Raw genomic sequence first — 55,512 nt, 5'->3', positions numbered from 1 at the left:
CCTCTTCGGCGTCTTCTCCCTCAACGGTGAACGTTGCACTGCCGGGTCGCGCATTTTGGTGGAACGGGCCATCTATGACGACTTCTGTGACAGGTACGCAGCCCGCGCGAAGGCGATCGTCGTCGGAGACCCGCATGACCCGAAAACCGAGGTGGGAGCGCTGGTCCACCCCGAGCACTACCGGAAAGTAGCCTCCTATGTGGAAATAGGGAAGTCTGAGGGCCGGTTACTGGCGGGCGGCGGGCGTCCGGAGCATCTGCCGGAAGGCAACTACATCGCTCCGACGGTGTTCGCCGACGTCGCTCCCGACGCCCGGATCTTCCAGGAGGAAATCTTCGGCCCGGTCGTTTCGATCACCCCCTTCGAGGACGACGACGAAGCCCTTGCGCTGGCGAACAACACCAAGTACGGGCTTGCCGCCTATATCTGGACGCAGAACCTCACCCGTGCGCACACCTTTTCCCAGAACATGCAGGCGGGAATGGTGTGGCTCAACAGCCACAACGTCCGCGACCTCCGCACCCCCTTCGGCGGAGTGAAGGCCTCTGGCCTGGGCCACGAGGGAGGCTACCGCTCAATCGACTTCTACACCGACCAGCAGGCGGTCCACATCAGTCTCGGGGCCGTCCACACCCCAAAATTCGGCGGCATCGCCGCACCGACAGCAACCGAACGATAATTCCCTGCCCGCGGCCAAAAACACTGCTCAAAGAAGAGAGTTCATCATGACCAACTTCGTTCCCACCCCCACTGTCCCGGCCCCCGACATTGTCAGGTGTGCCTACATGGAAATTGTTGTCACCGATCTGGCGCGCTCCCGGGAGTTCTACGTCGACGTCCTCGGCCTTCACGTCACTGAGGAAGACGACACCACCATCTACCTGCGCTCGCTGGAGGAGTTCATTCACCACAACCTGGTGCTGCGCCAGGGGCCCGTAGCCGCCGTCGCCGCCTTCGCCTACCGGGTCAAATCCCCGGCCGAGGTGGACGCCGCTGAGGCGTACTACACGGAACTCGGGTGCCGGGTTGAACGCCGGCGGGAAGGTTTCACCCAGGGAGTCGGCGATTCGGTCCGGGTTGAAGACCCGTTGGGCTTCCCCTATGAGTTCTTCTACGACGTTGAACACGTGGAACGACTCACCCAGCGTTACGACCTGTACTCCGCGGGTGAACTGGTGCGCCTGGACCACTTCAACCAGGTCACCCCTGATGTGCCTCGCGGGCGCAAATACCTTGAGGACCTCGGCTTCCGGGTCTCGGAGGACATCCAGGATTCCGACGGCGTGAGCTACGCCGTCTGGATGCACCGCAAACAGACAGTTCACGACACCGCGCTCACGGGCGGTAACGGACCAAGAATGCACCACGTCGCGTTCGCCACCCACGAAAAGCACAACATCATCCAGATCTGCGACAAGATGGGGGCCCTACGCATCTCGGACCGGATTGAACGGGGTCCCGGTCGTCACGGGGTATCCAACGCCTTCTACCTCTATATCCTCGACCCGGACGGGCACCGCATCGAGATCTACACGCAGGACTACTACACGGGCGATCCGGACAACCCGACAGTCACCTGGGATGTCCACGACAACCAGCGCCGCGACTGGTGGGGCAACGCGGTGGTCCCCTCCTGGTACAGCGAGGCATCCCTGGTCCTGGACCTCGACGGCAACCCCCAGCCCGTTGTCGTCCGCGAGGAAAAGAGCGAAATGACTGTCACGGTCGGTGCGGACGGGTTCTCCTACACCCGCAAGGACGCCGATGGTGCGGATGGGCAGCAGCGGGGTTTCAAACTGGGAGCGCAGCTGTAGCCATGCTGGATGCCAAAACAATAGAAGCCATCGCCGACGAGCTGGTGGAGGCCGGGCGCAGCCGCACCCCGGTATCCCGTCTTACCAGCCGGTATCCCGACATGACCGTCGACGACGCCTACGCCGTCCAACGATTGTGGCGCCAGCGCAACGAGGACGCCGGGCGGACCCTCGTGGGACGCAAAATCGGTCTCACTTCCAAGGCCATGCAGGCGGCCACCGGTATCACCGAACCTGACTACGGCGCCATCTTCGATGACATGGTGCTGGACACCGGCTGCTCGGTGGACTGGGGCCGGTACACCCATCCGCGGGTCGAGGTGGAGCTCGCGTTCGTGCTGAAGCAGGACCTGTCCGGTCCGGGCTGCACCATTTTCGACGTCCTCAACGCCACCGACTACGTGGTCCCCGCCCTCGAAATCCTGGACTCCCGGATCGAGATGGAGGGCAGAACCATCGTGGACACTATTTCCGACAATGCGGCAATGGGCGCCATGGTGGTCGGTGGCCGCCCGGTGAAGCCCGACGCCGTCGACCTCCGCTGGGTCGCGGCCATCCTGTACAAGAACCAGACGGTCGAGGAGACCGGGGTTGCTGCCGGAGTGCTCGACCATCCCGCGGCTGGCGTCCACTGGCTGGCCAACAAGATCGCCGCTCACGGCGACAGCATGAAAGCGGGGGACATCATCCTTGCGGGGTCCTTTACCCGGCCTCTGTGGGTCAGCAGGGGCGACACCATCCACGCCGACTACGGACCACTGGGAGCAGTGACATGCCACTTCCACTAGCAGCCACTTTCCGTGCCGGCCTCACGGCGACCGACCGGCCATTGGCAGGCATGTGGGTGTGCTCGGGGAGCCCCCTCATTGCTGAACTCTGCGCCGGTGCCGGCCTGGACTGGCTCCTCATCGATGCTGAACACAGCCCGAATGGTCTCGAATCCATCCTCGCCCAACTCCAGGCCGTCCACGGCTACCCGGTCCACGCGGTGGTTCGACCGCCGGTGAACGACACAGCGTTGATCAAGCAGTACCTGGATCTCGGCGTGCAGAACCTCCTGATTCCGATGGTCCACTCGGTGGCCGACGCCGAAGCTGCCGTGGCGGCCACCCGCTACCCGCCCGCTGGGGTGCGAGGCGTCGGATCAGCACTCGCCCGGGCCTCCCGCTGGAACAGGGTCCCCGGTTATCTGGCCGGTGCTGGGGAAACCATCAGCGTGACGGTGCAGATTGAATCCAGCGCGGCCGTGGACGCTGTGGAAGCCATTCTTGGAGTGGACGGCGTGGATGCCATCTTCGTGGGGCCCTCCGACCTGGCCGCGTCACTCGGGGTGCTCGGTCAACAGGAACACCCTCTGGTGCGCGCCGCCGTCGAACGGTGCCTTACGGCGGCGTCGAAAGCCGGCAAGCCGGCGGGAGTGAACGCCTTTAACCACGACACCGCGCGCCACTATCTGGACAGGGGTGCCAGTTTCATCCTGGTCGGAGCCGACGTCGCAGTGCTGGCCCGGGGTTCGGAAGCCCTCGCAGCGCAGTTTGTCCCCGTGCCTGACGACGATTCCCCCGCCAGCTACTAATCCCACGGGTGAGCTAGTGTGATCAGATGTCCGAGCCCCAGCCCAGCGTCCTCACCGTCGGTTTCGTTCCCGGTGTGACCCCCGGCAAATGGGTCAGCCGGTGGCGTGACAGGCACCCTGGCAAGCCACTGGAAACCCTCGAGTATGACGCCGCCAACCAGCAGTCTGCGTTGCGGGATGGCTCGGTCGCCCTCGGCTTTGTCCGCCTCCCAGTGGAGCGCGAGGGGCTCAGCGTTATTCCGCTCTATGAGGAGCAACCGGTGGTGGTGGCGGGCAAGGACCACGAGCTTTCACTGTTCGACGAGGTTCCCTTCGCTGAACTGGCCGCTGAAAACATCCTCGACGTCCTCGCTCACGGTGGAGCAAAGGCTGCCATCGAACTGGCAGCAACCGGCGCCGGTGTGGTGATTGTGCCAATGTCGATTGCCCGGCTCTATGCCCGCAGGGATGCTGTCTACCGGCCAGTCCTGGACGTACCGGCCACCACTATCGCTGTGGCCTGGCTTGCCGAGAACACCACTGAGGATATCGAGGAGTTCATCGGGATTGTCCGGGGGCGAACCGAGCGTAGCTCGCGGCAGCCCTCGGCGAAAGAGCCGGCGAAGAAGGAAAAAAAGGCGCAGAAAACGGCCAGCAAGAAGCAGGCGTCGGGTCGGGCACAATCGCTTTCGCCGAAGAGCGGGGGGTCCAGAAAGACGCCGGCCGGGGGCAAGCAGCAGAACCCGCGCGGACGGAAGCCCGGTGCCGGTGGGCGTGGTCGCCGCTAGCCAGCCGGTTCCGTCAGTTACTGGGTCACCGCGGCTGTGATCGCCTGCAGGGCTACTATCTGGGACGGCCTGTGGAAGAGACGGAGTTCCGTGGGCTGCTCGCCACTGCCCGAGATGCCCATGGCCAACCCGGGTGGCCTTCCGCTGACGGTTGCCGCAGCAGCTAATCCCCGCCCCGCACCGTTCGGATAATCTCCGCGTAGCGGTAGAACGACGCCCGCGGAACCCGCTCCAACGTCGACGGTTCCAGGCGCACCAGGCCGAACCTTTTGGTGTACCCCTCCTGCCACTCCCAGTTGTCCAGCAGGGTCCAGTGAAAGTAGCCCCTGACGTCGACACCGGCCGTGATCGCGTCCCCGATGGCTGCGAGGTGCTGCTCCAGGAACTCAATCCGGCGGGTGTCCCGCACCGCCTTCTTCGCGTTCCCCGTTCCGCCGTGCGGTCCATCGTTGTAGGCGCAGCCGTTCTCAGTGATGTAGATCGGCGGCAGCTGTGGGTAGGAGGCTTGTAGCTGCTGCAGGATGGCGGGCAGACCCGCAGGGAGAACGGGCCAACCGAAGTCAGTGACCGGGACGCCGTCGTACGGTTTCGGCACGAAGGGGACCGGATAAAAGGGAGGAGCAGCGCCCACCCTGGTGGGGAAGTAATAGTTGACACCATAGAAATCCAGTGGCGCGGAAATGATCTCCATGTCGCCTGGCTGGATCACCTCGAAGGAAATACCCGCCACCGTCTGCAGCTCGGGCGGGTAGGCGCCTGTCAGCACCGGGCTCGCGAACTGACCGTTGTGATAGTGGTCGTAGAGCACCGCCAGGCGTGAGTCCCGCTCGGAGTCGGTGGCGGGTTCCACCGGGGAATGGTTGTTCACGATGCCTACGGGAGTGGAAAGTGTCTCGCGGAGGACCCGCACCGCAGTCCCGTGCGCCAGAAGCAGGTGATGGGCGACCAGGAAGGCACTACCCAGCAACATCAGCCCTGGTGCTGCGTGACCGATCGCGTGACCCACACCCGTGTGAACCACGGGTTCGTTGATGGTCATCCACGCCGCAACCTTGCCGCCATACTCGTCCCGAAGAATCCGCGTGTAGTCGGCGAAGGCCTCGACGGCGTCACGGTTCTGCCAGCCGCCTGCGTCCTGGAGTGCCAGCGGCAGATCCCAGTGATAAATGGTGACCCACGGTTGGATGCCCCGCTCCAACAATGAATCCAGCAGCCGGTGGTAAAAGGCAACTCCCTCGGGGTTTGCGGGCCCATGCCCGGTGGGTTGAATGCGGGGCCAGGCAATGGACATCCGGTATGCCTGTCCGCCGAGTTCCTGAAGCAGGTCAAAGTCTTCCGCATACCGGTGAAAGTGGTCGCACGCCACGGCTGGGCTGGACCCGTCAAGAATGTTCCGGTGGCTGCTGGCATAGGCATCCCAGATACTGTCACCCCGCCCGCCCAGATGGGCGCCGCCCTCGATCTGGGCGGCGGCGGTGGCAGTGCCGAACACGAACCCGGGAGGCAGACCGAAGAGGTTCATGGTCCTCCTTCCCCGGCGCGCGGCAGTGTTCCTTCACCTAAAACCTCACGGCCCGCTACGTCAATAGCTGAACCCCGGTTCGTTCAACTATCAGGGCGTCCCACAGCCGCGCCGACAGGTAGTGTGCTGGATATGCGGAGTAAACCCACCACCGGGACAGCTGTCCCGCCGGCCGACGTCAGGTCGCCAAGGAACCCGTCGGGACCGGTTGACCGACGCTTCGCCAATCCGGCCCAGCTTGGTCCGACGGGGTTGCTCAAACCAGGGTGGGGATTGTGGCAGGCGGGAGCCGGTCTGGTTCTCGTCCTGGCACTGCCGCTCGGGGCCACCCTTGCCCTGTCTGCGGTGCTTCCGTTCGGACCGGAACTGGTCTTCGTTTCCCTCTGCTTCACCTGGCTTGTCCTGCTGGGAGCCAGTCTGCTGGCCTCGCGTGTGTGGGGATTCGGCTCATTGGCCCAGGATTTCGGCCTCCGGTTCAAGTCGATCGACCTGGTCATCGGGTTGGGCGTCGGGATAGCCGCCCGCCTGGTCCTGGCACTGGTGCAAGTGCTGATCACGCTGCTGTGGCCGCTGGGTGAGGGTGAAGTACTGCAAGGTAACGCAGGGCTCTTTCTGACCGGGGACACCGGCTGGATCTTCGTGAACGCTGTCCTGGGAGGCGCGCTGATCGCACCATTCCTTGAAGAACTATTCAACCGGGGTCTGGTCCTCCGCGCGGTGCAGAACGGTTGGTGGGTGAGAGGATCGGCGCGGGGCAAGGTGTCGGCAGCCACCGAGCGGCGGTCGCTAACGACCGCGACAGTGGTGGCGATCCTGGTGAGTTCACTCGCCTTTGGACTCTTGCACACGGGCGCTGTCGGTGACCTGAGGTCCTCGGTCTACCTCCTGGTGGGCACGTTCACCGTTGGGGTCATTTGCGGCATCCTGACGGTCTGGACCGGACGGCTGGGCCCGGCGATTGTCACCCATGTCGTCTTCAACGGCTCGGCCATCGGGCTGCTCCTCATCCTTCCCCCCGAGCTGCTCACCTAGCGTCAGAACCACAAGACAGAACCACCGCTCGCAAAGTCACCGGACCGACCGCACCACGACAGGGAAGTTTAAATATGCAGTTTAAGGAATATTCAAGCCTCCTGGTTGTTGAACAGGACACCATAGTCACCGTCACCCTCAACCGGCCTGCCGCACTCAATGCGCTCTCGTCACAGGTGATCGACGAGCTGGATCATGTCCTCGATACCGTTGGTGCAGCGATTACCGATGGCGCCTGGCCCTGCCGCGCGATGATTATTACGGGAGCGGGGGAGAAGGCCTTCGCGGCGGGTGCCGATATCCGCGAAATGACCGGGATGAGCCCCGACCAGGCCTGGGCGTACAGCACCAGAATGCAGGCTCTGACACTGAAGCTGGAGTCGCTGCCCGTGCCGGTGATTGCAGCCGTGAACGGATTTGCGTTGGGCGGGGGCTGCGAGCTGGCGATGGCCTGCGACTTCATCTACGCGGCCACCCGGGCGGCTTTTGGTCAACCGGAAGTGAGCCTGGGCCTGGTGCCAGGATTCGGGGGCTCCGTCAGGATGCAGCAGCGGATGGGGCTGGCCCGCGCCCGCGAGTTGCTCTACACGGGTCAACGGATCACGGCGGACGAGGCGCACCGGCTGGGCCTGGTCAATGCCCTCTTCGACAGCCAGGAGGCCCTGCTGACTGGCGCCCGAAGAACCCTCCTGATGATTGCCGGACAGTCGCCGACAGCGGTTGCTGCAGTGAAGTCGACGATGCGACGGGTCGAGGGTCACTCCACCTCGCGTGGTTTGGAGATCGAGGCCGAATCCTTCAGGGAATCCTTCAGGACTGCGGACATGCAGGAAGGCACCCGGGCGTTTCTGGCCAAGGAAAAGCCCGCCTTCCCCGGATGTTGACGGGTTGGGCGGGCTGGCCGTGACTAGGCTTTCGCGGGCTTGGTCACGGTGGCGGTGGGTTCCATGTTCTCGGCATCCACCATCCACGCATACTGTTCAAGCTTCTCGATGAAGCCGTGCAGGATGTCTGCGGTAGTGGGATCCTCCTCGTCGATCTGGTCATGCACGCCCCGCATGGTGCTCACCGCGCCCTCCAGCATGGCGACCACCATCGTTACGGTGTCGGCGGTCGACACCAGACCGGCAGGGAACTGATTGAGGGTGGTGCCCTTCGCGACGGACGCGCTGCGGCCATCGGGTACGGCATGCAGTGCGCGCATCCGTTCGGCGATCTGGTCAGCGAAGAGGCGGGCGTCGTCGATGATCTCATCCAGTTGCAGGTGCATATCGCGAAAGTTCTTGCCGACGACATTCCAGTGCGCCTGCTTGCCCTGGAGATGGAGCTCGATGAGCTCGACCAGCACGGCCTGCATGTTGTCGGTCAGTGTCTTTGACGCCTTCATGGGTATCCTCCTGTAGGTAGAACCCGCCCGCTCCGGCAGCTAGGAAAGCGCCGGATGCGGGGAGTGGATCAATCTTCACCCTAGACCTCGGTTGTTGTTGAAATCCAGCGGCACTAAGTACACTCAGTTTACTTAGTAGTTCACCAGTTGTGGAACTTACAGGAGGAACCAATATGACGACAGTCCAGGAATCCATCGATGTGGCAGTGCCAGTGAGCACTGCCTACAACCAGTGGACACAGTTTGAAACGTTCCCCCAGTTCATGGGCGGGGTGGAATCAATCACCCAGACGTCCGAGACCCGCAGCCATTGGGTCACCAAGATCGGGGGTGTGGAGCGCGAGTTCGACACCGAGATCACCGAGCAGCACCCCGATGAACGCATCGCCTGGAAGAGTGTCGATGGAAAATCCCACGCAGGCGTGGTCACCTTCCACCGGATCGACGACACCATCTCCCGTGTTGCCGTCCAGCTGGATTGGCACCCGGAGACGTTCACCGAAAAGGTAGGCTCGGCAGTCAACGCCGACAACCGGCAGGTGAAGTCTGATCTCCAGCGCTTCAAGGAGTTCATTGAAAGCAACAACGCTGAAACAGGAGCCTGGCGTGGCGACATTGATGCGCCGCCGTCAGGCACCACGGCGGGCACCAGCGCGGCGGCCGGGTCCCCGGACCTCAGCGACCCCTCACTGGATGATCCTGAGTCGGGCGGCCCGCGCGCAACTGTCGCGCCGAGCTAGCCCGTCGGCGAGTGAGAAGCTCGCCAGCTGTCACCGAATCGGCCGGAGCCTCCCCCACGGGTGGGCCCGGCCGATTTTTTTCAGTTATGCCTGCGGGGCAGAGCCTAGGATGGGTCCCGCAGGCTGATGCCCTGGATCGCGTCGGTGGCCCGTTCAGAGAGTCGGGCTGAGATGGGCGCGTTCTGGGCGGATTCCGCTGCAGCGGCCTGGCCCTCGGGGCTCACCACATAGGTGCCGAACTCCTTGATGAGTTCAACCGTGGTCTCGTCAGGGTAGGACGAACAGTAGATGTGATAGGACACGAGAATCAGCGGGTAAACCCCGGGCTCGGTGGTGGTGCGGTCCAGATTCAAGGCAATGTCGTTCTCAGCCCGCCCGTCCACGGGCGTTGCGATGTCGAGGGCCGCCGCAGTCGCCTCGGTGCTGACCGTGACGTACTCATCGCCCACCAGCAGGTTGGCACGGCCGAGCGGGGGTCCAACTGCCGAATCGTCGGCGTAGGTCACCGCGCCCTCGGTGCCGGACACCGTGCTGACAACCCCTGCGTTGCCCTTGGAGTTCTCGTTCCCCAGCGCGCTGGGCCAGGTGCCGTCCGCCTCGCTGGTCCAGAGATCGGGCACCACTGCGTGCAGGTAGTCGGTGAAGTTCTCGGTGGTTCCTGAATCGTCGGACCGGCTGACGGGTGTGATCCGCAGGTCCGGCAGGTTGACGTCGGGATTCTGATCGGCGATCGCCGGGTCATCCCAAGAGGTGATCTCGCCCAGGAAGATGCCGGCGATAGTCTGGGCATCCAGGTCGAGTTCGGTGATACCGGGAAGGTTGAAAGCGATGCTGATGGGGGCCACATAGGTGGGGATGTTGAACGCTCCGTCCGGCCCGCAGACCTCCCTGGACTCCTCCAGCTCCTCGTCGCTGAGGTAGGCATCCGACCCGGCGAACTGCACAGCATCCGCCAGCAACGCACCACGGCCCGCGCCCGAGCCATCGGGCGAGTACTGCAGCTGCACCTGTGAATGCAGGGTCCCGAACCCGGAGATCCAACCGTCCATCGCGGGGCCTTGAGCCGACGAACCGGCTCCGGTGATTGTGCCCCGAAGATCGGAGTTGGCGCGCAACGCTGCAGCTTCCTGCTCGGGGCCCAACGGGTAGTCGGACCCGCACGCCGTGAGGGACAGCCCAAGAAGGGCGGCGATGAGGAGGGGAAAGCGACGCATGGGATGGGACAGCACGATATTTACGATACAGGTGAACAGTAGGTGAACGAATTTTCGTAGGGACCTCATCCGCCCCTGGTGAGGTCCCTGGTCGCGGGGCCTTCCAGGAGGGTGCCATCGGCGGTGAAACGTGATCCATGCAGGGGGCAGTCCCAGGACCGTTCGGCGTCGTTCCAGCCAAGGACTCCGCCCAGATGGGGGCACACGGCCGATACCCGGTGCGTGACGCCGTCCACCACGCAGACGCCCTCCGGGCGGGCACCGGTACGAACCACCTCGCCCTGGCCCTCCGGTGGATTGACGGCCGAGGTTCGCGCGAGGGAGCCCAACCACCCGTTGATCAGCTCAAGCCCGGCGCCAGCATTGGACTTGACTGTGCTGAGGGCGTCCTGAGGGCCGATTCGGGTGGCGTACAGCTTGCGGGCCCAGGGCATGTGGCCGCCGAGGATCTCCGCCGACAGGGCGAGGGCAGCGGCCACCGCATTGGTCAAACCCCACTTGTTGTACCCGGTGGCCGTATAGATGTTGTGCCGGCTCAGGGGCAGTCTGCCCACGTAGGGCACAGCCGAGGCCGGTTCGTAATCCTGCGCGGACCAGTGATGGACCGGCTGTACCGTGCCGAAGTGTTGCTGGGTCCACCGGACGAGGTCATCGATGAGCCCCTGCGTATGGGTTTGGCGGCCCACCCGGTGGCCATTCCCGCCGGTGATCAGGTACTTCCTGCCGTTGACCACACTCGTGCGCAGGGAGCGGGTGGGCGAGTCGACAGACAGGTACATCCCGTCCAGCTCCAACGGTGACCCTTCCTCGCTGGTGAAAGACACCGCATAGGACCGCTGCGGGGTGAGAACCGAGAAATGACCGCCCCGGTCGAGAATCGGAGTGCCGGTGGCCAGGATCAGATGTTCAGCCGTCACGGGCCCCCTGGCCGTGTTCACCCGGATGTCGTCACCTTTCAGCTTGCCGGTGGTGATCCCCTCAACGCGGACCCCTTCGATCAGTACGCCACCGTGGGAGCGCAGGTCGGCGGCAAGTCCAGCCAGCACCTGCAACGGATGAAATTGCGCCTGCCCCGCGAGGCGGAGCGAACTGGTCACCGCAAACGGCAGGGAGGACTCGTCGCCGAGCGTCGGTGACAGCCCCGCAGTGCAGCAGGCATCAAACTCCGCGGAGAGGGCGGCGGCCCCGGCAGCTGTGACTGAATAGTTCACTGCATCGGCGGTGTCGAACTGGATTCCGTGCTCGCGGCAAAAGCGCAGCAACCAGGCCTGGCCCTCAAGGTTGCCGGTGACGTAATGGCGGGCCGTCTCGGCGCCATGGTGACGGATGATGTTCGAGAGCTGCGTCCCCTGCAGGAGTGAGACCTTCCCCGTCGTGTTGCCGGTAGTGACGTCGCCGGCACGACGCGCCTCCAGGACGGCGACCCGTTGCCCGGAGCGCGCCAGCAGGAGCGCGGTACAGATTCCGGTGATGCCCGCGCCCACCACCACCGAGTCATATCTGGCGCCGGGGGTGAACGGATCGGTCGGAAGCGGGGGGCGGGTCGCCTGCCACAGGGATGTCATCGGGTACCTTCCGCCGTCGGAGTCTGGGACCTAAGCCCACTCCGATTTTCCCATCCCGTCAAGGAATCCCCTCTGTAGCCAGGTTTCTACGGTGAGCAGAGACCAGATGGAGTAAGTATGCTGATTATTGTGCCGCCGACGGAAGAGGATGATGTGACGGAACCGAGGCTGTCAGTGCTCCTGGACGCTGGGTCAAAGGACCAGGATGCGCTCTACCATCTGGGAGCCGCTGCTGCGGGTTCGGTGACCGAGGCCCTCGCTCTTGCCTCCGAGCTCGGAAAATCAGCCCCCTTGCCCGGGGCTGGGTCGACTCTTCGGCTCTGGGAAACCCTGGCAACCCTCGCCGCAGCCGACCTGACTGTTGCCCGCACGGTTGAACCTCACCTCGATGCCCTGGCCATCCTGGACCAGGCCGGCCGACCGGTCTCTGAAGGAACCTGGGGGGTGTTCGCTGCCGAGGGGCCGGGAACCCGGCTCGAGGCGCATCCGCACGATGACCGCGGCTGGTTGCTGACCGGACGGAAACCCTGGTGCTCGCTTGCCGGCAGACTCGACCATGCGGTTGTTACTGCCCACCTGCCCGGCGGTGGGCGGCGTGCCTTCGCCGTGGCCCTCGGCCAGCCGGGAGTCAACCCTGTCCCCGGTACCTGGGTGAGCAGAGGACTGAGTGCCGTCGACAGTGGGCCAGTCGATTTTGACGAGGCTTTGGCCGCCCCGGTAGGAGAGGAATCCTGGTATCTGGTGCGCGACGGTTTCGCCTGGGGAGGTCTCGGAGTCGCCGCCTGTTGGTATGGCGGCGCGGTGGCGGTGTCGCGGCGCCTGCTGGACTCGATCAGGGATCGGGCACCGGACCAGCTGGCCCTGATGCACCTGGGCGAGGTTGATCGTCAGCTGCACGCCGCACGGGTCACGCTCGCCGCCGCCGCGGCTGACATCGATGCGGGCAGGGCCGGCGGCGACGCCGGCGCTCTCCTCGCCGCACGGGTGCGAAGTATCGTGGCTGACACTGCAGAGTCGATCCTCACGACGGTAGGCCACGCTCTGGGGCCGGCACCCCTGGTCCTGGAGGAGGCGCATGCGCGTCGGGTCGCCGACCTGCAGGTCTACCTGAGGCAGCATCACGCCGAGCGGGATGTCGTGTCCCTGGGGCATCGGCTCAAAGAAATGAGGGAAGCCCAGTGGTGAGCTTCACGCATGACGACGCTGGCACCCCAGAACACCGCTGGAGCCAGGACTGGCGCAGCGATGCCCGGCTCAGTGTCGAGTCGCTGTTCGACGGACGCCTGCCCGAACGAGTGATCGTCGTCGCGGCGCACCCGGACGACGAGACGCTGGGCGCGGCAGGGCTCGTGCGCCGCCTGGCGCACGCCGGAGTTGCCACCGACATCGTGGTCGCCACCGACGGGGAGGCCTCCCATCCGCACTCACCGACACACACCCCGGTCCAGCTGGCCGGTGTGAGGCGCCGCGAACTTGAGGACGCCGTCGAGATGCTCGCACCATCCGCGCGGGTACGTTTCCTCGGCCTCCCGGACGGCTCGCTGGCAGCCGACGAACTGGTGGAGCTGCTCCGCCAGAATATTGACTCCGGCGGACGAACCGGGGAGCGCACGCTGCTGGTGGCACCGTGGCGTTCAGACGGGCATGGAGACCACGAAGCTGCCGGGCATGCCGCAGCCCTGCTCGCCGCCGAACTGAACCTGCCGCTGCTGGAATATCCGGTGTGGCTCTGGCACTGGGCAACCCCGGACTCGCCGGAGGTGCCCTGGGATCAGCTCGCTGTGCTGGACCTGGCCGGCGACGAACAGACACTCAAACAGTCCGCGCTCCTCATGCACTCCAGCCAGACGGCGCCGCTTTCCGACCAGCCGGGCGACGAAGCCCTGCTGGCCCCCGGTTTCCTGGAGCACTTCAGCCGCGGCTTCGAGACATTCATCCCCACGCCCTCATTGGGCGTTTTCGAGCGCCTGCATACCGGCTCAGATGACCCGTGGGGTCTGCAGGACCGCTTCTACGAACGCCGGAAGCGGTCGGTCGCCCTGGCCCTGCTCCCACGGGAACGTTTCGTTGCAACCCTTGAACTGGGTTGTTCGATCGGGGTACTCTCAGCCGAGCTCGCGGCGCGCAGCGATTCCCTGCTTGCCCTGGATATCAGCCCGACCGCGGTGGCCGCCACTCATCGCCGACTCGCCGACTTCCCGACGGCGGAAGCCCGGGTGGCGTCAGTTCCACAGGACTGGCCGGCAGGTCAGTTCGACCTCGTCGTGATCTCCGAAATGGGGTATTTCCTGACCCAGACGCAGCTGCTCGACGTCGTGACCCGCGTCGTCGATTCCCTGGCGCCAGACGGCGTGGTCCTGCTCTGTCATTGGCGTCACCCGGTGGACGGCTGGGAACTCGACGGTGACACGGTGCACGAGCTCTTCCGCGCTTCCTCACCCCTGGCTGTATTCGCCGAGCAGAGCGAGGAGGACTTCCGCATTGACCTCCTGGTGCGTCCACCCGCAGTGTCGGTGGCGCGGTCCACAGGGGTGCTGTGAGCGGGCTGCAGCTACCCGGCGCGCTGGTCGTGGTCGTACCCGCCCGGAATGAAGAGGAAAGCCTCCCACAGTGTCTGACCGCGATCGAAACGGCTGCGCGAATGCTGGCCGCCACCTTCCCGACCATCGACCTCACTGTCACGGTGGTGCTGGACGGATGTACTGACGGGTCGGCGGGGGTGGTTGCGGACTACCCGTTGGCCCAGGCACTGGAGGTCGATTTTGCCTCGGTCGGTTTGGCTCGCAGGGCGGGTATTGGCGCCGCCCTGTCCCGGGTGGCCCGGCCCATGGAGGAGGTCTGGGTGGCCAACACCGACGCGGACACGGTGGTGCCCGAGGACTGGCTGGTCGAACAATGCCGGCTCGCGGGGCAGGGTGTGCAGCTGGTGCTGGGGACGGTCGAGCCCGATCCGGTAGGGCTTGATTCCGAGCGGGCCCGGGCCTGGCATCAGGCCCATCCGCTCGACGACGGGCACGCGTACGTCCACGGAGCCAATCTGGGTTTCAGGGCTGACGGGTATCTGGCGGTCGGTGAATTCGCGGCGCTCAAAGTCCATGAGGACTCCGATCTTACGGACCGGTTGAAGGCGCACGGCATCACCTGGGCCGCGGTCGACAGCATCAGAGCCACTACGTCGGCGAGGATGCTGGGCCGCACCCCGGGCGGTTTTGCCGGTTACCTCCGGGAACTGCCTTTCTGACTGGTCATGGGCTGCGGGTTAGCCAGCCCGTTTGAGCTTGTACCCGTCATCGCAGTGAATCAACCGGCGTCCGGCGCCATTATTGAGCAGAATCCACAGCACCGAGGCGTCGTCGGTCCCGCCTGAACGGCACGTGAATTCTTCCTGAGAGCCCGGGGTTGGACCCCGGACTCGCCCGGATAGACCGCTTGCGAGAGCTAGACCGTGCGCCACTTTCCACTGGTGAGGTGCGAACCGGCCTGCGGACCCATCTGCAGCATGCCCCCGTCGACAACCCATGAAGCACCATTGACGTAACTGGACGCCGGGGATGCGAGGAAGGCAATCACTGCCGCGACTTCCTCGGAAGCGCCGGGACGGCCCAGCGGAATGCCCGGGCGGTCGATCTCCTGAGGGTCATCGTCCTCGGCATCGTTCATCGCCGTCGCAATCTCACCGGGAAGTACGGCATTGGCGGTGATCGAATGCTCGCCCAGTTCCAGGGCGATCGTCTTGATCAGCCCACCGAGGCCGTGCTTCGACGCGTCATAAGCCGCGGAGCCGACGCGGGGCTGCTCCTGGTGCACGCTGGTGACAGCGATGATCCGGCCGCCGTTCCCCGCCGAAATCATCTGGGCCGCCGCGCGCTGGATGCAGACAAATGCGCCGTCCAGGTTCGCTGCCACGGTGCCACGCCATTCGTCGTAGCTGGTCTCCATGAAGGGGGTGCCGCCGTTGACGCCCGCGTTGTTGACGAACACGTCGAGTCCGCCAAGTTCGCTGATCATCTGGTCGACCACATCTCCACAGGCGGGAGCGTCAGTGGTGTCCAGTTGGGAGACCACTGCACTACGTCCAAGCTCGCGGACCAGACGAGCGGTTTCGTTGGCGCCATCTTCATCGGAATGCCAGGTAATCCCGACGTCGCACCCCGCCTCGGCGAGGGCGAGGGCGGTTGCCCGGCCAATTCCGGAATCGGAGCCGGTAACTATTGCTGTGCTGGGTGTGTATGCCATAGTCCTATCCTTCCGAGGAGTCAGCAGCGAAAGCAAGCGTGCTGGCTTCCCGGGGACACAAAACCGGCCCAACGCTGAGGCGTTGAGCCGGTGGTGGTGCCTGCGCGGGGCCTTGATCCCCGGGCCTTCCGCGTGTGAAGCGGATGCTCTACCAGACTGAGCTACACAGGCAGGTGTCATGCCCTGCGGACGCAGGAGACAGTTGTTAGTTTAGGCCATACTCGGGCCACACAAAATTCGTAGGTCCTGGCAGTGAATGACCGGGCCGTGCAGTGGCGCCGAAACCCGTGACAAGTGATGCAGAACCTCGTCGCCCGGGCGTGACTAAGGAGGGGGAGGCGGTCTCCCGGAGGTGGGGTTGGTCGGGGCCGCTAGCGCGTGGCTAGCCAGCCAAGGGTCAATCCGCCCATCGTCCGGCGGAATCCGCTCTCACCCCGGGTCAGCTCAAGTACCGCCCACAGTCCGAGGCATACCCGGCTTAGGGTTCGCAGCAGCACCCGGTTTTCTTCCTGCAGGGCCAGCAGGGAAGCGATCCCGAAAAGTGTCCAGCCCAGTACAGGAGTGTTGGGGGCCTGCGCGATGGTCTGTTCGCCGCGCGCATTCGTGAAGAAGCTGGGGAGGAATGATCCGGTGTGTGCCATTAGGCGCCCTTTGCCTTGGATGTGGATGGTGCCTTTTTCGGCTCCGGGGCCGTCTTCGAGCCCGACGTGCCCTTTTTCTCGCGGTTCTTCTCCACGCTTCGCCGCAGCGCCTCCATCAGGTCAAGGACCTTCCCGCCGCCGTCGTCGTCACCGGACTCTCCGAAGGTTTCCCCAGTATCGAGGGCCTCACCCTTCTCCAGCTTCGCATCGATCAGGGTGCGGAGCTGAACCTGATACTCATCAGTGAAGTTCTCGGGATCGAAGTCGGTCGAGAAGGACTCCACCAGCGCTGCCGACATTTCCCTTTCCTTGGCCGAAATCCGGACCCGCTCGTCGAGGGAGGGGAACTTGGCATCCCGCACCTCGTCGTCCCACAGCAGCGACTGCAGCATCAGCACATCGCCGCGGACCCGCAGCGCGCCGAGCCGGCTCTTCTGCCGCAGCGTGAACTGCACGATCGCTGTCCGGTCCGTTTCCTCCAGGGTCCTCCGGAGCAGGACGTACGCCTTGGTCGACGTCGAATCCGGTTCCAGGAAGTAGGAGCGGTCCAGCATGATCGGGTCGATCTGGTCGCTCGGCACAAACTCGACGACGCCGATTTCCCGGCTCTTCTCGACGGGGAGCGTTGCGAAGTCCTCCTCAGTGAGCACCACGGTGCGCTCGCCGTCGTCGTACGCCTTGTCGATGTTCTTGTACTCGACCACCTCGCCGCAGATCTCGCAGCGGCGCTGGTAGCGGATCCGGCCGCCGTCCTTGTCGTGGACCTGATGGAGGCTGATGTCATGGTCCTCGGTGGCGCTGTAGACCTTGACCGGCACGTTGACCAGCCCAAACGCAACTGCGCCCTTCCAAATGGCTCTCATGTAACCAGTGAACCAGTGTTTGGGTTCCGCGGATACGATGAATTGGTGAATCCTGAAAAAGCTGAGCCCCTGGTTGCCAAGACGACAGTGGACGGGAAGCCTGCCCTCTGGTTTGAGATGCGGTACGGGTTCCCCGCGTCGGTGCTCTGGAAGCACCTGACCGACCCGCGGAAGCTGAAGTACTGGTTCCCCTGCGAAATGGACCTGCTGCCGCGGAAGGGTGCCGAGGTGACGTTCACCTTCCCCGGGGAGCGGCCCACCCAGGGCAAGGTCCTGGAGGCGGAAAAGCCGCGGCTCCTCACCTTCACCTGGGACCGCGAGGTGTTGACCTGGACGCTTGAGGAGGACGGCGACAATGGCAGCCGGCTGACCCTCACCAACACTCTCCAGGACCCGGACACTGCGGCAAACGTTGCGGCGGGCTGGCGGTTCACGCTGATCGGCCTCGACGACCTGTTGAACGAGCGTGCCCTGGGGCAGAACCCGGCGGAGTGGGAACGGTACGTGGGGCTCTACCGCGAGCAGTTCACCGACTAGCTGCCCGCCGCGGGGCGGTGAGACGGCTGGACGCCCAGGCTCTGAACGAACGGTTGTGGAGTTTGCGGCGCTTCCGGACAAGACTGGTCCCATGGGTTCCAGCAAAGGCCAGCAGCAACAGAGCGTCACCGTGGACGGTCGGCGCCTCCGGCTGACCAGCCTGGACCGTGTCATCTACCCCGGCACCGGTACTACCAAGGCAGATGTGCTGGCCTATTACGCTGCCATCGCCGACTACCTGGTGCCGCATGCCCGGGACCGGGCCGTCACCCGCAAGCGCTGGGTGAACGGTGTGGGCACACGGGAGAGTCCAGGTCAGGTGTTTTTCCAGAAGAACCTTGACCAGTCCGCCCCCGAGTGGGTGCAGCGCCACCGAATCGCCCACTCCGACCATGTCAACGTGTATCCACTGGTCAACGATCTGGCCACTCTGACCTGGTTGGGTCAGATTTCTGCCCTGGAGATCCATGTGCCGCAGTGGAGGTTCGGCCCAGACGGCGAAATCAGCAACCCCGACCGCCTGGTGCTCGACCTCGATCCGGGCGAGGGGGTCAGCCTTGCCGAGTGCGCGGAAGTTGCCCGCCATGCCCGCTCAATCCTGCAGGACATGGGCCTGAACCCTTACCCCGTCACCAGCGGGTCAAAGGGTATTCACCTGTACGCGGCGCTGGATGGGTCGCAGACCTCCGACGAGGTGTCGACCGTCGCCCACGAACTGGCCCGGGCGCTTGAGGCAGACCATCCAGACAGCGTGGTCAGCGACATGAAAAAGTCACTCCGCGGCGGCAAGGTGCTGGTCGACTGGAGCCAGAACAACAGGAACAAGACCACCGTGGCGCCGTATTCCCTCCGCGGCAAGCTTCTGCCGGCCGTCGCCGCACCCCGCACCTGGGCCGAGATGGCGGATCCCGGGCTTGCGCAGATCGACTACCACCAGATGATGGTCCGGGTGCAGGAACGCGGTGACCTGCTGGCTGGACTGGATGGAACCCTGTCCGGTGCTGGCGGTGGCCCGGCGGTAGCTGAGGATCGCACCGCTCCGGGAGCGGCCCCTACCAATCCGACCGACAGGCTGAGCGCCTACCGCTCCATGCGCGACGGCGCGAAGACCCCGGAACCGATCCCCGCCGCGGTCGGTGAATCGGGGGGCAACCGGTTCGTCATCCAGGAACACCACGCCCGCCGGCTGCACTACGATTTCCGGCTGGAGCGCGACGGCGTCCTCGTCTCCTGGGCGGTGCCCAAGGGGCCGCCGGACACCCCGAACAGGAATCACCTCGCCGTTCAGACCGAAGATCACCCGCTGGAATACGGCTCTTTCGAGGGCACCATCCCCAAGGGGGAGTACGGCGCTGGGGAGATGTACATCTGGGACTCCGGCACGTACGAAGCCGAAAAGTGGCGTGAGGGCAAGGAAGTCATCTGCACCATTCACGGGCGCGACGACGGCGGACTGGCCCGGAGCGGCAGCCCAGTCAGGCGGTACGCGCTGATCCACACCGGAGGAGGGGACGGATCGGGAGAAAGGAACTGGCTGATGCACCTGATGAAGGACCAGGGCGCTGGAGGCGGTGCGGCCGAAACCCACCCGGTTGACCCCATGGCGACCCCGCCCGACCTGGCGCCGATGCTGGCCACCCCCGGGTCCGCGGCGGATGTCACCTCCGACCAGGAGTGGGCTTTCGAAATGAAGTGGGACGGCGTGCGGGCGATCGCCACCGTAACACCGGACGGGGTGCAGCTGACCAGCCGGAACGGCAATGACATGACAGCCCTGTATCCCGAGCTCGCGGACCTGGGTGACTACGTCAATGCCGAGAACGCGGTGCTGGACGGTGAAATCGTCGCTCTGAACCGGTCCGGCCGCCCCGATTTCGGGTTCCTGCAGAACCGGTTCAACCTCACCAAGGCCTCCGAAATTGAAGCTGCCCGCCGGAAAGCCCCGGTGCACTTCATGCTGTTCGACCTGCTCCACCTTGACGGCAATTCCCTGCTGCAGCTCCGGTACGACCAGAGACGCGAGATTCTCGAACAGGCCGTGGATAGTCCCGCGGATGGCCACATCCAGGTGCCACCAGCCCTCGATGCCACTCTTGAGGAAGCTGTCGCAGCGAGCAGGGATCTCGGCCTCGAGGGAGTGATGGCGAAACTCACGCACGGCAGCTACGCCGCGGGACGACGCTCGCGGGGGTGGATCAAGATCAAGCAGCAGCTCACCCAGGAGGTGGTGGTGGTCGGCTGGCGCCCGGGCAAGGGCAGCCGGGCGCACAAGGTGGGTTCCCTGCTGGTGGCCGTGCCCGACGGCGTCGACCTGAAGTATGTGGGGCGGGTCGGGTCCGGCCTGACTGAACGGGATCTCGCCGAACTCGGTTCCCGCCTCCGGAAGATGTCCCGGAAAACCGCGCCGCTCGCCGATGTGCCGGCCGCCGACGCCTCGGACGCGCACTGGGTGCGCCCCGCGCTGGTGGGGGAGGTCCAGTTCAGTGAGCGCACCGACGGCGGGAAACTCCGCCACCCCGTGTGGCGTGGCTGGCGACCCGATAAACGGCCGTCCGACGTCGTCGTCGAACTGTAGCCGGACAGAACCTCATAGACTGCAATAGAGGGTGCTCAAGACCGACAACATCAAAGGAGAACCACAATGAGTGAGAAATCCATCGCCGCAACCCGAGTTATCGACGCGTCAGCGGCCGCGATCTTCAACGTCCTGTCCAACCCTGAGCGGCATGCGCAGATTGACGGCTCGGGCATGGTGCAGTCCGACGACAAGTCGGATCGGATCACCGCTGTCGGGCAGGTGTTCACCATGAACCAGCACTGGGAAAAGATGGGCGGCGACTACAAAACCGACAACCATGTGGTGGGCTATGGCCACAACAAGTTACTCGCCTGGAAGACGGCCGAGGCCGGCACCGAGCCTGCGGGATGGCAGTGGGTGTGGGAGCTGACCCCACAGGGTCCGGACTCCACCGAGGTGGCATTGACCTACGACTGGGCGGCCGTCACCGATACGAAGGTGCTCAAGATGGTGTCCTTCCCGGCGGTCTCCGCCCACGATCTGGAGTCCTCGCTGAACAACCTGGCCGCCGCAGTGTCGGAGGCGTAACGTCCCTACCACTCTTCGGTTGATGACAACGCCGGACGGCCGCCAGCCCAGCTCTGGGGGCCGTCCGGCGTTGTCGTCAGGAGCGCAACGCGCTCCTGACGGTGAGTGGGTCGTGTACCGTCCATAGGGTGGCGCCCGACACATCGCGGGCGGTGGGGGACCGCACGGGCATTTCAGTGACCAACCAGTTCTGCTTCGGCGGGAGGGGTTCGTTTTCCTGGAGGATACCGGCCACTCATCCTTATCGAATCCCACAGAAGGGGCTGTAGTGGACCTCAGTCAATTTATCGGTATCGGCATCGTACTTGCCGTCCTGGTGGTGGTGGCGGTCATCGCCGCCGTCATCGCTCGTCTCGCCCTAAGAATCGCCAGCCCGTCCGAAGCTCTGATCATCACCGGTAAAGGCAGCCAGGAAAGCCAGCGCGTGGTCTTCGGCCGCACCTTCATCAACCCTTTCAGCCAGAGGGCGTTCTCGATCTCCCTGGCCTCCCGGCAGGTGACCCTCCAGATTGAGGGCATCTCCAAGAACGGCATCAAGCTGCGGTTGACCGGCGTCGCCCAGATCAAGGTTGGCGGCGACGAAGAAGCGGTCCGCCGGGCTGCCCAGCGGTTCCTGAACCAGCAGGAACAGATCGACCACTACACCCAGGAAACCCTCTCCGGTTCGCTGCGCTCCATCGTGGGCACGCTGTCGGTGGATTCCATCATCAAGGACCGCGCGTCCTTCGCTAAGAGTGTGAAGGAAGAAGCCGAGCATTCGATGCACAACCAGGGTCTGGAGATCGACACTTTCCAGATCCAGTCGGTTGACGACGATTCCAGCTACCTGAAGAACCTTGGCCGTCCGGAGGCCGCGCTCGCCGAGAAGCAGGCGAAGATCGCCGAAGCCAACGCTGCGCAGGAAGCCGCCGAGGCCGCAGCGATCGCCGACGAGCAGGTGGCCCTCGCCGAACAGCGCCTCGCCCTCCGCCGAGCCGAGCTCAAGGAGGCCGCCGACGCACGCCAGGCCCAGGCCGACGCCGCCGGCCCACTGGCAGCCGCAGAGCAGCGCCAGTCCATCCTGCTCAAGGAGCAGCAGGTTGCCTCCCGGCAGTCCGAACTGCGCGAACGCGAACTGGACATCGAAATCCGCAAGCCCGCCGACGCTGAGAAGTACCGCGTGGAGCAGGAAGCCGCGGGTAAGCTCGAGCAGCGCAAGCGGCAGTCGGAAGCCGACCAGGTGGAGGCCGAAGTGGCACTGACCAAGCGGCGTCTGAGTGCGGAAGGCGACAAGGTCACCGCTGAGGCGGAGGCTGCAGCCAACACGGCCCGCGGTAACGCGTCAGCCTCAGTGACCCGCGCCAACGGTGCGGCAGAGGCTGAGATCATTGCGCTCCGCGGCCAGGCGGAAGCCGACGTCGTCCGGCAGAAGGGCATTGCCGAGGCCGAGGGAATCGAAGCCCAGGCCAAGGCTTACGAGCAGTTCAACGAGGCGGCCATCCTCAACAAGGTGATGGAGATCCTGCCGGAGATCGCCCGGGAAATCGCCGCGCCGATGGCCGGGATCGACAACATGACGGTCATCTCCAACGACGGCGCCACCCAGCTGAGCAAGAACGTCACTGGCGGGTTGCAGCAGACCTTCCAGGTGCTCAAGGACACCACCGGACTGGATGCCGTCGAAATGCTCAAGAACTGGGGAGCCAAGGACGATGGGACCACACCCACGGCCACGCCATCCGAGAATACCCACCCCACTGTCGGGTAGGTAGGATCACCGATCGATGAAGTCGGCCGTCGCCCGGAGGAACGACGCCGCTGCACGGGCCCGTGCAGCGGCGTCGTCGGTGGTGGCAGCCACCGTACCGACGGCAGTGCCCTCCACCGGGCGCTGGCTGCCCGGGGTGGGGGCCGGCGTGGTCAAGGGTGCTAGGAACATCCTGGCTGAGGCCGCCGCTGGACCGTAGGAGTAAGGGTTCTGCCGTGGCTGGTGCGAGAACGACTCCAGCACCTTCGACAGGAAATCCCCGTTGGTGGCCTTCAGGGCGCTGGTAGCCACCAGCAGGCTTGCCGCAACGGTGAAGTCCCCGTGCCCGCCGGTCTCATACGCCACCTCATCGGGCTGACATGCGCTGAAGAGGAGCTCGCGCGCATTGGCGCGGGGACCATCGTTGACGGGGGTGCCGCGCCGTAACCTGAAGTTCGCCGTGGTTGCCTCATCGGGTACCAGGAACCGGGCACGCCGACCATGGTCGGCGGCTCGCTGTGCGCCGTCGACAACGGTGGCACCGAAGGAAGGCAGCAGCCGGGTGCCGTCGCCGGAGTGACAGGAGTCGAAGAAGGCGGTCAGGTTCACCTCCTCGGGGAGCAGGTCGAAAATTTCCCCGAGGTCATCGTCGATGACCAGGTTCCCGGCCTGGAAGTCGACTGGACACAGGGCCTCGTCGTGGAGCTTCTCGGCGTTTCCCTCCTCCTTTTCGTCGCCGTCCAGATCGTCGACATACGTTCCATGACCGGCATACTGCACCACCAGGACGTCCCCTGCGGTGCTGTGACTGACCAGGTCGAAAATCCCCTGAATAATGTTGACCCGGGTTGCCTGCGCGTCGAGGAGGGTGGTCACCTCAAACCCAACCGATTCCAGCTGGCTACCCCAGGCCTGCGCGTCGGCCACGCAGCCGTAGAGTTCGCTTCCCGGCGGGTAGGCGTTGATCCCGATACACAGCGCCCGGCGGGCACTTCTTCGGGTCGATCCGCTGGCGGGGGCAGCACTGGCCAATGGTTCTTCAAGGGTCCTGGCGGCGCCAAACGGTTTCGGTTTCTTGCCGGTCACCCGGCGGGCGACGCTCTCCATGGTGGCGGCATCATCGTCGAACCCTCCGTGCGACGTGGCGGTGCTGCGATGCGTTTCCGGACCGCTGTCAGTGACCGACCAGATCACCTCCGCCTTGCCCTTGCCCCCATCGACGCCGAAGAATTTCCGCAGCTCCGGGTCGGTGCTGACGCACTCCTGAAGACCGAGGAGGGGAGTAAATTCCTCTTTCTCGAAGGACGCGCGCACCAGATACAGCAGCGACTTGCCGTAAAAGGGCCTTGCGACGCTATCGTCACGTTCCGCCTGCTGCTTCATGGTGAACATGGCCAGGGATTTGATGCCTTTGCCCGCCTCGGGTGCCAGCTGCGTCTTGAAGGTGTCCGTCCGAACCGCCGGAGCCAACAGATTCAGTGACGCGAATTCCGGCAGGCCAGCCTTCAACGCGGCCGGCACGAAAGAGGAGTGGAAGATTGATCCGGCGCTGTGTCCTACGGCGTGCACGGTGGTTTTGGGATTCGCGGCCACGTACTTCCCGAGCGCCTGCGCTACGTACAGTGCCCCGCCACCTGACGCCGAGGCTACCTCGGCGAAGCGCTTCATTTCACCCCAGATTCGTTCGCCTCCGGCAGCTCGTGCAGTCAGCTCAACAGCCCGGTCCTTCAGGTCCCCCACCACACCGCGGCCACCGGGCAGGGATCCGAAGAGTGCGTCGAGGAACCCGGTCTCCCAGATGAAGAAAATGGGGTACACACCGTTCGAGGTCCACCACTCGCGTTGCCGGTGTGCGGACCGCAGCCCCGAAGACTCGCTGACCAACCCGCCGTGGGCGTAGATCATGATCGGCACCCCGGTCCGAGCTGCGGCGAACGCCGGGAGATGCTCCTCGAAGATGGCATCGACATCCGCGGCAGTGGAGCTGATCTCGCCACCGGAGGAGAACTTTCCACGGCTCAGGTTCACGACGTGCGGCTTCAGCAGGGCTAGCTGCTCCGCGCTCAGCCCAGACCCGCGCGCGGCGGCGTCAGACGCAGCGGCGGGGGATTCCGCAGTGGCGGGCTCCAATGTTGTGGGCCCCAGTGTCGTGGGCTCCATGGCTACTCCTCGGTGAGAACGGTCAGTTGGTACTGCCACTACGACCCGCGCGGTGGCTGCCAGTATCAGTCCGCACCTGTTACTGGGGCGTTACTGCCGGACCTCCTTGACGCTGTGTTTGCCGCGGAGGATATTTCTTTCTACCTATTCGATGGATCGCCGGGGACCGCGGGGACCGCGGGGACTCCGGCGGGCGAAGGACGGGCGGTAGGGAGGGATCCACATGGCAGGCGTGATGCTCGGTCCCGGCAGCCACACTGGAGAGCTGCGTCCCCTCACGATCCTCGCCGAGGGTCCGTTTACGATGGGCCCCGACGGCCCGATGACGACGACGCTCAGGGTGCCAGTGGAGCGCATCGGTGGCGGACCGCGGAGTGCGCGGTTCGACGTCGTCGTCCGCGGTCGGCGGGGCAAGCCTCTTGACCTGTTGCTCGGCGATGACACCGACCCGTGGATGCTGATGGACGAGTGCCCGCCCCCGAACCTGTCCGAACTGTTGGCTGATCGCCGGTTCCTCGCCCAGCACACCTACGCGGTCGCGGCGTCAACCCTGGCTGCGTTTGAATCGACGCTGGGCCGCCGGATGGGCTGGGCCCGCGGCAGGAGGCTCCGGATTCACGCTTACGATACGGTTCCCTATGCCGACTCCGGCTACGACCGGGAGGAAGGGGTAATCCGCTTCGGGCACCGGAGGGATCGTCGTGAGCAGCTGGCGGTCCCGCTGGCGTTGTACCGGGATCTCGTGGCGCACGAGGTGACCCATGCGATCCTTGCCGGCTACCGACCGCGCTGGTCGGACCAGGTCGCCTCCCTGGACCAGTTTGCCCTCCATGAGGCCATCTCCGACCTGGTGGCCATGCTGTCGGTGTTTTCCTCAGCCGAGCGGGTGGAGCAGCTCCTTGACCCCCTCGGAGTGGGGGCGCCGGACCTGGAGGGTCTTGATGAGCAGATCCTCCTGAGTGGCTTGTTCAGCTTCGGCGATGGACTGTTCTCGCATGGACCGGCGAGGCAATCCATGCGGATTGCGGTGCCAGCCGACTGGCGTACGCTGCCGGACCCGCATCGTCGGGCGGAGCCGGTGGTGCAGGCGGTACTGAACGTGGTGGCCCGGCTGTGGAAGGCCCGGCTGGACCAACCGGGGGGACGGTCCAGCCTGTATCAGGTGGCGAGGTCAGGGGCGAAGGTTGGCGAGCAGGTGCTGGCGATGCTGATCCGCGGGCTGGGCTACATGGCACCCGTCGACGTGACGTGGACCGACCTCCTGCGCGGGATCCTTTCAGCCGATCTGGTGCTTGTCCCGCAGGACAGGTATCACTATCGGCAGGTGGTTCGGGATGCTTTCGCTGAGGTGGGAGTAACCGTGCCCACCGATGAGCTGCTGGCCGGGACAGGCGGGATGCGCAGCCTCCGGTACCCGGTCCGGCTGTCAGCTCTCGGCACCGATCCGGAGGAGATTGTCAGGTTCATTTGGGAGAACGGGGACCTGCTGCGGGAAACCGCAATGGATGAGAGGTACTCCATCACCGTGGACCGGGTACGCCCCAGCATCAGGGTCAGTCCGGATGGTTTTGTTGTCTCGGAGATAGGCGCCTCCTTTGTCCAGGAGTTCACGGTGGGGCGCCCGGAGATGCGCAGGATGGGCCTTTCCGGACCGGGCCCGGTGACCCTGCGGGGAGGTGGGCTGCTTCGCTTCGATGAAGGGGGTCACCTCTGTTACGCCGCGCTGAAACCGGTCTACGACCCGGCGCGGCAGCAGGAGTATCAGCAGGCTAAAGCCCGTGACGCTGCAATGCTTAGACAGATCACCACCCCAGAAGCCGGAGCGGGCACCGAGCCGGCGAGGCTCACGTTCCACGGCGGGGGTAGGGGAAGGTAGCGCCCGAACCCTTACGGGTACCCCTAAAACGCGGCGCCCCAGGCTGAGCCCTTGGCCGCCGCCGGGGCTTCGAGTTGCGCGCGCTGCGTGAATTTCCCGCCGCGCAGGTCGGCGCTGACCTGCTTCAACACGTCGCGTCGGCTTTTCGCGGGGTCATCTCTGAGAGCTTTGAGGAGAAAGTAGCTGAAAGCGCCACTGTAACGCCCCGAGAAGTCAGCATCGGCGGCTGTCTGGTCCGAGCGACAAGCGGCGAACAGGACTGGCTTTGCCGCCGCGTCGGACCGGACCAGATCGCGGAACGCGCGCGGATCGGCCGATTCAGTCTGTTCCAGGCCAAGAGGTGTGGGCGGCGGGACGAATCGGGGCCGCCTGGTCGGAAGCAGATCCAGCGCGCGCAGCCCGGACCCGCTGTGACAGGTGTCCAGGACGACATCGAGCAGGACACCGTCAGGCAGGGTGGCCAGCAGGTCATGCAACTCGTCGTCAAGGATCAGGGTGGAAGCATCCCACTGGTCGCCCTTCTGCCTCATGTCGAACGTAACGAACGCCTCGTCGGCTCCGTCCGGTTCGTCCCCCGACGCGTCGAGTACCTGCGTGCCGTGGCTGGAAAACGTGAACACCAGATGATCATCCGGTTTGGCCCGCTTCACCATCGCCTGCAGCTTGCCGATGACCGCAGCCCTGGTGGCCTTCGAGTCCAGGAGCACCGTCACGTTCCGTTTGGCGAACCCATACTGCTCGGTGAGTAACGCAGCGAAGTCCTTGGCGTCATTGACGCACCCGTTCAGCCAGCCGTTGGTCGGCAGGTTCTCAAACTTGTTGATGCCGACACAGAGTGCGTACTTGGACATGGCGCCGTTCCTCCCTCGGGTCCTGCCCCGTCGCAGGTACGCGGCAACCTAGCGGAGGGGGTGTTACTGGGCTGTTACCGGTGTGAACTTCACCGAGCAGACCGGTGAGGGGTTAGCGGCTGGACTCCAGGGCCCTGAAGGTGGCCATCTGCCGGTGCCGGCGTTGCAGGCTGTCCCGGCGTGGGGTGGGGTTCGCCTCGGCGGGCTCAGCCGTCAGGTCGATGTGGCGTTCTCCGTAGTGCCACAGCAGCACGTCGTCGAGGAGCCGGTCGGGTCCCGGCGAGTATCGGTGATCCAGCGCGCGGCGCACCGAGGTGATGGTGTCCGCCTGCAGCAGCGACGCAAGCGCCGTCGTCGTCGTCAGCCCGTGCGCAGCGAGGAGTTCGGCCGCCCAGCCCCAGTTGTCATCGGTCTTCCGGTCGACGTGCGGGAGAAGCGTCTGCCACACGTCCCGGACCCGGTTCGGGGTGAGTGTGACGCTGCCCTCACCCTCCTCGTCCCAGAAACCGGTGACGGTTTCATACCGTTCGTGCAGTTCAGCGAACGCCGACTCAACGGACTCGAGCATCGCTGCGGTACCCGTGAACTGCCGGTCGAAGTAGGGGCTCCAGGCACGCGGATTGGAGGCCTTGAATCGGATGTCGTGTTCAATCTCGGACCATGCGTGTGCAAGGACGGTGCGGATCTGGACCTCAAGCATGTAACTGCCGCCGGCTTTGGCCGCCGGGTCCAGTGCCTTCTGGTACTCCTTGACAGCCTCGTTCTGGATGGTCCGAAGAATCAGGTGACGGCTGGAGTAGCCGTAGGTGCCCGATTCGATGGTGCCGATGTCTTTCTCCCGATCCCCCCGACAATCGAAGTCCTGACGTTGGCGCTTGATCAGGTTGGCTGCGACATCCACCTCGTGCGGCAGGGTGGTGATCACCCGGACGCCGACGACGTCGGTAAGGTTGCGCAGCGGGTCGGGAAACACCAGGGTCGGCAGGTCCCCGGGCACCGTCGCGGCGAGCATGCGGGAGGCCTTGTCGCGGAACGACTCGACGGTCTTGGTGCGGGCCGTGACGAACAGCGGGTTGAGTTCGGTGCCGACAAAGATGTCCTGGATACCGGCCTGCATTTGACGGGTTACCTCTTCGAGGCGCGGCCGGACCCGCTCAAACTCGCGGGTGCTCGCTTCCACCGCGGGGCGGAGACGGTCATCCAACTGATCCCAGGCGCTCATTAAGACTCCTCCGACGATGGCTTCCAGTCATCCTATCGGCCGGCTCTGACAGTTCCGGTGGAGCGGTGGTTAGAGGGGGCCGCCAATCTGCCCCTGGCGCCCGGCGGTGGGCATGGAGTAGCCGTCCACTGGCCGGTCATCATCGCTGGTGGTGCCCTGCCGGGTGTCATAGCTTCGCGGGGTGCGGAGATCACGTGACCGCTTCACCAGGCCGGTGATCACCAGAAAGAGTCCGCCAACCAGCAGGACGAGTCCCAGGACGAAGAGCGCCAGCGACAGCCCTTCAGCGGTTCCGCTGAAAACTTCGAACAGTGGTGTCGGCAGGATGAATAGTGTGGCTACCAGCGCCACGCCGCCCGTGATGAGCCGCCGCGTTCCTGTGGTGAGCATAGTTCCCCCTCGATTGGTCACTCCATTCAAACACCCTGCCCCTGACAGGGGAAGGGTGGGGCCGGAGCCGGGCTAGGAGCCGCCGTCTCCGGCGCAGTGGCCCCCGGACAACAGAGGTGCATTGAAAGCTCCGGCTCCGGACCGCGCAGTGTCACCTGGTTGTGCATTGGCCCTTCGCGTTGAATGGGCGGGGGTGTCGTAGGTGATGGATGCGTAATCACGGGGGCGGCGCAGATCGTGGGATCGCCGCAGTAGGCCAGCAATTACCAGGCTTATGCCACTCACCAGCAGGACCATTCCCGACCCGAATGCCGTCAACACGGCGCCGTCGGCCGTCCTGGTCGCGACCTCAAACAGCGCGGCTGGCAAAACGAAGATTGTCGCTATCAGCGCGAACACGCCGCTAACAACGAGTCCTGAGCGGAAGGGTGGCGCCGGAGTCGGGCTAGGAGCCGCCGGTTACGCTGTGCGGTGTGGACAACCTACGCCGACGCACCATCCTGGGAGCCGCTGGTCTCGCTGCCGCGGCTGCGCTCGCGGGTTGCGCGGCGGCGCAACCCGGCACGCCACAGAAGCAACCGGAGGAACCAGTGACACCCCAGCGCTACACCTACGGCGATGATCCCAGCCAGTTCGCCGAGCTGTACCTGCCGGCGGGCGAGCGGCTCCCGGGCGTCGTCGTGATCATCCACGGCGGATACTGGCGGTCCGGGTATGGCCTGGATCTGGGGCAGCCGCTGGCCGAGGACCTCGTATCCCGGGGCTACGTCTGCTGGAACCTTGAGTACCGCAGGGTAGGTGATGGTGGCGGCTGGCCGGAGACCTTCGCCGACGTGGGCGCCGGAATAGACCTCCTGGCCACGGCGGCCGGTGACCACGGCCTGGACCTGACGGTGACGACGGCCCTTGGACATTCCGCTGGCGGCCACCTCGCGGTATGGGCTGCGGGACGGTCAACACTGCCCGACGGCGCTCCGGGCGCCGGAACACCAGTGGTTCCGCTGACCGGGGTCGTCAGCCAATCCGGGGTGCTCAACCTTGTGGAGGCACACGAACTGGGTTTGAGCGACGGCGCGGTGCTGAACCTCATGGGCGTGGATCAGGTTGGGGATCCGGAACGCTACCGTGCGGCCGATCCAATGACCGCCATTCCGTTGGCCGTGCCGGTGCTGGCACTGCACGGTGAGGAGGACTCGACGGTTCCGGCTAGCCAGTCCGAAAGCTACGTGGCGGCCGCGCTGGCTGCGGGGGCGGACGCCGAGTTGACGCTGATCCCCGGGGACCACTTCGCGATGATCACGCCGGGAACCGACGCCTGGGTGCAGGTGGTCGCAGCGGTGGACCGCCTGATGGCTGCCTGACCCGACCAGCGTCATGGTTACTGCAGCTGCAAGGTTCGGCGATACGGTGTTCAGACCAGCTGAAAGGGTTACAACAGATGAGCGGCAACACCATCGTCCCCGTGCTCGAAGTGGGAGGCACCCACCTCACCGCAGCCCTGGTCGAATCCGGGACGTGGGCGATCGATCGACAGTCGCTGGCCCGGGTCGGCCTGCAGGCCCAGGGGACCGCCGAGAGCCTGATTGAAGCAATCGGGCGTGCCGCCGATGCTCTCACCGCTGCCCCGGGCGCCGTCTGGTCCGTGGCGATTCCCGGCCCCTTCGACTACGCAACGGGAATTGGCCGGTTTGAGCACGTGGGAAAGTTCGACAGCCTCAACGGCGTCGACGTTCGGGATGCCCTGATGGACCGCATCAGTCCCACACCCGGGATGATCCACTTCCTCAACGACGCTGACGCTTTCGGGGTGGGGGAATATGCCCTCGGAGCCGCGCGGGGCCATGAGCGTGCGCTCTGCATCACCCTGGGCACCGGCGTGGGGTCGACATTCTTGAACCACGGGGAACCGGTCAGCACCGGTCCGGCGGTTTCACCCGATGGAAGCATCCATCACGAGACGTACCGGGGTAGCCCACTGGAGCGCACCGTGTCCCGTCGGGCCATCCGGGCAGCCTATGCGGCAGCAGCGGGAGTGGACCCGGCAACGGGCCCCGACGTCCACACCATCGCCGCCCAGAGCCGCGCCGGCGATGACGCCGCCCGGCAGGTCCTGGACACCGCGTTCGGTGCATTGGGGGAAACCCTCGCGGTGGTGCTGAAGCGATTCGATGCCAGCATCCTGGTGATCGGCGGCTCCATGGCCGGATCCTGGGATCTGGTGGAACCGGCGATCCGCGCGGGCATGACTCTCGAAGACCAGCGTCTCGCGGACTTCAGGATCGAGCAGGCCATCCTGCCCGACGACGCCGCGCTGGTAGGTGCTGCGTACTGGGCGTCGCGCCAAGCCGCTCACAGTCACTGAGTGGCGGATACTTCCCGCGCCCGGCCGTCAGCCTTGTGAGCTGACGGCCGCCGCTGGATTACTCCGAGGGGAGTTCGGCGTCAGGGGTTTCCTCCAGGTAGGTGGCCTTCCATGCGCCGTCGGTGTAGACCACTGTTGCTGAATAGATGGTGCCCGCCGGGTCGAACGGGCGGGTCTCCTGTACCTCTCCAGCCTCGTCGAATGACGTGTAGGCATCAGGGTTGACGGTGATCAGTGCGTCAACCTCAACGTCCTCGGCCACTTCTTCTGCCGGGGTGGTGACGATGATCTGCTTGACCTTCGGCTGTCCACCCAGGACCCAGCCGCCGTCCGCGTACAGTGCCGCAAATTCGTCAGCCTCTGCGGTCGCTGCTTCGGCGCCGTCAAGGGTGGCGAGCAGCTGCTCGGTTTCCCCGGTCCGCTGGTTGTAGGACTTCAACGCGAAGACGTGGTGCAGGAAGGCCTGCGCGCCCTCTGGGCTTGCTTCGCTCATCAGCTCGTTGGTCTCCGGCTCCTGAACATTCTGCGCAGGTGCAGTGGAGCTCGCAGGGGTGGGAGCGGCAGCCTCGGAAGGGGCGGCGGGCTCAGTCGACTCGCCGCAGGCGGTCAGCGTGGCGAGAGCGATGACGGCGATCGCCGCAGCATTTCTGATCTTCATGGTGTCCCCAAAAATTAGTGTGTCTCAGGCGCGGTTCATCGCGCGGTATCAGCCCCATCCTAGCCGTAGCCTTAGGCAACTAGCGGTCGGATCGGGGGTACTGTGCGGGAGATCACACCAATCTTCCGCAACTGATTGGGTCATCGCACCCGGCCGTTCCCCAACCATTCACAGGTTCGCCGGTGGACGGGGTGCTAACTTGTTAGCGTGCTCACCGTGATCGGGGAAACCCTTATAGACGAAGTAATCAGCGATGTCGCGTCGCCCCGCGCCCATGTGGGCGGCAGCCCGATGAACGTGGCGGTCGGTCTGGCCAGGCTGGGGCATCCCTGCCGTTTTGTTGGGCGGTGGGGCGATGATGAGTATGGGCGGATGATCCAGGAACACCTCCACAGCAACTCTGTGTTGACTCCGATGGGACCCGACAAGCACCCCACCAGCACTGCCACCGCGCGGCTGGATCCCGCAGGTGGTGCCTCCTACAAATTCAAGCTGGTGTGGGAGCTGCCGGCCATCCGTGAAGAGACGGACCGGATCCTTGAGGGCACCACGTGGTTGCACACCGGATCGATCGCCACCATGCTGGAGCCCGGAGCGTCTGATGTGCTGGCCGTCGTCCGGCAGGCGCACCCGCTGGCCACCATCTCCTATGACCCCAACTGTCGGCCCAGCATCGTCACCGATGTGGTCTATGCCCGGGCCCAGGCGGAGAAGTTCGTTGCTCTCGCCGACGTCGTCAAAGCCTCGGATGAGGACCTTGAGTGGCTCTACCCCGGTCAGGACGTCCTGGAGACAGCGCGGTTCTGGTTGGCCAAGGGCCCGGCCATGGTGGTGGTCACGCGGGGTTCCCTCGGTCCGTGGGCCGTCGTCGCACGCGGCGAAGCCTCGGTCCCCGCGCCGGCTGCTCAGGTGGTGGATACGGTGGGTGCTGGAGACTCCTTCATGTCGGCGCTGCTGGGTTCCCTCGTGGACCGGGGCTTCGCGGGAGCGCAGCAGCGGAATGACCTGCGCCACATCTCCGTTGAACAGGTGGAAGCAGTCCTCGTGTATGCAGCAAAAGCGGCGGCAGTTACCGTGTCCCGTGCCGGCGCCAACCCGCCGAACCGCAACGAGCTAATGACAGACCCCAACTGACCAGGAGTAGTTATGACCCGTGACCCGTACGCAGACCTCCCCCCAGTCCCCGAGTTCACTCTGACCAGCACGGACATTGAGAACAACCAGCCGTTGGATGCGAAGCATGCCTCCGGGGCGATGGGTATCGACGGTGGGAAGGATGTGTCGCCGCAGCTGTCCTGGAGCGGGTTCCCGGAAGGGACCAAAAGCTTTGCGGTGACTGTCTACGACCCGGATGCCCCCACCGCCAGCGGCTTCTGGCACTGGGCGGTCTTCAACCTCCCCGTGTCCACCACGTCGCTGCCGGCGGGTGCCGGAGTGGATGGCAGTCCCGACCTGCCAGACAGTGCCACCCAGCTGAAGAACGACGGCGGCTTTACCGGTTTTATCGGTGCTGCGCCCCCGGCGGGACACGGCCCACACCACTATCACGTGGTGGTGCACGCAGTGGATGTGGAACGCCTTGAGGTGCCCGCTGACGGCAGTAACGCCTACCTCGGGTTCAACCTGTTTTCCCACACCCTCGGGCGGGCCCGCCTGATCCCCACCTTCGAGCAGTAGACAGCTTCCTCCGGTTCCGCTGAGCCCGGGGATCCACTGGATTCCCGGGCTCAGCGCCCTTCACGGGCGGGTAGGCTTAAAGTCACCGTTTAAGTGAAGGAGTACCCCATGCGTCTGGTCGCCAGCGATATGGATGGAACGATCGTCGGCCACGACGGCAGGATCAGCCCCAGGACAGTCGAAGCATTTCAGGCGTGCCTGGACGCGGGCGTTGAAGTGGTATTCGTCACCGGCCGCCCACCGCGCTGGCTTGATCCGCTGCGCGAACAGTTGGGTCACCGCGGAACGGTCATCTGCTCCAACGGTGCTGTTACGTACAGCCTGGAAGACGAGCTGGTACTGAGCGCCCACTTGTTGGAACACAGCAACATTCTGGCCGCCCGCGAGATCATTCTGGACCTCTATCCTGCGGCGTCCTTCGCTGCCGAGACGGTCGACGGATTCCACATCGAGCACGGGTTTGCCGAGGAAGGCTCGGTGGAGTTGCTCGCCGGCGCAGTGGCGCGGCCCCTGGCGGAATCCCTCGTCGGCGCGGGAGTCATCAAGTTCCTGGCGCGGGAACGCGAGGTGTTGCCGGACAGGTTCCTCGATACCGTGCGGCCCGCGGTCGCCCACCTGGTAACCGCCACCCATTCCGCCCCGAGCATTGCGCTGCTGGAAATGTCCACGCCCGGCATCAACAAGTCGGTCACCCTCGCTGAATTCGCGGCGAGCCGTGGCATCAGCCAGGCCGACGTCGTCGCCTTCGGCGACATGCCCAACGATGTGCAGATGCTGAACTGGGCGGGCACCGGCTACGCGATGGCGTCCGGGCACGCGGAGGCGATTGCTGCGGCGGACCTGCAGGCTCCGGCATTCGAGGACGACGGCGTCGCCCAGATTCTTGAGGAACGCCTCGCCAAGCTCGGGGCGACCCGCTAAGCCCATGCTGCCGTACCTGCTCAACACCGGACCGGATGGGATGCAGCGGCCGCTTGCCCTGTCGCACCGCGGGTTCTCGGTCGACGGGCTGGAAAACTCGATGACGGCCTTTGAGGCTGCCGTGGATCTCGGATTCGGATACCTGGAAATCGACGTCCGGACCACGAGGGACGGCGCCGTGATGGTGTTCCACGATGAACTGCTGGACCGGGTGTGCGATACGGTGGGCCCGCTGTCGGAGCGCACCCTGGACGAGCTGAACAAGATCCGGATCAACGGCGTCGAACCCATCCCCACCCTGGAGGCCGTCCTGACCCGATGGCCCGACCTGAAACTGAACATTGACCTCAAGGATGATGCCTCGGTGGAGCCGTTTGTCCAGCTCGTGGAGCGGCTGGGAGCCCATGACCGGGTACTGGTGGCTTCATTCTCCGACCGGAGGCGGCGGCGGACGCTGAACCTGCTGTCCCGCCGGGTGGCTTCCTCCGCCGGACAGGTGAGCTCGGCACTGATCTGGTTGTCGAGTCCGCTGGGCCTGACCAAACGCCTCGCCCGGCTCGCCCGGGTGGATTGTCTTCAGCTGCCGGTGCAGCACGCAGGCGTGACGGTGCTGACCGGCCGCTTTATCCGGCGGTGTCGCGCCGCCGGGCTACCGGTCCACGTCTGGACGGTCAATGACACCGACGCGATGGAGCGGCTTCTGACACTGGGCGGCGGCGTGGACGGCCTGGTCTCCGATCGTGCGGATCACCTGGCCGAAACGATGCAACGCCGGGGACACTGGCCGCAGACCGCCTGACCTCACGGGCCGGCAGGAAAGTGCTGTAACCGTACCGACGCTGTTGGGGCACCGCTACCGTGCGGGAGCGGCCCGTTTCTGGCCGGGTCTGATCGCAGGGGTTCGCGGTGGATAGGTCGCTTCGGTCCACAAGTGGAACAACGCGTACGCGCGGTACGGGCGCCACCGCTCGGCAATTGCCTCGGCCTCGCGGATGCTTGGATTGCCCATCGCCCGGCGCAGCACCAGGTCACCCGCCGTGAACGCGTCCCGATCTCCAAGCACCCGCACCGCCAGATAGTCGGCGGACCACTGGCCGATTCCGGGGATGGCCAGGAGTGCCGCGCGGACGTCCGTGTGGTCGCCAGCAAGGGTGAGTCCGTCGCGGAAGGCCCGGGCTACGTGCTGCACCGTTGCTCCGCGGGTGCGGGTAACGCCGACGGCGCTGCGTAGCTCCTCGGCCGGAGCAGCGGCGAGCACGTCAGGCGTGGGGAAGATCGTTAGTCCGGACGGACCGGGGGTGCCGTAGGCAGCGGCGAGACGCCCGGCAAACGTACCCGCAGCGCTGACGGAGACCTGCTGGCCGAGGACAGTCATGATTGCAGCTTCGAAGGGCTCGGGATAACCTACTGCGCGCAGCCAGGGGCGTCGGCTGGACAGGGGCCCCAGCAGGGGATCCGGCTCGAACGCCCGCGCGACCGCCTCAAGGTCAGCGTCCAGATCCAGCCAACGGCGGATCGTCGCTGTCAGGCCGGGATGGTCTTCCTCGGGCGCGGAGGTATGGACGTCGACACCGCGTGAACCGATGGTCAGCCTGGCGGCGTGGTGGCCGCTCGAGGAACGAAGCAACCGCGTGTGTGACATCCCCTGGCGGCCGGGGATTTCACAGCCTGGAATGAAGTGGTTTGCGAGCAGGGACACCATGGGCCCCGCCTCGATCAACCCATTGGCCGCCAGGAAAAGGTGTGCAGTCACCCCAGCACCGGATCGGTCAGTGTTCTCAGGTACTTCAGTGCGTGCGGACCGTACTGGCTCATCGATGCGTCGTCCGCGTGGATTAGCAGTCGCAGCCAGGAACCGTACCGGTGAAGCCGCGCCAGCTTGAGCGCAGGTTCGACCGCCAGTCGGAGTTCGGCGAGGGGCGCGTAGTCGGTCCAGCGTTCGAGGTAGGCGGTGATCACCGCCTGGATACGCGGGTCGTCAGAGGTGGTCTGCCACTGTTCCTGCATGACGGTCAGTGGCACGTACAGCGAACTGAAGGGGTGTGCCCAGTAGGAGTCACCGAAGTCGAAGAATCGCAGCGGGGCCGTCGTCGCGCCCGGTATGAAGGCGTTGTCGGCGTGCAGGTCATTGTGTTGGAGGCTCAGGGGGACGCCCAGGGCCGCAACGCTTCTGGCCGCTTCCTCAAGGGCGGGAATGCTGGCGTAGATGCCGTCGGTGGCCTGGGCGGACAGATGCAGGGGGTGGTCGGGCGGTAAGCCGGTGTGAAGGAGGAGCTGGTTGCTCGCGAAGTTCCCTGCGATCGCAGGATCCATGCTGACCAGGCCGGCCGCAGCCAGCGGCAATCCATGGGGGACGAGTTGTAGCTGGAAGTCGGCAAAGCCGGTGACCACCAGGATCCACAACCGGTAGTCAGCCGATTTGAGGGAGGCGAGCGTCTTCCCATGGTCGGGCGTCAGCATCCAGCCCTTGGCGGGCTCGATGGCGAGGGGGGCAGCCACATGGTCGGGCGCCAGTTCCGCCAGGCGTGCCACAATGGCCGCCTCAGCGAATTGGCCCGGGTTGTTTTCCTTGAACCACAGCTGTCCGTGGTCGGTCGGCACGGTGACCTGGGTGGACCAGAACCGGATCCGCACCTGCTCCAGCGGGCCGGTCTGTGCCAGGTCGCAGTTCTGCAGAACCTGCGTAATCCACAGTTGGATCTCCTGGTGCCACGCCGGGGATGCCCAGACCTGCTGCGGGTCCATCAGTGCTTCCCACCTCGCAACCCGTTCCACACCATCCCACCAGTTTAGGCACCATGGTCGCACAAGCAGTGGCAGTCCTGATGGGGAGTGGTCAGGCGAAGGTTCCGAGCCAGTTGATTGCGTCGTCCTCGGAGGTGAAGAACTGCCCGGGATGCGCTTGGCTGTCGGCAAATGCAGCGACGACCCGGTCCACGGGCCCGTCGCCCACAAGAGCGATGGCGGTGATGTCTTCATCGTCGCAGATGGCACGCCGGGCTGCGCTCGTGAAGGCGACCGATGTCATGCTCATCAGGATTCGGCGTGGCCCCTGATTGAGGCCCGACGCGTCCAGTGTGGCGCGGGCCTGGTCCACCGTGACGACGGTGTCAGGCCGCCACTGGACATGCAGGATCCCGTCTTCCCTGAGCGCGAGGCGCTGGGTTTCGTCAGCGGTGGAGTGTCGTCCGCCGTCGTTGATGCGGTGGTTGTTCATGGTGCGTCCCGAGACCTCAGTAAATACGTTGAACCTTTAAGTAAGTGCCTGATTCACTTCGGCGCCAGCAGCCGGGCGGATGTGTGACGTGCACCACTTTTCATCAATCAACCCAAGAACCGCTGAGGCAACACCATGTGGGTCTTTCTCCTCGGTCGAGATCACCGCGTCATCGACATCGACGTGGGTGAGGATTGCCTGTAACTCGGTGGCACGGTCCAGGTGCCAACCCAGCGAAGGATCGCCGGGATCGTGGCGGCCCCGCAACCTGTCCTGCACTGTCGCTGAAGTAGCCTCCAGCCGCACGACCAGTAGTGGATGACCAAGCACCCGCTCATACTCCGCGCGCTGGATGGTCCCTTCAATGACGCCGGCTAGCACCAGGAGGCGCGCACCTGCAGAGCGGAAATTGGGGATGACAGCCGACAGGTTCGCCAGTTCGATCCGCCGGTTGAAGGGATCATCGGTGGGTGCGGGCCACGCAAACCTCAGCCAGTCAAGGTCAATCACGGCGTGCGGTAGGTCCTTGGCCGTCAATAGGTGCGCCAGGGCATCCGCGGTCGATGTTTTTCCCACGCCGACGGTGCCGTTGAGGAAGACGCAATGCAGAGCGAAGGTCACCGCTTCAGCCTAATCGTCGTGAGACTGACAGGTCAGTCAACGGCTCCGAGGACCTCCACGCCCCAGCAGGAAGCACGGCTATCCGGGGCTCAGCCCAGTTTGGAGGGGCGGGATCCCTGGTCGGAGGCGTCGACGTCGGTCGGGCCGGTGACATGTTCGCTTCCCCGCCACCGGGCAAGTGCGTTCATGACGTGGTAAATCACCAGGGTTGCCGCGGTACCCAGGGCGATGCCTTCGAAGGTGAGTTCGCCGATGGTCCAGGTGAAGTTGGCGATACCCACCACCAACGCCACCCCCGCCGTCGACAGGTTGATGGGGTTGGAGAAGTTGACCTGGTTCTGCACCCAGATCCGGACGCCGAGGATACCGATCATGCCGTAGAGCACCACCCCGGCGCCGCCGATGACGCCCGCTGGGACAGTAGCGATCAGCGCGCCGAACTTGGGGAACAGGCTGAGGAGGATCGCGACGATCCCTGCCACCCAGTAGGCGGCAGTCGAGTACACACGCGACGCGGCCATTACACCGATGTTCTCCGCGTAGGTGGTGGTGCCGGACCCACCACCGGACCCGGCGAGCATGGTGGCCAGGCCGTCAGCCATCAGGGCACGCCCGGTGACGGGGTCCAGGTCACGCCCGGTCATGGCAGCCACCGACTTCACATGACCAATGTTCTCGGCGACCAGGACCAGGACCACCGGGATGAACAGCCCGACGACTGACAGATGGAATTCGGGGGTCTGGAACGGTGGAAGCCCTATCCACGCGGCATCACCAATAGCCGCGAAGTCCACTTCCCCGCGGAGCATCGCGACCACATACCCGGCGAGGACACCCACCAGGATGGACAGCCGCCCGAGAATGCCCTTGAAGAGCACGGTCACCAGGAGGATCACCACCACGGTGACGAGCGCGGTCAGTGGAGCCTGCTCAAAACTGGCCTTCGCGGTGGGGGCAAGGTTCAACCCGATCAGGGCGACGATGGCCCCGGTGACGATGGGCGGCATCACGATCTGGATCCAGCGGGAGCCCGCCCGATGGACGACAGCGCCGATAATCGCCAGGACGGCTCCGGCCATGATGATGCCACCGAGCGCCCCCGCCGGTCCGTGCTGGCTCTGGGCTGCGGCGATCGGGGCGATGAACGCGAAGCTCGATCCCAGATAGCTGGGCACCTTGCCTGCCGTGATGATCAGGAACAAGATGGTGCCCAGCCCCGAGAACAGCAGGGTGGTGGCGGGCGGGAACCCGGTGATCAGGGGAACCAGGAAGGTGGCACCGAACATGGCGACGACGTGCTGGGCGCCGATTCCCACCGTCCGCGGCCAACTGAGCCGTTCATCGGGGGCAACAAACTGCCCGGGAAGGACGTTCTTTCCGTCACCGTGAAGCGTCCACGACGTGCCGAACCTGCTCATGGCTGTGCCTTCCAAAGATGTGCGGGGTGATCTGTCGGAAATCCTACCGTCCGGGCGGAGTGTTACGTTGCACTCATGTCATTCACTGTCGAAGGCCGAATAATACTTATCACCGGTGCCGCCAGCGGTATGGGCCGGCTCTACGCGGAACGGGCCGTCAAGGAGCGGGCGGCCGCCGTCGTCCTCTGGGACGTCGACGCCGAAGCGCTCCACAGGACCGCCGATTCGCTGACCGGATCCGGGCCGGCCGTGCACAGTTACGTGGTTGATCTCGCCTCATTGGCCGAGATCACGACCGCGGCGGCCGCGGTCAGGAACGACGTCGGGACACCGGCTGTCCTGATCAACAACGCGGGGATCGTGCGCGGAAAGTACTTTTGGGAGCACGACCAGCAGGCCGACATTGCACTGGTGATGCAGATCAACACGCTGGCGCTGATGCACGTGGTCCGGGAGTTCCTGCCGGCCCTGATCGCCTCCCGGGAACCGGCGCGTATCCTCAATGTCGCGTCGGCGTCGGGTACCCTCTCGGTTCCCCGAATGAGTGTGTACACCGCCTCGAAGTGGGCAGTGATCGGCTGGAGCGACTCCCTGCGACTGGAGCTTCGCCAGGCAGGTCACCGGCAGATCAAGGTCACCACGCTGATCCCCAGCTACATCCGGACCGGCATGTTCGAGGGCGCCCGTGGCCCGCTGTTCACGCCGCTGATGGACCCGGTCGACGTCGTCGACAGGGCCTGGCGCGCACTGCTTGCTGGCCGGCCCCGGCTTCAGCTGCCGTGGTCGGTGGCGCTGGGCAGCGCGATCCGCGGCGTCCTGCCGCAACCTCTCTGGGATGTGGTGGCCGGGCGGGTCTTCAAGGTGTACAGCTCGATGGAGCATTTCACTGGCCGTCCCACCTGACCCGCACCCCAGCACCCCGCACCTTTTGCACCCGCCGACCCGCGACCGAAGACCACGACGCGTAGCAGCATCCTGAAAGGACCCCCACATGAGCACTACTTCCCAGGAAACCACTGATCTGTCACCGGTGGTGGAGCGCCTGCGCGCGACCTTCGACGGCGGGACCACCCGGCCGCTGTCCTGGCGGCGAGCCCAACTCGAGGGCCTGATCCGGATGCTCGTCGAACGGGAGGTGGACTTCACCGACGCGCTGTACTCGGATCTCCGGAAGAACCCGCTGGAAGCGGTGGTGTCCGAGCTGTCCCTGGTGCGGGCCGAAGCCCAGTATGCGCTGAAGCAGCTGCGGAAATGGACCAGCGCCGAGAAGGTTCAGGTACCGACGGGCCTGTTGCCTGCAAGAGCACACCGGCAGGCCCAGCCCCTCGGCGTCGTGCTGATCATTGGCCCGTGGAACTATCCGGTGCAACTGCTCCTGGCCCCCCTGGTCGGTGCGCTCGCCGCCGGGAACTGTGCGGTTTTGAAGCCGAGCGAACACGCCCCCGCCACGTCGGCGGTGATGGCCGACCTGCTGCCCCGGTATTTCGACGAGAGTGCCGTCTCCGTGGTGGAAGGCGGGGCGGCGGTTGGCGGGGAGCTGCTCGCCCAGCGGTACGACTCCATCTTTTTCACCGGGGGCGAGCGGGTCGGACGGATCGTCGCGGCCGCTGCAGCGCAAACGCTCACTCCCGTCACCCTCGAACTAGGAGGAAAATCGCCCGCCGTGGTGCTTGGCGGCGACCTGCCAGCGGTGGCCCGACGGCTGGTGTTCGGCAAGTTTCTCAACGCGGGGCAGACCTGCGTTGCCCCCGACTATGTTTTGGTGCAGCGCGGACTCGAAAAGCAGCTCCTCGCCCACCTGAAACGGGCGGTCGCCGGGTTCTACGGCGCCGACCCGGCCCGTAGCGCCGACTACGGCCGGATCGTCGACGACGGCCACTTCGTCCGACTGGTCGGTTTTTTGGAGGCCAGCAACGGCAACGGCACCGTGTACACCGGGGGCGCCCACGACCGGGCCAGCCGGTACCTCGAACCCACGCTCCTGACCGATGTGCCGACCGACTCCCCGGTGATGCAGGAGGAGATTTTCGGTCCGATCCTGCCCATCCTTCCCGTCGACGGCATGGACGAGGCCGTTGCCTTCGTCAATGCCCGGCCGGCCCCGCTGGCAGCCTATTTGTTCAGTGACCAGCCGGCCGAGCAGCAGCAGTTCGAGGAACGGGTCCGTGCGGGTGGGATCGGCCACAACGCCTGCAACCTGCATCTCACGGTGCACGGCTTGCCGTTCGGCGGGGTGGGCACCAGCGGTATGGGCGCCTACCACGGCCGCTATTCATTCGACACGTTCAGCCAGAACCGGGGGGTACTTTCGAAGGGCACCGGCATTGACACCCTGCGTCTGGCCTACCCGCCGTACAGGGGCCTGAAAAAATGGCTCCTCCGGCGGGTTCTCTGACCGCGCGTCCTTCCGCGCGAGGGTTACCCGCCGATGACCCCGTCGACCAGTGCCTTCGCCTCGTCCTGCACCTGCGCCAGGTGCTCGGCACCCTTGAAGGACTCGGCATAGATCTTGTACACGTCCTCGGTGCCCGATGGGCGCGCGGCGAACCACGCGTTCTCGGTGGTGACCTTCAAGCCACCAATTGACGCCCCGTTGCCGGGTGCCTCGGTCAGCCTGGCGGTGATGGTTTCGCCGGCAAGGGTGGTGGCCGCAACGTCCGACGGCGAGAGCTTCCCCAGCGCTGCCTTCTGGCTGCGTGAGGCCGCCGCATCAATGCGCGCGTACACGGGGGAACCGAACCGGTCGGTCAGCCCCGCATAGTGCTGCGACGGCGTTCGCCCGGTGACGGCGGTGATCTCCGAGGCGAGCAGGGCCAACAGGATGCCGTCCTTGTCGGTGGTCCACGGGGACCCGTTCAGCCGCAGGAAAGAGGCTCCAGCGGATTCCTCGCCGCCGAAGGCGAGGGACCCGGAGAGCAGCCCGGGAACAAACCACTTGAAGCCCACCGGAACCTCTTCGAGCTTCCGGCCGAGATCCGCAGCCACCCGATCGATGATCGAGGAGGAGACCAGGGTCTTCCCGACGACGGCGTCCTGCCGCCAGTGGGGACGGTTGCGGTAGAGGTAGTCAATGGCCACCGCAAGGTAGTGGTTGGGGTTCATCAGCCCGGCGTCGGGGGTGACGATCCCGTGCCGGTCGGCGTCGGCGTCGTTGCCCGTGGAGATATCAAACTCCCTGGCCCGGGCAATGAGTGAGGCCATCGCCGATGGTGACGAGCAGTCCATGCGGATCTTCTCATCCCAGTCCAGGGTCATGAACGCCCACTGCGGGTCGACGGCGGGATTGACGACTGTCAGATTCAGGTTGTGCGTTTCGCCGATAGCACCCCAATAGTCGACAGCCGCCCCACCCATCGGGTCCGCACCGATGTGCAGTCCGGATTCCCGGATCGCGTCGAGGTTCAGGACGGTGGGTAGATCCTCAACATAGTGCTGCAGGAAGTCGTAGGTCCCGATTCCTTCGGCCTGGTGCGCCTGGCTCGCCGGGACGCGACGGACCTCCCGGAGGCCGCCTTCCATCAGCGCGTTGGCCCGATCAGCGATCCAGTTGGTGGCATCGGAATCCGCGGGGCCGCCGTGCGGGGGATTGTATTTGAAGCCGCCATCGCCGGGAGGGTTGTGCGAGGGAGTGATGACAATGCCATCCGCCTGGTCGGCGCCCTGCGCGTTGTAGACGAGGATGGCGTGCGATACGGCCGGGGTGGGCGTGTAGGCGCCGCGCGCGTCCACCCGTACCGTGACGTTGTTCGCTGCGAGCACCTCAAGTGCGGTCTGCTGGGCGGGCTCGGAGAGTGCGTGTGTGTCCCTGCCCATGAACAGGGGCCCGGTGATGCCCTGACCCGACCGGTACTCCACAATCGCCTGGGTGATGGCGGCGATGTGCCCCTCATTGAAAGAGGCCTTCAGGGAGGAACCACGGTGCCCGGACGTCCCGAACGCGACCCGTTGCGCCGGGTCCCCAAGGGCGGGAACGACGTCGAAATACGCGTCCAGAAGTGAAGAAATGTCGACCAGATCGCTGGGGAGGGCGACTGTGCCCGCTCGGTTTGCCATGGCTACAGCATGCCAAAGAACTGGTGCTATTACAGCCCCGGCGTCACGAAACCCGTTGCGTGCTCCACTGCGGCGGTTCTCCGGACGGCGATCAGGGCCATCCCTGCGCGGCCAACCCGGCGGGGATGGCCCTGCGGAGACGACCACTCGCCGCGCGGTGGTGGTAGGTTCACCGTGTACACAGCCACGCGAAGGAAAGGCGCCACCATGAGCGAACAGAACGATACCGAACGCGACGACTCAGAACAGCGGGTCGGCGGGTCAGACAAGATCGACGCCGGCGGTTATGGAGGCCCCGGCCCGGAGAACGAGTTGCCGGACGGTGAGGAGATCGAGACCGAGGACAACCGGGGCGACGACGACTCCTGACTTTAAGGTTTCCGGCCTCCATTAACCCCTGCAGTAGACCCCTGCAGTAACCACCTGCAGGGTCCCTGCTAGACCTGGATCTCGCGCTTGAGAATCTTTCCGGTGGGGCCCTTCGGGAGAGCTTCCACCAGGACCACCCGGCGGGGATACTTGTAGGCCGCCACGCGTTCCTTGGTGAATTCGAGGATCTCGGCAGCGAGGCGCTCGCGGGCGGCATCGTCCGCGGGCGCAGCCTCCGCCTTCAGGCCTACCACCGCCACGATTTCCTCGCCCTGCAACTCGTCCGGGACGCCTATTACCGCCGCCTCGGCCACCGCGGTGTGCTCGTACAGCACTTCCTCGACTTCCCGCGGATAGACGTTGTACCCGCCGCGGACGATGATGTCCTTCTTGCGGTCGACGATGAAGATAGCGCCGTCGTCGTCGTACCGGGCCAGGTCTCCGGTACGGAACCAACCGTCGGGGATCGCAGCTGCCGTCGCGTCGTCGTTGTTCCAATAGCCCTTCATCACGCAGTGTCCCCGGACGGAGAGTTCACCGACTTCGCCGGTGGGTACCTCCGCCCCGTCGGCGTCGAGCATGCGTACCTCGACCCCGTCCACCGGCGTGCCGATCGATCCGGGCTTGCGTTCGGTTCCGCGCCGGTTGAAGCTCACGATGGGGGACGTTTCGGACAACCCGTAGCCCTCCAGCAGTTCGGCGCCGAAGACGCGTTCGAACTCGTGCAGCACCTCAACGGGCAGCGCTGACCCGCCGGACACGGCGACCCGCAGCGTTGACACGTCGGTGGTGGAAACTGCCGGATGCCGAAGCATCGCTATGTACATCGTGGGGACACCCTCGAAAATGGTTACACCGTCTCGGGCAATGATCTCCAGGGCGCGGCCGGGTTCGAACCGGGGGAGCAGGGTGACTGTGGCTCCGGTCAGCACCGCCGCGTTCAAGGCGCAGGTCTGTCCGAAAATATGGAAGAACGGCAATCCACCAAACAACACATCGCCGACCGCAGTGCCCATCAGGTCCCGGGAGATCTCCGCATTCCGGTGCAGGCTCGCATGGGTCAGCGCCGCGCCTTTTGGCCGTCCGGTGGTTCCTGAGGTGTAGAGCAGCACAGCCGTGTCATCGGCCGCCACCTCCGCGATGGGCTGCAGGGGATCGATCGACGACAGCTGTTCAAGGAATGCGCCCGAGTTCACCGCCAGTACTTCGAGGGTGGTTCCCTGATCGGCGGCGGCGACCGCCTGGCCCACTCCGGACTCGGCCTCGGCTGCGACCCCTTCCCAGGCAAACACCAGCCTCGCGCCGGAGTCGCCCAGGTGGTAGGCAATCTCCCGCGACTTGAGGAGCGGATTGAGTGGGACCACCACCGCTCCGAAGCGCAGGACCCCGTAGTAGATAAATGCCATCTGTGGAATATTCGGCATAATCAGCGCGATCCGGTCGCCCGGCTGGACACCTTTCTGTGCCAGGAGACCCGCCACCCGCTGGCTCCACTCGTCGAGCGCCGCGAACGTCAGCGACGTGTCATCCAGTCTGATCGCCACCGCCTCGGGGTGTTCCTGGACAGTTGACGCGAGATTGTTGGCAAGGTTGGGCACGCGATCTCCTTTGATCTTGCTGGTTACCGATGAGTAACAGTCTGTTTCATCGGCGCGGGCGGCGCAATGTTGTCACCGCACCGTGCCCGTTTCACCCGCACCGGCTGCCTGCTCCAACTGGGCGGACACAGCCAGCAGCCGCGCCTCCGAGCTGGGTCGCCCGATGAGCTGGATTCCCATGGAGATGCCCGTGGGGGTGGTGATCGTGGGCAGGGCAATGGCGGGTAACCCGCAGACGTTGACCATCGAGGTGTACGGGGAGTACTGGCATTGCCTCAGGTAGTCCGTGTCCGCGTCCTCGGAGGTGTACCAGCCGATGGGACGCGGAGTCTGGCCCAGGGCAGGGGTAAGGATGAAGTCGTACTCCGCATAGGCGCTGATCGTGTCCTGCTCGAACTGCCGCAGGATGTCGATCGCCGTGACCAGATCCGGTGCGCTGCGGGCCCGCGACCTCTCGCGCATGGTCCGCGTCAGCGGAGTCAACAGGTTCTCGTTCCCCGAGGGGATAGGGGCGGTGGCAAGGGACGCCGTCCACACCGTCTGGAATGCCTGGTGGTAGCGCCGGTCGTAGCTGAGGTCGGCGTCGAGAACGTCGTGCCCCACTGAGGAAAGTGCGCGAATACCAGCCTCGTAGGCGTCCAGCGCCTCCTGGTCCAGCACGATCTCGAACGCTGAGGCGAAGGGTGACAGGGTGCTCGCCCCGATCCGAAAGGTACCCTCGGCGCGCAGGGCTGCGGTCAGGAACGACGACGACGCCGGAGCGGCGCTGGTTGCCCGGTGGTTCGGCGCGTCGACCATCGCGTCGAGCAACAGCGCAGCGTCGGTGGTGGTCCGCGCCAACGGTCCGGCCACGACGAACTGGCCGAGGTCCGCCTGTCCGGACAATGCGGGAATTCGACCGCGATTCGGTTTGAGCCCGATCAGGCCGGTGGCTGAGGCCGGAATGCGGACAGAGCCGCCACCGTCGCTGCCGGGTGCGAAGGGAATCATGCCTGCAGCGACGGCCGCCGCGCTGCCGCCGGACGAACCCCCCGGGCTGAGGGCCGGGTTGAGGGGGTTGCGGGCCGCCGGGGCAATGTTGTTTTCGCTGTGGCAGCTCAGGCCGAATTCGGGAACCTGGGTCTTGCCAAGACTGATCGCGCCAGCGCGGCGCAGAATTGCCACCAGGGGAGAGTCCTCGGTTGCGACCGTTGGGGGCAGGGCAGCCGAGCCGAAGCTGGTGGCGACTGACGCCACGTCCGCCAGATCCTTATGCGCCAATGGCATGCCGTGCAGCACCGCAAGGTCGGCACCAGCGGCCCGGGACGAGTGGTAGCGCTCGTCTGCGGCGGCGGCCTCCTGTTCGGCTAGATCCGCGGTGACGGTGATGAAGGAGCCGAGTCCCGGATTAAGGTCATCGATCCGGCCGAGGTAGTGAAGAGTCAGCTCCCGGGCACTCAGGTCCCCGCGTGCAAGAGCGTCCCGCTGGGCGAGGGCGGTGAGCTGATGAAGTTCGGTCACGGAGCGCTTTCCAGCAACCGGGCCTCCAGGGGCTCCTCGACGGCGATGGCGTCGACGCTGTCTCCGGCCCCGGCGCGCACAATGTAGGCGTTCTTGCCGGGGGTCTCGGTGACCGCCTCGATGAGGGTGGTGTCGTGGTAGACCAAACCCACGCCGTCGTCGGTGCAGTGCGTTTCGCCGAGGGTGCCAGCAGCGACCATCCGGTGGATTAGCGGCCTGCGACCCTCATCGGAGTCGTAGTGCACGCCATTGCCGTAGGGGAGGAACCCCAGGCCGTTCGTCACTGGCTGCAGCTCGGGGCCAAAGGAATCAGTTGCGCCGCCACGGAACCAGCAGAGGGAACCGGCGGAGACCCCACCGAGAACCACTCCGGCCCGCCAGGCGCGGTGCAACAAGTGATCGAGCCCATGGACCCGCCAGACAGCCAGCAGGTTGGCGACCGAACCGCCGCCTACCCACACCACGTCCTGGGAGAGGAGGTGGTCCTGAAGCGGGTCGATATTGGGCATGGTGAACAGGTTCAGGCACGCGGCGTCAAAAGCGGCAATCCGCGCAGCCTCGATGAATCGCTGGTTCCACTCACGGGAATCGCCGCCGGCCGTACCCACATAGGTGACGCGGGGGCGGCGTCCGGTGACCAGTGCGAGCTCGACGGCGTGATGCATGAGGAGATTGAACTCCAGGTCCACTCTGAGCCCTCGACGGTAGCCGCCGGACGTGGCGAGGATGGTGGGTTGGTCAGCACTCATTGTTACCTCCCGGTTGGCTAGGGCATTGTGGGTGGGGCTCGCCTCCCACTATAGGCTTGGGCGAAATACGACCATTGGGAAGGGGCAAGTCATGAGCGAGTTTGAGAACGTGTCGATTGATTCGATTGGCGCGAACACCACGATCCTGGACGTCCGCGAGGACTACGAGTGGGCAGCCGGCCATATTGAGGGAGCGGTGCATATTCCCGTGGAACAGATTCCCGACAGGCTGGACGAGCTTGATCCCGACACCGACCTGCACGTGATCTGCCGAACCGGTGGACGCTCCCACCGGGTGGCCCAATGGCTGGTGGCCAACGGCTATTCGGCGGTCAATGTCACCGGAGGGATGGGCGCCTGGCTGGAAGCATCCCGGCCGATGGTCTCGGACACCGACCAGCCGCCGACCGTCCTCTAAGAGGAAACCGCCACGTGAAGGAAACCATGAGCACGTCCGTCCCAGAGGTGTCCTACACTTTCCTCGGCCCCGAGGGCACGTTCACCGAGGCAGCCCTGCTACAGGTTCCCGGGGCCGCTGCCGCCCGGCGAGTCCCTGCACCCACCGTGAACTCCGCGCTGGACCTGGTGCGGACTGGCGCGGTTGATGCCGCGATGGTGCCGATTGAGAACTCCGTGGAGGGCGGGGTCAGCGCCACCCTCGATGCCATCGCGCAGGGCGACCCGCTGAGGATCATCCGGGAAGTGCTGGTTCCCATCACCTTTGTCCTGGTCGCCAGGCCCGGGCTGCCCCTGGCCGAGGTGCGGACAATCTCCACCCACGGACACGCGTGGGCACAGTGCCAGGTGTGGATCACCCAACATATTCCGCAGGCTGAATATCTTCCCGGATCGTCCACTGCTGCAGCCGCGGTGGGCCTTCTGGAACCGGACTGCCCGTACGACGCCGCGATCTGCTCGCCCTTTGTCGCCGAACGGTTGGGACTGACGGTGCTTGGCAGCCACATCGGCGATGTGGCAGACGCGGTGACCCGCTTCATCCTGGTTAGTCGACCCACCCTCCTGCCGGCACCGACCGGTGCCGACAAGACCACCCTGGTGATCCCGCTGCCCGAGGACCATCCGGGCGCCCTGATGGAAATCCTCGATCAGTTCGCCGCGCGAGGAGTCAACCTCAGCAGGATCGAATCCAGGCCCACCGGCCAATTCCTCGGAGACTACTTCTTCAGCATCGACGCTGAAGGCCACATTTCCGATTCCCGGGTCGCCGATGCGCTAAAGGGCCTGCACCGAATCAGCCCCCAACTCCGGTTCCTGGGCTCCTACGCCAGGGCGGATCGGCGTGAGCACACGGTTGCCCGGCACACCTCGGACGAGGCGTTCCGGGCCGCGCGGATCTGGGTGGAGTCCCTCCTGAAGACGGAGTAGGGGAGCACCACCGGTCCGAACTGAAAATTCGCCGGGCCCTGGGTTACCCTGAGCTGGACATGGGCTTACACATTGGTACCTCCGGGTGGAGCTATGACCACTGGAATGACATTCTGTACCCGGCCGGCACTGCGGCGGGCAGGCGGCTCGGCTACTATGTGCAGCGCTTCGATACCGTCGAACTCAACGCCAGCTTCTACCGGTGGCCACGCGACACGACGTTCGCTGGATGGCGCCGGAGGCTCCCGGACGGATTTCTCCTCTCAGTAAAGGCGCCCCGAGGGCTCACGCACGGCAAGAAACTGTATGAGCCGGAGGTCTGGGTGCAGCGGATTATCACCTGCTGGCATGAACTCGGCGACAAACGTGCCGTCCTGCTCGTGCAGCTTCCGCCTGGCCTGGAGCGTGACGATCTGCGGCTCGGATACTTCCTTGGCCTGCTGCCGGACTGGATTCGGGTGGCCGTCGAGTTCCGCCACGCCAGTTGGGACCACCAGGAGGTGTACTCCCTGCTCGAACGCCACGGCGCCGCCTACTGCGTCATGAGTGGCGCTTTCTTGCCCTGCGTTCTCCGAGCCACTGCGCCCTTCGTGTATCTGCGGATGCACGGCCCAGACCACCATCACCTCTACGGCGGCTCCTACTCGGAGGCCGATCTGTCCTGGTGGGCGGACCGGATCCGCGAGTGGCAGTGGGCAGGCAAGGACGTGTACGTCTACTTCAACAACGACGGCGGCGGCAACGCGGTGCGGAACGCCGACACCCTGCGGGCAATCCTCGGTCAGGGGTAGCGGCCGACGAAGAACGGTGAGTGCCAGCACAGCAGGTGGGCAGTAGGCTGATCTTCTCGATCCGGAAAGGTCACCACCATGCCTCGACTCCGCCGCAGCGACTGTGAGAAGCCGGGAATCACCCGACGCCGTCACGGTAAGGGATTCAGCTACCGCACCATCGACGGGACACCGCTGCGGGATGCCGGGGAACTTCGGCGCATCAAGGACCTGGCCATTCCGCCGGCCTGGAAGGATGTCTGGATCGCGCCCTACCCCAATGGGCACATCCAGGCACTCGGTACTGACGCCGCGGGCCGCCGGCAGTACGTCTATCACACGGCCTGGCGGGCGAAGAAGGACCGCGAGAAGTTCGATCGTGCCCTCGAGTTCGGGGAAAAGCTGCCCGCCGCCCGCCGAGTGATCACTTCACACCTCCGCAGCGAGGGTCTGCCGAGGGAACGCGCCTTCGCTGCCGCCCTGCGGATTGTCGACTCGGGATCGCTGCGGATTGGCTCCGAACAGTACGCGGAGACCAACGGGTCCTTTGGGGTCACCACACTGCAGGTGGAGCACGTCCGCATCAAGGGCGCCATGGTCACCTTCGAGTTCCCCGGGAAGAGCGGCCAGCAGTGGGAATCCACGCTTGAAGACGCCGACCTGTCGGCGGCCATGCGGCCGATGCTGAAACGCGAGCAGGCCGACACTGCGCTTGCTTACCGCACGCCCGACGGCGAATGGCACCGCGTCGATGCCTCGCAGCTGAACGGGTTCCTCCGACAGGTCACCGGCGAAGGGTTCACCGCCAAGGACTTCCGGACCTGGCAGGCGACAGTGGTTGCGGCAATGGATCTCGCCCGGAGTGACCTGTTGGCTACCACCAAGACCGCCCGGCAGAAGGCCGTTGCGGCGACAATGCGCGCAGTGGCGGAGAAGCTTGGCAACACACCTGCGGTCGCCAAACGCTCCTATGTTGACCCCCGGCTCGTCGACCGGTTCATGGCCGGTGAGGTGATTGAGATCGCCAGCTATTCGGCGTCCGAAAAGGCTGTTCGCGGGCTGCTTAAAGCGTAGCGATCCTTCCCACTGGAAGCGGTTCATCAGTAGGCTTCACTCAAGGCGCCAGGGTTCGGCGCACACCGCAACGAGAGGCGCATCATGAGCGAGCAGGGCAATACAGGACACGACGTCACCCCGAACGACGGCGGCGGAGCAACCTCCGACGAAAACTACCGTGGAGACGCGGGAGACCAGGCCAACGACCTGAGGTTCTCCGAGGAGCAGCAGTTGATCAACAGCCAGGCAAAGGGCGAGTTCCCCGACTCGGACACCGAGAACCTCGAGCCTGTGCCCGGCGGCGGTTACACCGGTGCGCAGAAGCACGGGGCCACCGACAGCGGTTTCACCGGTGAGCAGGACCCCGCCAAAGAGGGCGAGTACACCGACATCGAAGAGGATCCGGCGGACGGAACCGGGGCTCAGGGCGAGTACACCGACGCCGACAGCGTCCCCTCGATCCAGGAGGGTGGCGAGCCCTCGGAAGAAAAGGGCTCCCGCTAACCCCTGACCTTGCGCATCACCGCCCTGGTGCGCTGACGGTCCAGTCCAGGATGCGACCGGACGATCAGCGCGCCAGGGTCGATGAGCACGTCCAGCGAAGTGACGGCGCCCGACAGGTCGCCGTCGAGCTGGGTCTGGGTCGGATCGGGAACCGTGACGGTTAACCGGCGGGCCTGGTAATAATTGATCACCGGAATGGCCTTCCGTGGCCGGAGAACAATCGTGGCACCCATCCAGATCCAGCCGAGAATGCTGCGTGGACTCATCACCACCACGTCCAGATAGCCATCATCAATGGTCGAATCTGGAATCAGTTCGATGCCTCCGGGGAGTCTCCCGCAGTTGGCGAACAGGACGCTGTGGACCGTCCTGGACTGCGCTGGCTGACCATCGAGGCTGATCAGCATCCGCTGCCGCCTCCCCGGTAGGCTCCGGAACCCCGCCTCGCTGTAGGCCAGCCAACCGAACTTTGCTTTCAGGTCGTCCTTGGTGGCCGCCACCACCACCGCGTCCAGCCCCACGCCTCCCATCACCAGAAAAACGTGGTCGGTATGCGTCCCGGTCCTGTCATTGCGCAGCGCGACCCGACCCATGTCGATCCGGCGGCTAGTGCCATGCAGGGCGTTGCGCACGCTCGCCCCGATATCAGAGACCGGGATCCCCAGGTTCCGCGCGAGCAGGTTCCCCGTCCCCAGCGGAACAATGCCGAGCACCGCGTCCTGGTGGGCCATGGCCCGGGCAACAGCTCGCACAGTCCCGTCACCGCCAGCCGCGATGACGACGTCGGCCCCGTCCCGTAACGCCAGGCTTGCCTGCCCGTATCCCGGATCCAGCACGGTCGTCTCAAGGACCATGGGCGGGGCCCACCCCGCGTCGGAACAGGCCGCTTCGACCAGCCGGCGGGCAGCACTGGCATTGAGTTTCCCGGGGTGCAACACCAGGGCCACCCGCTGCGGTCCGTTCGGTGCCGGTAGGGGAGGTGCAGCGGCAGGGGTGGGATGCTTCGGGGAATGCAGGCGGCGGACACCCAGCCAGCTCACTGCTGAAGCCGCCGCAGCCAGGGCCAGGGTCATCAGGAGGATCAGGCGGAGTTTCATGCTGCCCCTCAGCGTATCCCCCGGAGAAGTATCGCGGGCAAAAGCCGACCCGGCCCATTGATAGTCTTGGCGGGTGATCGATGTATATGAACTCCGCGACAATCCCGAGAAATTCCGCACCTCGCAGCGCGCCCGCCGCGCCGATGAAGCCCTGGTGGATGCGATCATCGCGGCCGACTCCCGCCGTCGCGAAGTGGTCACCCATGCCGAGTCCCTGCGGGCTGACCAGAACGCGTTCGGCAAACGGGTGGCCCAGGCCAAGGGTGAGCAGAAGCAGGCGTTGCTCGCCGAGGTGAAGGAGCTCGCCGCATCGGTGAAGGCGGCCGCAGCCCAGGCCGATTCGGCCAGGCAGGAACAGGACGCACTCCTCCGCAGCCTGCCCAACGCCATCCAGGACGGCGTCCCAGCCGGCGGCGAAGAGGACTTCGAGGTCCTCAAGACCGTCGGCACCCCCCGTGATTTTGACACGGAAGGATTCACCCCCAGGGATCACCTGGAGATCGGTGAGTTGATCGGTGCGATCGACATGGAGCGCGGAGCGAAAGTTTCCGGTTCCCGTTTCTACTTCCTCAAGGGTGTTGGAGCCCGGCTGGAACTCGCGCTGCTCAACATGGCCATGGATCAGGCGGTCACGGCCGGGTTCGTCCCGATGATCACCCCCACCCTGGTCAGGCCGGAGATCATGCAGGGGACCGGTTTCGACGTCGCCCACGACGCCGAGATCTACCGGTTGGCGGAGGACGACCTTTACCTCGTGGGTACCTCCGAGGTGGCAATGGCCGGCTACCACTCCGACGAGATCATCGATCTCTCCGACGGCCCGGTCCGCTATGCCGGCTGGTCCTCCTGCTACCGGCGTGAAGCCGGCTCACATGGCAAGGACACCCGCGGCATTATCAGGGTGCACCAGTTCAACAAGGTCGAGATGTTCGCGTACACCACCGAGGAGGAGTCCTACGCGGAGCACGCACGGATGCTCGCCTGGGAAGAGGAAATGCTCGCGAAGGTGGAGCTGCCCTACCGGGTCATCGACACGGCCGCGGGGGACCTCGGCATGTCAGCTGCCCGCAAGTTCGACTGCGAGGCGTGGGTCCCCACCCAGGGTGCCTACCGGGAGCTGACCTCCACCTCCAACTGCACCACCTTCCAGGCCCGCCGCCTGAACATCAGGGAACGGCTTCCGGAGGGCAACAAGGGCACCCGGGCGGTCGCCACACTCAATGGCACCCTTGCCACCACCCGCTGGATTGTCGCCATCCTCGAGCACCACCAGAATGCCGATGGGTCGGTGACCGTACCGGAGGCTCTGAGGCCCTACCTGGGCGGGCTCGAGGTCCTCCCGGTGCTCCGCGCATCCTGACCCCACCTACCTCGCTGCCCGGCGAATCTGGTTCACTTGAGTAATGAAGAATTTCAGTACTGCCGGCATCGAGGACCAGCAGCCCCAGCGGAAACTTGTCGCCCTGGACATTGACGGGACGCTCGTGGACCACGACGGCCACATGACCGACGAGGTGCGGGACGCCGCGCGGGCGGTGGTCCATGCCGGGCATGAGGTCATCATTGCCACGGGACGCTCACTGGGAGCAGCCTTGCCCATCATCGAGCAGCTCGGGATCGAGCGCGGCTACAGCGTGTGCTCCAATGGCGGGGTGACGCTGCGCGTCGACTCCGGGACTGCCGAGGGGTTTGAGATTCTTGACCGGGTCACCTTCGACCCCCGTCCCGCGCTCGTCGCCCTCCGTGAACGGCTACCGACCGCCAAATATGCGCTCGAGGACGACGACGGAAACTTCCTCGCCACCGAGCCGTTCCAGGACGCCAGCTTCGGCGCCGAAACCCGCACCGTCGATTTCGAGGACATGCTCGACGCCGCAGCCGTCCGGGTGGTGGTGTTCAGCACCGACAGCACCGCCGAGCAGTTCGGTGAGGCTGTCGAGGCCATCGGATTGCACGGCGTCACCTACTCGGTGGGGTGGACGGCCTGGCTCGACATTGCCGCGGCCGGTGTCACCAAGGCCAGTGCCCTCGAGCTGTTGCGCCGCAGGCTGGACATCGACCCGGCGCACACCGTGGCTATCGGCGACGGACGCAACGACATCGAAATGTTTATCTGGGCCGCGCGCTCAGTCGCGATGGGGCAGTCGCCCGACGAAGTGCTGGCAGCGGCCACCGAGGTGACGGCGAGCGTGTACGACGACGGCGCAGCGAAGGTACTCCGCAGCCTCCTCTAGCACCCACCGTGTTCATCCCAGGACGGGCGGACCAGTCAGCGCTCGGCAGCCAGCTCATACGGAAGGGACCCCGGCGGCAGCGCTGCCGGGCCGTAGG

General features: G+C 65.3%; 57 protein-coding genes and 1 tRNA gene (2 of these 58 running past the window's edge). 32 read left to right on the top strand and 26 right to left on the bottom strand.

Features of this window, described 5'->3' with window-relative positions; all coding sequences use genetic code 11:
• The 5 genes in view from hpaE to IWX64_RS09040 are tightly spaced (at most 46 nt apart) and all read left to right on the top strand, a layout consistent with a single transcriptional unit that may run on beyond the window.
• On the top strand, positions 1-679 hold the 3' portion of the coding sequence (hpaE, locus tag IWX64_RS09060) for a 5-carboxymethyl-2-hydroxymuconate semialdehyde dehydrogenase (RefSeq protein ID WP_196866805.1). Its footprint begins 860 nt before the window's first position; 679 of the gene's 1,539 nt are visible here — the last part of the coding sequence; its start codon lies beyond the left edge, outside the window; the stop codon is at positions 677-679.
• Between the two features lie 46 nt (positions 680-725).
• Positions 726-1,814, top strand: a complete 1,089-nt coding sequence (hpaD, locus tag IWX64_RS09055) for a 3,4-dihydroxyphenylacetate 2,3-dioxygenase (RefSeq protein ID WP_196866804.1) — start codon at positions 726-728, stop codon at positions 1,812-1,814.
• A gap of 2 nt (positions 1,815-1,816) precedes the next feature.
• Positions 1,817-2,602 (top strand): 2-oxo-hept-4-ene-1,7-dioate hydratase, encoded by a 786-nt coding sequence (hpaH, locus tag IWX64_RS09050; protein ID WP_196866803.1) that lies wholly within the window; start codon positions 1,817-1,819, stop codon positions 2,600-2,602.
• Positions 2,587-3,390: an HpcH/HpaI aldolase family protein gene (locus tag IWX64_RS09045; RefSeq protein WP_196866802.1), complete on the top strand. Its 804-nt coding sequence runs from the start codon at positions 2,587-2,589 to the stop codon at positions 3,388-3,390. The genes hpaH and IWX64_RS09045 overlap by 16 nt, the downstream gene beginning before the upstream one ends.
• A gap of 26 nt (positions 3,391-3,416) precedes the next feature.
• Positions 3,417-4,157, top strand: coding sequence for a LysR family substrate-binding domain-containing protein (locus IWX64_RS09040; RefSeq protein ID WP_196866801.1), 741 nt, complete (start codon positions 3,417-3,419; stop codon positions 4,155-4,157).
• Between the two features lie 163 nt (positions 4,158-4,320).
• Here IWX64_RS09040 and IWX64_RS09035 read toward each other — a convergent pair whose 3' ends face one another.
• On the bottom strand, positions 4,321-5,679 hold the full coding sequence (locus IWX64_RS09035; RefSeq protein WP_196866800.1) for a GH1 family beta-glucosidase: 1,359 nt from the start codon (positions 5,677-5,679) through the stop codon (positions 4,321-4,323).
• Between the two features lie 132 nt (positions 5,680-5,811).
• On the opposite strand from IWX64_RS09035, the gene IWX64_RS09030 reads away from it, so the two are divergent.
• Together IWX64_RS09030 and IWX64_RS09025 are read left to right on the top strand one after the other, a co-directional pair.
• On the top strand, positions 5,812-6,711 hold the full coding sequence (locus IWX64_RS09030; protein ID WP_196866799.1) for a CPBP family intramembrane glutamic endopeptidase: 900 nt from the start codon (positions 5,812-5,814) through the stop codon (positions 6,709-6,711).
• Between the two features lie 74 nt (positions 6,712-6,785).
• Positions 6,786-7,595, top strand: a complete 810-nt coding sequence (locus IWX64_RS09025; RefSeq protein WP_196866798.1) for an enoyl-CoA hydratase/isomerase family protein — start codon at positions 6,786-6,788, stop codon at positions 7,593-7,595.
• A 23-nt stretch (positions 7,596-7,618) separates the two neighbouring features.
• Here IWX64_RS09025 and IWX64_RS09020 read toward each other — a convergent pair whose 3' ends face one another.
• On the bottom strand, positions 7,619-8,098 hold the full coding sequence (locus IWX64_RS09020) for a Dps family protein (RefSeq protein WP_196866797.1): 480 nt from the start codon (positions 8,096-8,098) through the stop codon (positions 7,619-7,621).
• Between the two features lie 173 nt (positions 8,099-8,271).
• Between IWX64_RS09020 and IWX64_RS09015 the strand changes: the two genes are divergently transcribed.
• A complete protein-coding gene (locus IWX64_RS09015; protein WP_196866796.1) occupies positions 8,272-8,838 on the top strand; it encodes an SRPBCC family protein in 567 nt (188 codons plus the stop codon).
• Positions 8,839-8,942: 104 nt separating this feature from the next.
• On the opposite strand, the gene pstS is transcribed toward IWX64_RS09015, so the two are convergent.
• The gene (gene pstS, locus IWX64_RS09010) at positions 8,943-10,067 is read right to left on the bottom strand and encodes a phosphate ABC transporter substrate-binding protein PstS (protein ID WP_442859045.1); all 1,125 of its coding nucleotides are present in this window, start codon (positions 10,065-10,067) and stop codon (positions 8,943-8,945) included.
• Positions 10,068-10,117: 50 nt separating this feature from the next.
• Positions 10,118-11,617 carry an FAD-dependent oxidoreductase gene (locus IWX64_RS09005; RefSeq protein ID WP_196866795.1) on the bottom strand — a complete coding sequence of 500 codons (1,500 nt, stop codon included), beginning with the start codon at positions 11,615-11,617 and terminating at the stop codon, positions 10,118-10,120.
• 117 nt (positions 11,618-11,734) lie between these two features.
• Between IWX64_RS09005 and IWX64_RS09000 the strand changes: the two genes are divergently transcribed.
• From IWX64_RS09000 to IWX64_RS08990, 3 genes are read left to right on the top strand one after another with little or no spacing between them, the layout of a single operon-like run.
• The gene (locus IWX64_RS09000) at positions 11,735-12,802 is read left to right on the top strand and encodes an acyl-CoA dehydrogenase (protein WP_196866794.1); all 1,068 of its coding nucleotides are present in this window, start codon (positions 11,735-11,737) and stop codon (positions 12,800-12,802) included.
• Complete coding sequence (locus tag IWX64_RS08995; RefSeq protein WP_196866793.1) at positions 12,799-14,157, top strand: PIG-L family deacetylase; 1,359 nt, start codon at positions 12,799-12,801, stop codon at positions 14,155-14,157. Before IWX64_RS09000 ends, IWX64_RS08995 begins: the two co-directional genes overlap by 4 nt.
• Positions 14,154-14,858 carry a glycosyltransferase gene (locus IWX64_RS08990; protein ID WP_196866792.1) on the top strand — a complete coding sequence of 235 codons (705 nt, stop codon included), beginning with the start codon at positions 14,154-14,156 and terminating at the stop codon, positions 14,856-14,858. Before IWX64_RS08995 ends, IWX64_RS08990 begins: the two co-directional genes overlap by 4 nt.
• Positions 14,859-15,055: 197 nt before the next feature.
• On the opposite strand, the gene IWX64_RS08985 is transcribed toward IWX64_RS08990, so the two are convergent.
• The 4 genes from IWX64_RS08985 to ku all read right to left on the bottom strand — a co-directional run bounded on the left by IWX64_RS08985 (position 15,056) and on the right by ku (position 17,357).
• On the bottom strand, positions 15,056-15,853 hold the full coding sequence (locus IWX64_RS08985; protein WP_196866791.1) for an SDR family oxidoreductase: 798 nt from the start codon (positions 15,851-15,853) through the stop codon (positions 15,056-15,058).
• A gap of 94 nt (positions 15,854-15,947) precedes the next feature.
• Positions 15,948-16,024: transfer RNA gene (locus IWX64_RS08980), tRNA-Val, on the bottom strand.
• A 200-nt stretch (positions 16,025-16,224) separates the two neighbouring features.
• A complete protein-coding gene (locus IWX64_RS08975) occupies positions 16,225-16,494 on the bottom strand; it encodes a hypothetical protein (RefSeq protein ID WP_196866790.1) in 270 nt (89 codons plus the stop codon).
• Positions 16,494-17,357: a non-homologous end joining protein Ku gene (gene ku / locus IWX64_RS08970; protein ID WP_196866789.1), complete on the bottom strand. Its 864-nt coding sequence runs from the start codon at positions 17,355-17,357 to the stop codon at positions 16,494-16,496. Before ku ends, IWX64_RS08975 begins: the two co-directional genes overlap by 1 nt.
• A 45-nt stretch (positions 17,358-17,402) precedes the next feature.
• Here ku and IWX64_RS08965 point away from each other — a divergent pair, with 45 nt between their 5' ends.
• From IWX64_RS08965 to IWX64_RS08950, 4 genes are all read left to right on the top strand, one after another.
• Entirely contained in the window at positions 17,403-17,894 is a 492-nt protein-coding gene (locus IWX64_RS08965; protein ID WP_196866788.1) for an SRPBCC domain-containing protein, read from the top strand.
• A gap of 91 nt (positions 17,895-17,985) precedes the next feature.
• The gene (locus IWX64_RS08960) at positions 17,986-20,469 is read left to right on the top strand and encodes an ATP-dependent DNA ligase (RefSeq protein WP_196866787.1); all 2,484 of its coding nucleotides are present in this window, start codon (positions 17,986-17,988) and stop codon (positions 20,467-20,469) included.
• Positions 20,470-20,535: 66 nt separating this feature from the next.
• Positions 20,536-21,000, top strand: a complete 465-nt coding sequence (locus IWX64_RS08955) for an SRPBCC family protein (RefSeq protein WP_196866786.1) — start codon at positions 20,536-20,538, stop codon at positions 20,998-21,000.
• Positions 21,001-21,268: 268 nt separating this feature from the next.
• Entirely contained in the window at positions 21,269-22,747 is a 1,479-nt protein-coding gene (locus tag IWX64_RS08950) for a flotillin family protein (RefSeq protein WP_196866785.1), read from the top strand.
• Positions 22,748-22,753: 6 nt separating this feature from the next.
• Here IWX64_RS08950 and IWX64_RS08945 read toward each other — a convergent pair whose 3' ends face one another.
• Entirely contained in the window at positions 22,754-24,886 is a 2,133-nt protein-coding gene (locus IWX64_RS08945) for a caspase family protein (RefSeq protein ID WP_196866784.1), read from the bottom strand.
• Between the two features lie 223 nt (positions 24,887-25,109).
• Between IWX64_RS08945 and IWX64_RS08940 the strand changes: the two genes are divergently transcribed.
• Positions 25,110-26,762 (top strand): hypothetical protein, encoded by a 1,653-nt coding sequence (locus IWX64_RS08940; protein WP_196866783.1) that lies wholly within the window; start codon positions 25,110-25,112, stop codon positions 26,760-26,762.
• Between the two features lie 23 nt (positions 26,763-26,785).
• On the opposite strand, the gene IWX64_RS08935 is transcribed toward IWX64_RS08940, so the two are convergent.
• From IWX64_RS08935 to IWX64_RS08920, 4 genes are all read right to left on the bottom strand, one after another.
• On the bottom strand, positions 26,786-27,613 hold the full coding sequence (locus tag IWX64_RS08935; protein ID WP_196866782.1) for a caspase family protein: 828 nt from the start codon (positions 27,611-27,613) through the stop codon (positions 26,786-26,788).
• Positions 27,614-27,725: 112 nt separating this feature from the next.
• On the bottom strand, positions 27,726-28,835 hold the full coding sequence (locus IWX64_RS08930) for a GTP pyrophosphokinase (protein WP_196866781.1): 1,110 nt from the start codon (positions 28,833-28,835) through the stop codon (positions 27,726-27,728).
• Between the two features lie 69 nt (positions 28,836-28,904).
• Positions 28,905-29,225 carry a hypothetical protein gene (locus IWX64_RS08925; RefSeq protein ID WP_196866780.1) on the bottom strand — a complete coding sequence of 107 codons (321 nt, stop codon included), beginning with the start codon at positions 29,223-29,225 and terminating at the stop codon, positions 28,905-28,907.
• Positions 29,226-29,297: 72 nt separating this feature from the next.
• Positions 29,298-29,624, bottom strand: a complete 327-nt coding sequence (locus IWX64_RS08920; RefSeq protein ID WP_196866779.1) for a hypothetical protein — start codon at positions 29,622-29,624, stop codon at positions 29,298-29,300.
• A 74-nt stretch (positions 29,625-29,698) separates the two neighbouring features.
• Between IWX64_RS08920 and IWX64_RS08915 the strand changes: the two genes are divergently transcribed.
• Positions 29,699-30,586 (top strand): alpha/beta hydrolase family protein, encoded by an 888-nt coding sequence (locus tag IWX64_RS08915; RefSeq protein WP_395939856.1) that lies wholly within the window; start codon positions 29,699-29,701, stop codon positions 30,584-30,586.
• Positions 30,587-30,663: 77 nt separating this feature from the next.
• Positions 30,664-31,587 (top strand): ROK family protein, encoded by a 924-nt coding sequence (locus tag IWX64_RS08910; protein ID WP_196866778.1) that lies wholly within the window; start codon positions 30,664-30,666, stop codon positions 31,585-31,587.
• A gap of 58 nt (positions 31,588-31,645) precedes the next feature.
• On the opposite strand, the gene IWX64_RS08905 is transcribed toward IWX64_RS08910, so the two are convergent.
• On the bottom strand, positions 31,646-32,245 hold the full coding sequence (locus IWX64_RS08905; protein ID WP_196866777.1) for a DUF6318 family protein: 600 nt from the start codon (positions 32,243-32,245) through the stop codon (positions 31,646-31,648).
• A gap of 207 nt (positions 32,246-32,452) precedes the next feature.
• Between IWX64_RS08905 and IWX64_RS08900 the strand changes: the two genes are divergently transcribed.
• The 4 genes from IWX64_RS08900 to IWX64_RS08885 all read left to right on the top strand — a co-directional run bounded on the left by IWX64_RS08900 (position 32,453) and on the right by IWX64_RS08885 (position 35,642).
• Positions 32,453-33,379, top strand: coding sequence for a carbohydrate kinase family protein (locus IWX64_RS08900; protein ID WP_196866776.1), 927 nt, complete (start codon positions 32,453-32,455; stop codon positions 33,377-33,379).
• 12 nt (positions 33,380-33,391) lie between these two features.
• Complete coding sequence (locus tag IWX64_RS08895; protein ID WP_196866775.1) at positions 33,392-33,922, top strand: YbhB/YbcL family Raf kinase inhibitor-like protein; 531 nt, start codon at positions 33,392-33,394, stop codon at positions 33,920-33,922.
• A gap of 108 nt (positions 33,923-34,030) precedes the next feature.
• Positions 34,031-34,843, top strand: a complete 813-nt coding sequence (locus IWX64_RS08890; protein WP_196866774.1) for an HAD family hydrolase — start codon at positions 34,031-34,033, stop codon at positions 34,841-34,843.
• Between the two features lie 4 nt (positions 34,844-34,847).
• Complete coding sequence (locus IWX64_RS08885; RefSeq protein WP_196866773.1) at positions 34,848-35,642, top strand: glycerophosphodiester phosphodiesterase family protein; 795 nt, start codon at positions 34,848-34,850, stop codon at positions 35,640-35,642.
• 54 nt (positions 35,643-35,696) lie between these two features.
• Here IWX64_RS08885 and IWX64_RS08880 read toward each other — a convergent pair whose 3' ends face one another.
• From IWX64_RS08880 to IWX64_RS08860, 5 genes are all read right to left on the bottom strand, one after another.
• Positions 35,697-36,596: a DNA-3-methyladenine glycosylase family protein gene (locus tag IWX64_RS08880; RefSeq protein ID WP_196866772.1), complete on the bottom strand. Its 900-nt coding sequence runs from the start codon at positions 36,594-36,596 to the stop codon at positions 35,697-35,699.
• Positions 36,593-37,588, bottom strand: a complete 996-nt coding sequence (locus IWX64_RS08875) for a phosphotransferase (protein WP_196866771.1) — start codon at positions 37,586-37,588, stop codon at positions 36,593-36,595. The genes IWX64_RS08880 and IWX64_RS08875 overlap by 4 nt, the downstream gene beginning before the upstream one ends.
• Before the next feature lie 91 nt (positions 37,589-37,679).
• Complete coding sequence (locus tag IWX64_RS08870; protein WP_196866770.1) at positions 37,680-38,060, bottom strand: DUF7793 family protein; 381 nt, start codon at positions 38,058-38,060, stop codon at positions 37,680-37,682.
• A 36-nt stretch (positions 38,061-38,096) separates the two neighbouring features.
• Positions 38,097-38,681, bottom strand: a complete 585-nt coding sequence (locus IWX64_RS08865) for an AAA family ATPase (RefSeq protein WP_196866769.1) — start codon at positions 38,679-38,681, stop codon at positions 38,097-38,099.
• 89 nt (positions 38,682-38,770) lie between these two features.
• The gene (locus tag IWX64_RS08860) at positions 38,771-40,099 is read right to left on the bottom strand and encodes a uracil-xanthine permease family protein (RefSeq protein ID WP_196866768.1); all 1,329 of its coding nucleotides are present in this window, start codon (positions 40,097-40,099) and stop codon (positions 38,771-38,773) included.
• Positions 40,100-40,174: 75 nt separating this feature from the next.
• On the opposite strand from IWX64_RS08860, the gene IWX64_RS08855 reads away from it, so the two are divergent.
• Both IWX64_RS08855 and IWX64_RS08850 read left to right on the top strand, forming a co-directional pair.
• Positions 40,175-41,002, top strand: a complete 828-nt coding sequence (locus tag IWX64_RS08855) for an SDR family NAD(P)-dependent oxidoreductase (protein ID WP_196866767.1) — start codon at positions 40,175-40,177, stop codon at positions 41,000-41,002.
• 88 nt (positions 41,003-41,090) lie between these two features.
• A complete protein-coding gene (locus IWX64_RS08850; RefSeq protein ID WP_196866766.1) occupies positions 41,091-42,494 on the top strand; it encodes an aldehyde dehydrogenase family protein in 1,404 nt (467 codons plus the stop codon).
• Between the two features lie 23 nt (positions 42,495-42,517).
• On the opposite strand, the gene pgm is transcribed toward IWX64_RS08850, so the two are convergent.
• Positions 42,518-44,152, bottom strand: coding sequence for a phosphoglucomutase (alpha-D-glucose-1,6-bisphosphate-dependent) (gene pgm, locus IWX64_RS08845; RefSeq protein ID WP_196866765.1), 1,635 nt, complete (start codon positions 44,150-44,152; stop codon positions 42,518-42,520).
• A gap of 29 nt (positions 44,153-44,181) precedes the next feature.
• Positions 44,182-44,361 carry a hypothetical protein gene (locus tag IWX64_RS08840; protein ID WP_196866764.1) on the bottom strand — a complete coding sequence of 60 codons (180 nt, stop codon included), beginning with the start codon at positions 44,359-44,361 and terminating at the stop codon, positions 44,182-44,184.
• Here IWX64_RS08840 and IWX64_RS08835 point away from each other — a divergent pair.
• Positions 44,360-44,521, top strand: a complete 162-nt coding sequence (locus IWX64_RS08835) for a hypothetical protein (protein WP_196866763.1) — start codon at positions 44,360-44,362, stop codon at positions 44,519-44,521. The genes IWX64_RS08840 and IWX64_RS08835 overlap by 2 nt on opposite strands.
• Positions 44,522-44,589: 68 nt before the next feature.
• Here the strand turns inward: IWX64_RS08835 and IWX64_RS08830 are convergent, their stop codons facing one another.
• The 3 genes from IWX64_RS08830 to IWX64_RS08820 all read right to left on the bottom strand — a co-directional run bounded on the left by IWX64_RS08830 (position 44,590) and on the right by IWX64_RS08820 (position 48,368).
• Positions 44,590-46,119: a long-chain-fatty-acid--CoA ligase gene (locus IWX64_RS08830; protein WP_196866762.1), complete on the bottom strand. Its 1,530-nt coding sequence runs from the start codon at positions 46,117-46,119 to the stop codon at positions 44,590-44,592.
• A gap of 72 nt (positions 46,120-46,191) precedes the next feature.
• On the bottom strand, positions 46,192-47,619 hold the full coding sequence (locus tag IWX64_RS08825; protein WP_196866761.1) for an amidase: 1,428 nt from the start codon (positions 47,617-47,619) through the stop codon (positions 46,192-46,194).
• A complete protein-coding gene (locus IWX64_RS08820) occupies positions 47,616-48,368 on the bottom strand; it encodes a peptidase E (RefSeq protein ID WP_196866760.1) in 753 nt (250 codons plus the stop codon). The genes IWX64_RS08825 and IWX64_RS08820 overlap by 4 nt, the downstream gene beginning before the upstream one ends.
• Positions 48,369-48,459: 91 nt before the next feature.
• On the opposite strand from IWX64_RS08820, the gene IWX64_RS08815 reads away from it, so the two are divergent.
• The 5 genes from IWX64_RS08815 (at position 48,460) to IWX64_RS08795 (ending at position 52,084) form a co-directional block, all read left to right on the top strand.
• Entirely contained in the window at positions 48,460-48,786 is a 327-nt protein-coding gene (locus IWX64_RS08815; protein ID WP_196866759.1) for a rhodanese-like domain-containing protein, read from the top strand.
• A 26-nt stretch (positions 48,787-48,812) separates the two neighbouring features.
• Complete coding sequence (pheA, locus tag IWX64_RS08810; protein WP_196866758.1) at positions 48,813-49,754, top strand: prephenate dehydratase; 942 nt, start codon at positions 48,813-48,815, stop codon at positions 49,752-49,754.
• Between the two features lie 59 nt (positions 49,755-49,813).
• Complete coding sequence (locus IWX64_RS08805; protein WP_196866757.1) at positions 49,814-50,545, top strand: DUF72 domain-containing protein; 732 nt, start codon at positions 49,814-49,816, stop codon at positions 50,543-50,545.
• Between the two features lie 78 nt (positions 50,546-50,623).
• Entirely contained in the window at positions 50,624-51,598 is a 975-nt protein-coding gene (locus tag IWX64_RS08800) for a DNA topoisomerase IB (RefSeq protein WP_196866756.1), read from the top strand.
• A gap of 84 nt (positions 51,599-51,682) precedes the next feature.
• Positions 51,683-52,084 carry a hypothetical protein gene (locus IWX64_RS08795; protein ID WP_196866755.1) on the top strand — a complete coding sequence of 134 codons (402 nt, stop codon included), beginning with the start codon at positions 51,683-51,685 and terminating at the stop codon, positions 52,082-52,084.
• Here IWX64_RS08795 and IWX64_RS08790 read toward each other — a convergent pair.
• Entirely contained in the window at positions 52,081-53,181 is a 1,101-nt protein-coding gene (locus IWX64_RS08790; protein ID WP_196866754.1) for a diacylglycerol/lipid kinase family protein, read from the bottom strand. The genes IWX64_RS08795 and IWX64_RS08790 overlap by 4 nt on opposite strands.
• Before the next feature lie 73 nt (positions 53,182-53,254).
• On the opposite strand from IWX64_RS08790, the gene serS reads away from it, so the two are divergent.
• Together serS and IWX64_RS08780 are read left to right on the top strand one after the other, a co-directional pair.
• Positions 53,255-54,541, top strand: coding sequence for a serine--tRNA ligase (gene serS / locus IWX64_RS08785; protein WP_196866753.1), 1,287 nt, complete (start codon positions 53,255-53,257; stop codon positions 54,539-54,541).
• A gap of 43 nt (positions 54,542-54,584) precedes the next feature.
• Positions 54,585-55,415, top strand: coding sequence for an HAD family hydrolase (locus IWX64_RS08780; RefSeq protein WP_196866752.1), 831 nt, complete (start codon positions 54,585-54,587; stop codon positions 55,413-55,415).
• Between the two features lie 35 nt (positions 55,416-55,450).
• On the opposite strand, the gene IWX64_RS08775 is transcribed toward IWX64_RS08780, so the two are convergent.
• Positions 55,451-55,512 carry the end of a hypothetical protein gene (locus IWX64_RS08775; protein ID WP_196866751.1) on the bottom strand. 586 nt of this gene lie beyond the right edge of the window, so only the last 62 of its 648 coding nucleotides appear in the window; its start codon lies off the right edge, out of view — the gene reads right to left on this strand; the stop codon is at positions 55,451-55,453.

This window comes from Arthrobacter sp. CAN_A212 (assembly GCF_015752345.1).
GTDB lineage: Bacteria > Actinomycetota > Actinomycetes > Actinomycetales > Micrococcaceae > Arthrobacter_D.
Note: the sequence above shows the minus strand (reverse complement) of the source record. Positions and strands in the feature narration are given on the sequence as shown.

What these genes read in the sequence shown, in the direction of transcription:
- IWX64_RS08820 (WP_196866760.1), bottom strand. Translation starts at nt 48,368, where the DNA reads ATGAGTGCTGACCAACCCACCATCCTCGCCACGTCCGGCGGCTACCGT.
- IWX64_RS08885 (WP_196866773.1), top strand. Translation starts at nt 34,848, where the DNA reads ATGCTGCCGTACCTGCTCAACACCGGACCGGATGGGATGCAGCGGCCG.
- IWX64_RS08875 (WP_196866771.1), bottom strand. Translation starts at nt 37,588, where the DNA reads ATGGACCCGCAGCAGGTCTGGGCATCCCCGGCGTGGCACCAGGAGATC.
- IWX64_RS08975 (WP_196866790.1), bottom strand. Translation starts at nt 16,494, where the DNA reads ATGGCACACACCGGATCATTCCTCCCCAGCTTCTTCACGAATGCGCGC.
- IWX64_RS09025 (WP_196866798.1), top strand. Translation starts at nt 6,786, where the DNA reads ATGCAGTTTAAGGAATATTCAAGCCTCCTGGTTGTTGAACAGGACACC.
- IWX64_RS08890 (WP_196866774.1), top strand. Translation starts at nt 34,031, where the DNA reads ATGCGTCTGGTCGCCAGCGATATGGATGGAACGATCGTCGGCCACGAC.
- IWX64_RS08895 (WP_196866775.1), top strand. Translation starts at nt 33,392, where the DNA reads ATGACCCGTGACCCGTACGCAGACCTCCCCCCAGTCCCCGAGTTCACT.
- IWX64_RS08805 (WP_196866757.1), top strand. Translation starts at nt 49,814, where the DNA reads ATGGGCTTACACATTGGTACCTCCGGGTGGAGCTATGACCACTGGAAT.
- IWX64_RS08910 (WP_196866778.1), top strand. Translation starts at nt 30,664, where the DNA reads ATGAGCGGCAACACCATCGTCCCCGTGCTCGAAGTGGGAGGCACCCAC.
- hpaD (WP_196866804.1), top strand. Translation starts at nt 726, where the DNA reads ATGACCAACTTCGTTCCCACCCCCACTGTCCCGGCCCCCGACATTGTC.
- IWX64_RS08860 (WP_196866768.1), bottom strand. Translation starts at nt 40,099, where the DNA reads ATGAGCAGGTTCGGCACGTCGTGGACGCTTCACGGTGACGGAAAGAAC.
- IWX64_RS09040 (WP_196866801.1), top strand. Translation starts at nt 3,417, where the DNA reads ATGTCCGAGCCCCAGCCCAGCGTCCTCACCGTCGGTTTCGTTCCCGGT.
- IWX64_RS09000 (WP_196866794.1), top strand. Translation starts at nt 11,735, where the DNA reads ATGCTGATTATTGTGCCGCCGACGGAAGAGGATGATGTGACGGAACCG.
- pheA (WP_196866758.1), top strand. Translation starts at nt 48,813, where the DNA reads ATGAGCACGTCCGTCCCAGAGGTGTCCTACACTTTCCTCGGCCCCGAG.
- hpaH (WP_196866803.1), top strand. Translation starts at nt 1,817, where the DNA reads ATGCTGGATGCCAAAACAATAGAAGCCATCGCCGACGAGCTGGTGGAG.
- IWX64_RS08790 (WP_196866754.1), bottom strand. Translation starts at nt 53,181, where the DNA reads ATGAAACTCCGCCTGATCCTCCTGATGACCCTGGCCCTGGCTGCGGCG.
- IWX64_RS08985 (WP_196866791.1), bottom strand. Translation starts at nt 15,853, where the DNA reads ATGGCATACACACCCAGCACAGCAATAGTTACCGGCTCCGATTCCGGA.
- IWX64_RS08815 (WP_196866759.1), top strand. Translation starts at nt 48,460, where the DNA reads ATGAGCGAGTTTGAGAACGTGTCGATTGATTCGATTGGCGCGAACACC.
- IWX64_RS08955 (WP_196866786.1), top strand. Translation starts at nt 20,536, where the DNA reads ATGAGTGAGAAATCCATCGCCGCAACCCGAGTTATCGACGCGTCAGCG.
- IWX64_RS09020 (WP_196866797.1), bottom strand. Translation starts at nt 8,098, where the DNA reads ATGAAGGCGTCAAAGACACTGACCGACAACATGCAGGCCGTGCTGGTC.
- IWX64_RS08795 (WP_196866755.1), top strand. Translation starts at nt 51,683, where the DNA reads ATGAGCGAGCAGGGCAATACAGGACACGACGTCACCCCGAACGACGGC.
- IWX64_RS09030 (WP_196866799.1), top strand. Translation starts at nt 5,812, where the DNA reads ATGCGGAGTAAACCCACCACCGGGACAGCTGTCCCGCCGGCCGACGTC.
- pgm (WP_196866765.1), bottom strand. Translation starts at nt 44,152, where the DNA reads ATGGCAAACCGAGCGGGCACAGTCGCCCTCCCCAGCGATCTGGTCGAC.
- IWX64_RS08945 (WP_196866784.1), bottom strand. Translation starts at nt 24,886, where the DNA reads ATGGAGCCCACGACACTGGGGCCCACAACATTGGAGCCCGCCACTGCG.
- IWX64_RS08780 (WP_196866752.1), top strand. Translation starts at nt 54,585, where the DNA reads ATGAAGAATTTCAGTACTGCCGGCATCGAGGACCAGCAGCCCCAGCGG.
- IWX64_RS08870 (WP_196866770.1), bottom strand. Translation starts at nt 38,060, where the DNA reads ATGAACAACCACCGCATCAACGACGGCGGACGACACTCCACCGCTGAC.
- ku (WP_196866789.1), bottom strand. Translation starts at nt 17,357, where the DNA reads ATGAGAGCCATTTGGAAGGGCGCAGTTGCGTTTGGGCTGGTCAACGTG.
- IWX64_RS09035 (WP_196866800.1), bottom strand. Translation starts at nt 5,679, where the DNA reads ATGAACCTCTTCGGTCTGCCTCCCGGGTTCGTGTTCGGCACTGCCACC.
- IWX64_RS09005 (WP_196866795.1), bottom strand. Translation starts at nt 11,617, where the DNA reads ATGACATCCCTGTGGCAGGCGACCCGCCCCCCGCTTCCGACCGATCCG.
- IWX64_RS08850 (WP_196866766.1), top strand. Translation starts at nt 41,091, where the DNA reads ATGAGCACTACTTCCCAGGAAACCACTGATCTGTCACCGGTGGTGGAG.
- IWX64_RS08855 (WP_196866767.1), top strand. Translation starts at nt 40,175, where the DNA reads ATGTCATTCACTGTCGAAGGCCGAATAATACTTATCACCGGTGCCGCC.
- IWX64_RS08800 (WP_196866756.1), top strand. Translation starts at nt 50,624, where the DNA reads ATGCCTCGACTCCGCCGCAGCGACTGTGAGAAGCCGGGAATCACCCGA.
- IWX64_RS08960 (WP_196866787.1), top strand. Translation starts at nt 17,986, where the DNA reads ATGGGTTCCAGCAAAGGCCAGCAGCAACAGAGCGTCACCGTGGACGGT.
- IWX64_RS08925 (WP_196866780.1), bottom strand. Translation starts at nt 29,225, where the DNA reads ATGCTCACCACAGGAACGCGGCGGCTCATCACGGGCGGCGTGGCGCTG.
- IWX64_RS09045 (WP_196866802.1), top strand. Translation starts at nt 2,587, where the DNA reads ATGCCACTTCCACTAGCAGCCACTTTCCGTGCCGGCCTCACGGCGACC.
- IWX64_RS08935 (WP_196866782.1), bottom strand. Translation starts at nt 27,613, where the DNA reads ATGTCCAAGTACGCACTCTGTGTCGGCATCAACAAGTTTGAGAACCTG.
- IWX64_RS08840 (WP_196866764.1), bottom strand. Translation starts at nt 44,361, where the DNA reads ATGGTGGCGCCTTTCCTTCGCGTGGCTGTGTACACGGTGAACCTACCA.
- IWX64_RS08835 (WP_196866763.1), top strand. Translation starts at nt 44,360, where the DNA reads ATGAGCGAACAGAACGATACCGAACGCGACGACTCAGAACAGCGGGTC.
- IWX64_RS08940 (WP_196866783.1), top strand. Translation starts at nt 25,110, where the DNA reads ATGGCAGGCGTGATGCTCGGTCCCGGCAGCCACACTGGAGAGCTGCGT.
- IWX64_RS09015 (WP_196866796.1), top strand. Translation starts at nt 8,272, where the DNA reads ATGACGACAGTCCAGGAATCCATCGATGTGGCAGTGCCAGTGAGCACT.
- IWX64_RS08905 (WP_196866777.1), bottom strand. Translation starts at nt 32,245, where the DNA reads ATGAAGATCAGAAATGCTGCGGCGATCGCCGTCATCGCTCTCGCCACG.
- IWX64_RS08930 (WP_196866781.1), bottom strand. Translation starts at nt 28,835, where the DNA reads ATGAGCGCCTGGGATCAGTTGGATGACCGTCTCCGCCCCGCGGTGGAA.